This is a genomic window from Streptacidiphilus sp. MAP12-33, assembly GCF_041261265.1.
Lineage (GTDB): Bacteria > Actinomycetota > Actinomycetes > Streptomycetales > Streptomycetaceae > Streptacidiphilus.
The window spans coordinates 113,671-170,790 of sequence record NZ_JBGCCA010000013.1 but is presented as its reverse complement, the minus strand read 5'-3'; the positions used below and the strand labels follow the sequence as shown (position 1 = coordinate 170,790).

55 protein-coding genes and 1 pseudogene (2 of these 56 cut by a window edge) are annotated in these 57,120 nt (G+C 71.6%); 24 read left to right on the top strand and 32 right to left on the bottom strand.

Annotated elements, in window-relative coordinates:
- A protein-coding gene (locus ABH931_RS15675) for a DUF3099 domain-containing protein (protein WP_370113516.1) crosses the window boundary here: on the top strand, positions 1-92 show its end. 241 nt of this gene lie to the left of the window's left edge; only the last 92 of its 333 coding nucleotides appear in the window; the start codon falls outside the window, past its left edge; the stop codon is at positions 90-92.
- Positions 93-264: 172 nt separating this feature from the next.
- Entirely contained in the window at positions 265-513 is a 249-nt protein-coding gene (locus tag ABH931_RS15670) for a hypothetical protein (RefSeq protein ID WP_370113514.1), read from the top strand.
- On the opposite strand, the gene ABH931_RS15665 is transcribed toward ABH931_RS15670, so the two are convergent.
- Positions 443-1,732: a glycosyltransferase 87 family protein gene (locus ABH931_RS15665; protein WP_370113512.1), complete on the bottom strand. Its 1,290-nt coding sequence runs from the start codon at positions 1,730-1,732 to the stop codon at positions 443-445. The genes ABH931_RS15670 and ABH931_RS15665 overlap by 71 nt on opposite strands.
- 135 nt (positions 1,733-1,867) lie before the next feature.
- Positions 1,868-2,893 carry a GTP 3',8-cyclase MoaA gene (gene moaA / locus ABH931_RS15660; protein ID WP_370113510.1) on the bottom strand — a complete coding sequence of 342 codons (1,026 nt, stop codon included), beginning with the start codon at positions 2,891-2,893 and terminating at the stop codon, positions 1,868-1,870.
- A 163-nt stretch (positions 2,894-3,056) separates the two neighbouring features.
- Here moaA and ABH931_RS15655 point away from each other — a divergent pair, with 163 nt between their 5' ends.
- From ABH931_RS15655 to ABH931_RS15635, 5 genes and pseudogenes are all read left to right on the top strand, one after another.
- On the top strand, positions 3,057-4,286 hold the full coding sequence (locus tag ABH931_RS15655) for a CaiB/BaiF CoA transferase family protein (RefSeq protein ID WP_370113508.1): 1,230 nt from the start codon (positions 3,057-3,059) through the stop codon (positions 4,284-4,286).
- A complete protein-coding gene (locus tag ABH931_RS15650; protein ID WP_370113506.1) occupies positions 4,283-5,464 on the top strand; it encodes an acyl-CoA dehydrogenase family protein in 1,182 nt (393 codons plus the stop codon). The genes ABH931_RS15655 and ABH931_RS15650 overlap by 4 nt, the downstream gene beginning before the upstream one ends.
- Positions 5,465-5,518: 54 nt before the next feature.
- The gene (locus ABH931_RS15645) at positions 5,519-5,974 is read left to right on the top strand and encodes a hypothetical protein (protein WP_370113504.1); all 456 of its coding nucleotides are present in this window, start codon (positions 5,519-5,521) and stop codon (positions 5,972-5,974) included.
- Positions 5,975-6,051: 77 nt separating this feature from the next.
- Positions 6,052-6,810, top strand: coding sequence for an SDR family oxidoreductase (locus ABH931_RS15640; RefSeq protein WP_370113503.1), 759 nt, complete (start codon positions 6,052-6,054; stop codon positions 6,808-6,810).
- A gap of 10 nt (positions 6,811-6,820) precedes the next feature.
- Positions 6,821-7,771 (top strand): annotated as a pseudogene (locus tag ABH931_RS15635) (RNA polymerase subunit sigma-70); the annotation flags it as partial.
- Here the strand turns inward: ABH931_RS15635 and ABH931_RS15630 are convergent.
- Entirely contained in the window at positions 7,761-8,804 is a 1,044-nt protein-coding gene (locus ABH931_RS15630; protein WP_370113501.1) for a zinc-dependent alcohol dehydrogenase family protein, read from the bottom strand. The pseudogene ABH931_RS15635 and the gene ABH931_RS15630 overlap by 11 nt on opposite strands.
- Before the next feature lie 52 nt (positions 8,805-8,856).
- On the opposite strand from ABH931_RS15630, the gene ABH931_RS15625 reads away from it, so the two are divergent.
- Genes ABH931_RS15625 through ABH931_RS15610 form a run of 4 tightly spaced genes read left to right on the top strand, consistent with a single transcriptional unit; the run spans position 8,857 to position 13,318 of the window.
- A complete protein-coding gene (locus tag ABH931_RS15625) occupies positions 8,857-9,873 on the top strand; it encodes a DEDDh family exonuclease (protein ID WP_370113499.1) in 1,017 nt (338 codons plus the stop codon).
- A gap of 23 nt (positions 9,874-9,896) precedes the next feature.
- Positions 9,897-10,688: an SURF1 family protein gene (locus tag ABH931_RS15620; protein WP_370113497.1), complete on the top strand. Its 792-nt coding sequence runs from the start codon at positions 9,897-9,899 to the stop codon at positions 10,686-10,688.
- A gap of 31 nt (positions 10,689-10,719) precedes the next feature.
- Positions 10,720-12,546: a glycoside hydrolase family 15 protein gene (locus ABH931_RS15615; RefSeq protein WP_370113495.1), complete on the top strand. Its 1,827-nt coding sequence runs from the start codon at positions 10,720-10,722 to the stop codon at positions 12,544-12,546.
- A gap of 10 nt (positions 12,547-12,556) precedes the next feature.
- Positions 12,557-13,318: an SDR family oxidoreductase gene (locus tag ABH931_RS15610; protein ID WP_370113493.1), complete on the top strand. Its 762-nt coding sequence runs from the start codon at positions 12,557-12,559 to the stop codon at positions 13,316-13,318.
- A gap of 65 nt (positions 13,319-13,383) precedes the next feature.
- Here ABH931_RS15610 and ABH931_RS15605 read toward each other — a convergent pair whose 3' ends face one another.
- The 15 genes from ABH931_RS15605 to ABH931_RS15535 all read right to left on the bottom strand — a co-directional run bounded on the left by ABH931_RS15605 (position 13,384) and on the right by ABH931_RS15535 (position 31,022).
- A complete protein-coding gene (locus ABH931_RS15605) occupies positions 13,384-14,178 on the bottom strand; it encodes an enoyl-CoA hydratase/isomerase family protein (protein ID WP_370113491.1) in 795 nt (264 codons plus the stop codon).
- A gap of 167 nt (positions 14,179-14,345) precedes the next feature.
- Positions 14,346-14,576 carry a helix-turn-helix domain-containing protein gene (locus tag ABH931_RS15600; RefSeq protein ID WP_042446284.1) on the bottom strand — a complete coding sequence of 77 codons (231 nt, stop codon included), beginning with the start codon at positions 14,574-14,576 and terminating at the stop codon, positions 14,346-14,348.
- A gap of 351 nt (positions 14,577-14,927) precedes the next feature.
- Complete coding sequence (locus tag ABH931_RS15595) at positions 14,928-16,526, bottom strand: ABC-F family ATP-binding cassette domain-containing protein (protein WP_370113490.1); 1,599 nt, start codon at positions 16,524-16,526, stop codon at positions 14,928-14,930.
- Positions 16,527-16,632: 106 nt separating this feature from the next.
- The gene (locus tag ABH931_RS15590; protein WP_370113488.1) at positions 16,633-17,388 is read right to left on the bottom strand and encodes a hypothetical protein; all 756 of its coding nucleotides are present in this window, start codon (positions 17,386-17,388) and stop codon (positions 16,633-16,635) included.
- A 56-nt stretch (positions 17,389-17,444) separates the two neighbouring features.
- Complete coding sequence (locus ABH931_RS15585; RefSeq protein WP_370113486.1) at positions 17,445-17,777, bottom strand: YnfA family protein; 333 nt, start codon at positions 17,775-17,777, stop codon at positions 17,445-17,447.
- Between the two features lie 9 nt (positions 17,778-17,786).
- Entirely contained in the window at positions 17,787-18,959 is a 1,173-nt protein-coding gene (locus tag ABH931_RS15580; protein ID WP_370113484.1) for a GNAT family N-acetyltransferase, read from the bottom strand.
- Positions 18,956-19,720, bottom strand: coding sequence for a Wzz/FepE/Etk N-terminal domain-containing protein (locus tag ABH931_RS15575; protein ID WP_370113482.1), 765 nt, complete (start codon positions 19,718-19,720; stop codon positions 18,956-18,958). The genes ABH931_RS15580 and ABH931_RS15575 overlap by 4 nt, the downstream gene beginning before the upstream one ends.
- Before the next feature lie 3 nt (positions 19,721-19,723).
- Positions 19,724-20,977 carry a glycosyltransferase gene (locus ABH931_RS15570; RefSeq protein ID WP_370113480.1) on the bottom strand — a complete coding sequence of 418 codons (1,254 nt, stop codon included), beginning with the start codon at positions 20,975-20,977 and terminating at the stop codon, positions 19,724-19,726.
- Positions 20,974-21,774 (bottom strand): polysaccharide deacetylase family protein, encoded by an 801-nt coding sequence (locus ABH931_RS15565; protein ID WP_370113478.1) that lies wholly within the window; start codon positions 21,772-21,774, stop codon positions 20,974-20,976. The genes ABH931_RS15570 and ABH931_RS15565 overlap by 4 nt, the downstream gene beginning before the upstream one ends.
- A complete protein-coding gene (locus ABH931_RS15560; RefSeq protein ID WP_370113476.1) occupies positions 21,764-23,521 on the bottom strand; it encodes a lipid II flippase MurJ in 1,758 nt (585 codons plus the stop codon). The genes ABH931_RS15565 and ABH931_RS15560 overlap by 11 nt, the downstream gene beginning before the upstream one ends.
- Entirely contained in the window at positions 23,518-24,918 is a 1,401-nt protein-coding gene (locus ABH931_RS15555; RefSeq protein WP_370113474.1) for an O-antigen ligase family protein, read from the bottom strand. The genes ABH931_RS15560 and ABH931_RS15555 overlap by 4 nt, the downstream gene beginning before the upstream one ends.
- Before the next feature lie 4 nt (positions 24,919-24,922).
- A complete protein-coding gene (locus ABH931_RS15550; protein ID WP_370113472.1) occupies positions 24,923-26,422 on the bottom strand; it encodes a sugar transferase in 1,500 nt (499 codons plus the stop codon).
- Positions 26,423-26,576: 154 nt separating this feature from the next.
- Complete coding sequence (locus ABH931_RS15545; protein ID WP_370113471.1) at positions 26,577-27,755, bottom strand: glycosyltransferase family 4 protein; 1,179 nt, start codon at positions 27,753-27,755, stop codon at positions 26,577-26,579.
- 256 nt (positions 27,756-28,011) lie between these two features.
- Positions 28,012-30,426, bottom strand: coding sequence for an MFS transporter (locus tag ABH931_RS15540; protein WP_370113469.1), 2,415 nt, complete (start codon positions 30,424-30,426; stop codon positions 28,012-28,014).
- A gap of 155 nt (positions 30,427-30,581) precedes the next feature.
- Positions 30,582-31,022 (bottom strand): SRPBCC family protein, encoded by a 441-nt coding sequence (locus tag ABH931_RS15535; protein WP_370113467.1) that lies wholly within the window; start codon positions 31,020-31,022, stop codon positions 30,582-30,584.
- Positions 31,023-31,137: 115 nt separating this feature from the next.
- Here ABH931_RS15535 and ABH931_RS15530 point away from each other — a divergent pair, with 115 nt between their 5' ends.
- Together ABH931_RS15530 and ABH931_RS15525 are read left to right on the top strand one after the other, a co-directional pair.
- Positions 31,138-32,160 carry an acetamidase/formamidase family protein gene (locus ABH931_RS15530; protein WP_370113466.1) on the top strand — a complete coding sequence of 341 codons (1,023 nt, stop codon included), beginning with the start codon at positions 31,138-31,140 and terminating at the stop codon, positions 32,158-32,160.
- Positions 32,157-33,323, top strand: a complete 1,167-nt coding sequence (locus tag ABH931_RS15525) for a VOC family protein (RefSeq protein ID WP_370113464.1) — start codon at positions 32,157-32,159, stop codon at positions 33,321-33,323. The genes ABH931_RS15530 and ABH931_RS15525 overlap by 4 nt, the downstream gene beginning before the upstream one ends.
- A gap of 148 nt (positions 33,324-33,471) precedes the next feature.
- On the opposite strand, the gene ABH931_RS15520 is transcribed toward ABH931_RS15525, so the two are convergent.
- The 14 genes from ABH931_RS15520 to ABH931_RS15455 all read right to left on the bottom strand — a co-directional run bounded on the left by ABH931_RS15520 (position 33,472) and on the right by ABH931_RS15455 (position 44,882).
- Positions 33,472-34,065, bottom strand: a complete 594-nt coding sequence (locus ABH931_RS15520; protein ID WP_370113462.1) for a hypothetical protein — start codon at positions 34,063-34,065, stop codon at positions 33,472-33,474.
- A 105-nt stretch (positions 34,066-34,170) separates the two neighbouring features.
- Complete coding sequence (locus tag ABH931_RS15515; protein ID WP_370113460.1) at positions 34,171-34,422, bottom strand: hypothetical protein; 252 nt, start codon at positions 34,420-34,422, stop codon at positions 34,171-34,173.
- Between the two features lie 56 nt (positions 34,423-34,478).
- A complete protein-coding gene (locus tag ABH931_RS15510) occupies positions 34,479-34,721 on the bottom strand; it encodes a hypothetical protein (RefSeq protein WP_370113458.1) in 243 nt (80 codons plus the stop codon).
- Positions 34,718-34,942 (bottom strand): hypothetical protein, encoded by a 225-nt coding sequence (locus ABH931_RS15505; protein WP_370113456.1) that lies wholly within the window; start codon positions 34,940-34,942, stop codon positions 34,718-34,720. The genes ABH931_RS15510 and ABH931_RS15505 overlap by 4 nt, the downstream gene beginning before the upstream one ends.
- Positions 34,943-35,038: 96 nt before the next feature.
- Positions 35,039-35,869, bottom strand: coding sequence for a Scr1 family TA system antitoxin-like transcriptional regulator (locus ABH931_RS15500; RefSeq protein ID WP_370113454.1), 831 nt, complete (start codon positions 35,867-35,869; stop codon positions 35,039-35,041).
- A complete protein-coding gene (locus ABH931_RS15495; protein ID WP_370113452.1) occupies positions 35,866-36,378 on the bottom strand; it encodes a DUF6879 family protein in 513 nt (170 codons plus the stop codon). The genes ABH931_RS15500 and ABH931_RS15495 overlap by 4 nt, the downstream gene beginning before the upstream one ends.
- Entirely contained in the window at positions 36,362-36,574 is a 213-nt protein-coding gene (locus ABH931_RS15490) for a hypothetical protein (protein ID WP_370113547.1), read from the bottom strand. The genes ABH931_RS15495 and ABH931_RS15490 overlap by 17 nt, the downstream gene beginning before the upstream one ends.
- Positions 36,575-36,758: 184 nt before the next feature.
- A complete protein-coding gene (locus ABH931_RS15485) occupies positions 36,759-37,244 on the bottom strand; it encodes a phage terminase small subunit P27 family (RefSeq protein WP_370113451.1) in 486 nt (161 codons plus the stop codon).
- Between the two features lie 170 nt (positions 37,245-37,414).
- A complete protein-coding gene (locus ABH931_RS15480) occupies positions 37,415-38,836 on the bottom strand; it encodes a phage major capsid protein (protein WP_370113450.1) in 1,422 nt (473 codons plus the stop codon).
- A 123-nt stretch (positions 38,837-38,959) separates the two neighbouring features.
- Positions 38,960-40,219: a DUF3631 domain-containing protein gene (locus ABH931_RS15475; protein ID WP_370113449.1), complete on the bottom strand. Its 1,260-nt coding sequence runs from the start codon at positions 40,217-40,219 to the stop codon at positions 38,960-38,962.
- Complete coding sequence (locus tag ABH931_RS15470) at positions 40,212-40,721, bottom strand: hypothetical protein (protein WP_370113447.1); 510 nt, start codon at positions 40,719-40,721, stop codon at positions 40,212-40,214. The genes ABH931_RS15475 and ABH931_RS15470 overlap by 8 nt, the downstream gene beginning before the upstream one ends.
- A 188-nt stretch (positions 40,722-40,909) precedes the next feature.
- Entirely contained in the window at positions 40,910-42,463 is a 1,554-nt protein-coding gene (locus ABH931_RS15465) for a recombinase family protein (protein WP_370113445.1), read from the bottom strand.
- 98 nt (positions 42,464-42,561) lie between these two features.
- Complete coding sequence (locus ABH931_RS15460) at positions 42,562-43,869, bottom strand: DUF222 domain-containing protein (RefSeq protein ID WP_370113443.1); 1,308 nt, start codon at positions 43,867-43,869, stop codon at positions 42,562-42,564.
- Positions 43,870-43,994: 125 nt separating this feature from the next.
- Positions 43,995-44,882: a LysR family transcriptional regulator gene (locus tag ABH931_RS15455; protein ID WP_370113442.1), complete on the bottom strand. Its 888-nt coding sequence runs from the start codon at positions 44,880-44,882 to the stop codon at positions 43,995-43,997.
- A gap of 75 nt (positions 44,883-44,957) precedes the next feature.
- Between ABH931_RS15455 and ABH931_RS15450 the strand changes: the two genes are divergently transcribed.
- The 11 genes from ABH931_RS15450 to ABH931_RS15400 form a co-directional block, all read left to right on the top strand.
- Positions 44,958-45,731: a hypothetical protein gene (locus ABH931_RS15450; protein ID WP_370113440.1), complete on the top strand. Its 774-nt coding sequence runs from the start codon at positions 44,958-44,960 to the stop codon at positions 45,729-45,731.
- Between the two features lie 38 nt (positions 45,732-45,769).
- Positions 45,770-46,696: an ADP-ribosylglycohydrolase family protein gene (locus ABH931_RS15445; protein ID WP_370113438.1), complete on the top strand. Its 927-nt coding sequence runs from the start codon at positions 45,770-45,772 to the stop codon at positions 46,694-46,696.
- A 204-nt stretch (positions 46,697-46,900) separates the two neighbouring features.
- Entirely contained in the window at positions 46,901-48,685 is a 1,785-nt protein-coding gene (locus ABH931_RS15440; protein WP_370113436.1) for a 3-hydroxyacyl-CoA dehydrogenase family protein, read from the top strand.
- Between the two features lie 20 nt (positions 48,686-48,705).
- Positions 48,706-49,521 carry a TetR family transcriptional regulator gene (locus tag ABH931_RS15435; protein ID WP_370113435.1) on the top strand — a complete coding sequence of 272 codons (816 nt, stop codon included), beginning with the start codon at positions 48,706-48,708 and terminating at the stop codon, positions 49,519-49,521.
- A gap of 371 nt (positions 49,522-49,892) precedes the next feature.
- Positions 49,893-51,230, top strand: a complete 1,338-nt coding sequence (ccrA, locus tag ABH931_RS15430) for a crotonyl-CoA carboxylase/reductase (RefSeq protein WP_370113546.1) — start codon at positions 49,893-49,895, stop codon at positions 51,228-51,230.
- A gap of 18 nt (positions 51,231-51,248) precedes the next feature.
- Positions 51,249-53,294: a protein meaA gene (locus tag ABH931_RS15425; RefSeq protein ID WP_370113433.1), complete on the top strand. Its 2,046-nt coding sequence runs from the start codon at positions 51,249-51,251 to the stop codon at positions 53,292-53,294.
- Positions 53,291-54,253: a CoA ester lyase gene (locus tag ABH931_RS15420; protein ID WP_370113431.1), complete on the top strand. Its 963-nt coding sequence runs from the start codon at positions 53,291-53,293 to the stop codon at positions 54,251-54,253. The genes ABH931_RS15425 and ABH931_RS15420 overlap by 4 nt, the downstream gene beginning before the upstream one ends.
- A gap of 8 nt (positions 54,254-54,261) precedes the next feature.
- Positions 54,262-54,765 carry a MaoC family dehydratase gene (locus tag ABH931_RS15415; RefSeq protein WP_370113429.1) on the top strand — a complete coding sequence of 168 codons (504 nt, stop codon included), beginning with the start codon at positions 54,262-54,264 and terminating at the stop codon, positions 54,763-54,765.
- 112 nt (positions 54,766-54,877) lie between these two features.
- Positions 54,878-56,086 (top strand): acyl-CoA dehydrogenase family protein, encoded by a 1,209-nt coding sequence (locus ABH931_RS15410; protein ID WP_370113427.1) that lies wholly within the window; start codon positions 54,878-54,880, stop codon positions 56,084-56,086.
- Between the two features lie 366 nt (positions 56,087-56,452).
- The gene (locus ABH931_RS15405) at positions 56,453-57,109 is read left to right on the top strand and encodes a phosphatidylserine decarboxylase (protein ID WP_370113425.1); all 657 of its coding nucleotides are present in this window, start codon (positions 56,453-56,455) and stop codon (positions 57,107-57,109) included.
- Positions 57,096-57,120, top strand: the beginning of a protein-coding gene (locus tag ABH931_RS15400) for a phosphatidylcholine/phosphatidylserine synthase (RefSeq protein ID WP_370113423.1). The gene runs 860 nt beyond the window's last position; 25 of the gene's 885 nt are visible here — the first part of the coding sequence; its start codon is at positions 57,096-57,098; its stop codon lies off the right edge, out of view. Before ABH931_RS15405 ends, ABH931_RS15400 begins: the two co-directional genes overlap by 14 nt.

The window sequence follows — 57,120 nt, the reverse complement described above, 5'->3', positions numbered from 1 at the left end:
CGGAGTCGTTCTCCATCGACTACGTGCCGCCGCCCGCGCTCGGTCCCGGAGCGGACGCCAGGGCGGACGCGACGCGGGAGCAGCAGTCCTAAGAGAGCCTCAAGGCAGCCTCAAGTACTTTCGCCGGATCGGTGGCCACCGGCACATGCCTTCGTGCCATACTGCTCACGCGCTCCGCATCCCCCGTCGGAGCGACGGACCGATGCCGGGCGGCTCCCCCCGTGGCTGCCCGGCATCGCCATGAGGCGGCATAGGCTGCTGCTCATGAACACCGAAGCACCCGAAACCGCCATCTGCTCGGCCAAGGGCTGCCGCGCCGCCGCCGTCTGGGTACTGGCCTGGAACAACCCCAAGCTGCACACCCCCGAGCGCCGCAAGACCTGGCTCGCCTGCGACGAGCACAAGGAGCACCTGGCCCAGTTCCTGGACCTGCGCGGTTTCCTCAAGGACGTCGTGACGCTCGAGAGCTGGCAGTCTGCCGATCAGCGTGAGGGCGAGGCGCGGGCAGGCTGACGGCGACCGCCGGCGTGAGCCGCTCCGGCCGCCGGCGCAGCAGCCGCCACGCCAGCAGCCCGAGCGTGGCCGTCCCGACGAGCACGTACGCGTTGCCGAGCAGCATCTGTACCGGGTTCCAGCTCAGCTCGCGCCGCTCGCCCATGGGGACCACGAACAGCGACCAGCCGGTGAAGACCACGGCCAGCCCGGCGAGCAGCAGCCTCGGCTCGCGCGCGGGGGTACGCAGCACCTGACGGACCAGCAGGGCAGCCAGCGGCACCACGAGGACCCAGTGGTGACTCCACGATATGGGGCTCGCCAGCGCCGCCGCACACGCCGTCACCAGCAGCGCGCCCAGCGCCTCGCCCCGCGCGTGCAGCCGGCGGGCGACGAGCAGCGCGGCCACCACGCAGACGGCCCCCGCCACGGCGGCCACGCCGAAGGCCCAGCCCGCCTGACCGGACAGGCGCTGGAGCAGACCGTTCAGCGACTGGTTGCCGCCCCAGGCGTTCCCGGTGGCGTCGTCACCGCCCAGCATGCCGCCGGTGAGGTAGCTGACGGTGTCGGCCGGAAGCAGCAGCGCACCGACGAGGTTGAGCCCCACGAACGTGCCGACCGCCCGCAGCGCGTCGGCCCTGCGGCCGGTGACGAGCAGGTGCGCGACGAACAGCAGCGGCGTCAGCTTGACCGCCGCGGCGAGCCCGATCAGGGTCCCGCCCCAGCGGGTCCGCGGCAGCAGCAGGACATCGACCATCACCAGCGCGAGCAGCAGCAGGTTGACCTGCCCGAGCGAGAAGGTGCGCCACACGGGCTCCAGCGCGAACGCGCCGAGGAAGGTCAGCGCGGCGGCGGGCGTCCAGGCGACGGTCCGGCCTCCGGGCCGGTAGGTCCCCTGCACGCCGGTCCTGACGACGAACCCGAGGGTCAGCGCGGACGCCACCGCCATCACGCCCCAGGCGAGCTGCAGCGGAAAGAGCGTCAGCGGCGTGAAGAGCAGGGCCGCCACGGGCGGGTAGGTGAAGGGCAGCTGCCGCACCTGCGACCAGTCCGGGAGCGTCGCCAGCGGCTCGTACAGCGGCTTGCCGTGCAGCACGGCCCAGGCCCCGGCCCGGTACACCGCGTCGTCGAACCCCATCGGCCACCCCAGCACCCAGCCGGTGACCGCGGTCACCGCGAGCAGCACCGAGGCGGTGGCGGCGGGACGGCGAACCAGCACGTTCCGGCTCTCGTGCGGCATACGGGCTTCCCCCTGGGCTCGAATGGCACCGGCCACTCTATGCCCTGCCCCTTCGCGAAATCGCACGACCGTTCACTTCTGCGCACGGGCCAGGTTGCACCACCCGGGGGCACGAGGCTCTGAAGGCTGCGCCGCCTACCCGCCGATGGCGGACATCGGGCGGGCGGGCTGGTGGAAGGCCGGGGCGTCGATGCCCGCGGGCGCGTCCGTGCCGGCGGCGGCCTTCTTGCCCCACATCGCCTTGCGCCACAGCTCCGCGATCTCCGCGTCGCTGCCGCCGCCGCGCAGCGCGCCGCGCAGGTCCGTCTCCTGCGTCGCGAAGAGGCAGTCGCGGATCTGGCCGTCGGCGGTGAGCCGGGTACGGTCGCAGGCGCGGCAGAACGGGCGGGTGACCGAGGCGATGACGCCGACCCGCGCCGGGCCGCCGTCGACGAGCCAGCGTTCGGCCGGAGCCGCGCCGCGCGCCGCGCCGGGCTCGGGGGTGAGGGTGAACCGCTCGCCCAGGCGCGCGAGGATCTCCTCGGCGGTGACCATGTTGGCGCGGACCCAGCCGTGCTGGGCGTCCAGCGGCATCTGCTCGATGAAGCGCAGCTCGTAGCCCCGCTCCAGCGACCAGGCCAGCAGGTCCGCCGCCTCGTGGTCGTTGACGCCGCGCATCAGCACCGTGTTCAGCTTGACCGGCCGCAGCCCGGCCGCGTGCGCGGCCTCGATCCCGGCCAGCACGTCGGCGAACCGGTCGCGGCGGCTCAGCGTGCGGAAGGTCTCCGGATCGAGCGTGTCGAGGGAGACGTTGACCCGGTCCAGCCCGGCCCCGGCCAGCGCGGACGCCGTCCGCGCGAGGCCGATGCCGTTCGTCGTGAGGGACAGCTCGGGCCGCGGGGTGAGCGCCGCGCACTGCGCGACGATGCCCACCAGGCCGGGCCGCAGCAGCGGCTCGCCGCCGGTGAAGCGGACCTCGCGCACGCCCAGGTCGGTGACCGCGATCCGGACCAGCCGGACGATCTCCTCGTCGCTGAGCAGGGAGTCCTTGGCCAGCCACTGCATACCCTCCTCGGGCATGCAGTACGTGCAGCGCAGGTTGCACCGGTCGGTCAGCGAGACGCGCAGGTCCACCGCGCGACGCCCGAAGGTGTCGAGCAGGCCTGTCTCCGCCGTGGTCACGTTGCGCTCCGCCTTCCGGTTGCCTCTCCGCACCAGCCTAGTGCGCCGCCCGGACAGTCCGGGCCCGGCGACCACGCCATGGACGTTCCGGAGTGTCCATGTCGTGCTTCTCACCAGCGGGGCCTATTCCGGGCTTTGTTTGGATCTTGCAAGCATGGGACCCATGGCAACCACACCTGCCCCACTCGACGGCGTGCTCGTGGCCGACTTCAGCCGCGTGCTGGCCGGTCCTCTCGCCGCGGCGACCCTCGCCGACCTGGGCGCGACCGTGGTCAAGGTCGAACGGCCCGGCGCCGGCGACGACACTCGCTCCTGGGGGCCGCCGTTCGTCGACGGGACCGCCGCCTACTTCGACTGCGCCAACCGTTCCAAGCAGGGGATCACTCTCGACCTGGGCGATCCGGCCGACGCCGCGCTGGCCCGCGAGCTCGCCGCCCGCGCCGACATCCTGATCGAGAACTTCAGGCCCGGCTCGCTCGCCCGCTACGGCCTGGACCAGGCCGCGGCGCTGGCGGCCAACCCGGGCCTGGTCTACTGCTCGATCACCGGCTTCGGCACCGGCAGCCCGCTGCCGGGCTACGACTTCGTGATCCAGGCCATGGGCGGCCTGATGAGCATCACCGGCGAGCGCGACGGCGAGCCGCACAAGGTCGGCGTCGCGCTGGTGGACGTGCTGACGGCCAAGGACGCGGTGGCCGCGATCCTCGCCGCGCTGCGCCACCGTGACCGCACCGGTCAGGGCCAGCACGTCGAGGTGAACCTCTTCGCCAGCCTGCTCGGCTCGCTCGCCAACCAGGCCTCCTCCTACCTGGCCACCGGCCGCGCCCCGGGCCGGATGGGCAACCAGCACCCCAGCATCGCCCCCTACGAGACGCTGCACTGCGGTTCGGACGTCGGCGGCGCGGCCGAGCTCCTCGCCGTGGCCTGCGGCAACGACGGGCAGTTCCGCGCGCTGGCCAAGACCCTCGGCGTGCCCGGCCTGGCCGAGGACCCGCGCTGGGCCACCAACGGCGAGCGGGTGCGCAACCGCGCCGAGCTCGTGGTCGTGCTGGAGGCGGCGCTCGCCGCGCACGGCGCGGCCGAGTGGCAGGCCCGGCTGACCGAGGCGGGCGTCCCGTGCGGGCCGGTCAACGATCTGGCGGGCGCCTTCGCGCTCGCCGCCGAGCTGGGCCTGGACCCGGTGGCGCAGGTGGGCCAGGACCGGGTGCCGCAGGTGCGCAGCCCGCTGACGCTCACCGCCACGCCGGTCCGGCCGCCCGTCGCCCCGCCGCGTCTGGGCGAGCACAATGACGCCGTGCGCGCCTGGCTGGCCGCGCCCGCCGACACGCCTGTCCCCGACACCGCAGCTCTCCCCGACACCGCAGCCTCCGCGACCGAGCCTGAGAAGGAATGACCATGAGCCCCGCACTCGACCCCCGTGACCCGCTCGGTTTCGACGACCTGCTGAGCGAGGAGGACCTCGCGGTCCGCGACACCGTGCGCGCCTGGTGCGCGGACCGGGTCCTGCCGCACATCGCCGACTGGTACGAGGCGGGCGAGCTGCCGACCGTCCGCGAGCTGGCGCGCGAACTCGGCTCGATCGGCGCGCTGGGCATGCACCTGCACGGCTACGGCTGCGCCGGCGCGACCGCCGTCCAGTACGGCCTGGCCTGTCTGGAGCTGGAGGCCGCCGACTCCGGCCTGCGCTCCCTGGTCTCCGTCCAGGGCTCCCTGGCGATGTACGCCATCTACCGCTGGGGCTCGGAGGAGCAGAAGCAGCAGTGGCTGCCGGGCATGGCGGCGGGCGAGATCATCGGCTGCTTCGGCCTGACCGAGCCCGACCACGGCTCCGACCCGGCCTCGATGCGCACCAACGCCAAGCGCGACGGGGACGACTGGATCCTCAACGGCCGCAAGATGTGGATCACCAACGGCTCCGTGGCCGGGGTCGCCGTGGTCTGGGCGCAGACCGAGGAGGGCATCCGGGGCTTCGTCGTCCCGACCGACGCCCCCGGCTTCTCGGCGCCGGAGATCAAGCACAAGGGTTCGCTGCGCGCCTCGGTCACGTCCGAGCTGGTCCTGGACGACGTGCGGCTGCCCGCCGACGCCGTCCTCCCCGAGGTCCGCGGCCTGAAGGGCCCGCTGTCCTGCCTGAACCAGGCCCGCTACGGGATCGTCTGGGGCGCGCTCGGCGCGGCCCGCTCCTGCCTGGAGACCGCCCGCGAGTACAGCATCACCCGCGAGCAGTTCGGCAAGCCGCTCGGCGGCTTCCAGCTCACCCAGGCCAAGCTCGCCGACATGTCGCTGGAGCTCAACAAGGGCCTGCTGCTCGCCTGGCACCTGGGCAACCGGATGGACAACGGGACGCTGCGCCCGGAGCAGGTCAGCTACGGCAAGCTCAACAACGTCCGCGAGTCCATCGAGATCGCCCGGAAGTCCCGGACCATCCTGGGCGCCAACGGCATCAGCTTCGAGTACCCGATCATGCGGCACGCCAACAACCTGGAGTCGGTGCTCACCTACGAGGGCACCGTGGAGATGCACCAGCTCGTCATCGGCAAGGTGCTGACCGGCCAGGACGCCTTCCGGTAACCGGTGTCGGCCCCTCCTCTCCCCAGGCCGGAGGAGGGGCCCTACCATCGCCGCGTGGACACGACGACCTATCGCATCCCCCGTGCCCAGCGCCGGAAGTTCCTGCGGTGGGGGCTGGGTCTCTGGCTGCCCGCCCTCGCCTGCCTCGCCGCCGTGCACTGGCCGATCGGCCGGGTGGGCTTGGCCTTCTTCGTCGTCCTCGCACTGGTCGTGGACCTCACCTACCTGAACATCGCGCTCGGCCGGACCCTCGTCTCCGCGCACGGCATCGCGTCCCTGCGGCCGCTGGCCAGGAGGTCCTGGAGGTGGAACGAGATCGCCTCGGTCGAGGTGGACGTCGCCACCTACAGCAAGGGCGCACCCATCTCCCACGTGGCCGTCCGGACGACCGGGGGCCGCAAGCGGCGCCTGGCGGTGCCCTACTCGACCGACGGCCTCGCTGACGACACCTTCCAGCAGACGGCCGACGACATCATCGCGGCCTGGCGGTCCCGGCGACGGGCGTACTGATCCGGGCCTGCGCGACGGATTCCCGCCCTGCGGCTGGTCTGGATACCGACAGACCCGTCCAGCCGTAGGAGCAGACCATGACCGCCACCCCCGCACCCGCCACCCCCGCACCCGCCACCGCCGTCGTCACCGGAGCGGGACGCGGCTTCGGCCGCGCCGTCGCCGCCGCGCTCGTCGCCGAGGGGCATCGCGTCCTCGGCATCGCCCGGACCCGGGCCGATCTGGAGGCCGTCCGGGACGAGCTCGGCGCCGGCTTCGTGCCCGTCGTCGGGGACGCCACCGACGAGGCGCTCGCCGAGCGGCTCGTGCGCGAGGAACGTCCCGCCCTGCTCGTGCTCAACGCCGGAGCCCGGCCGCTCCTCGCGGCGCTGCACGAGCAGAGCTGGGAGAGCTTCGCCGTCAACTGGAACACCGACACCCGTCAGGCCTTCGCCTGGACCCGCGCGGCGCTGCGCGCGCCGCTGGTGCCCGGGAGCGTCGTCGTGGAGATGTCGAGCGGAGCCGCACTGAAGGGCTCGCCGCTCAGCGGTGGCTACGCGGGCGCCAACGCGGCGATCCGCACCATCGGCGACTACGCCGCCCAGGAGTCGGCACGGGCGGGGCTCGGGATCCGGTTCGTCACCCTGCTGCCGCAGCTCACCCCGACGGGCGTCGGCGCGGAGGCCGTCGACGGCTACGCCGCGCGGGCGGGACTGGACCGGGAGGCCTACCTCGCCGGCATGCAGCCGCTGCTCACGCCGGAGCTGGTCGCGAAGGCGGTCCTGCAGGTGGCGGCGGATCCGGACAGCGCCGCCGAGTACGTGGTGACCGGCGCCGGCCTCAAGCCGCTGGGCTGAGGCTGCCGCTACCGTGAGGACCATGGTCCCGGACGCCGAGTTCGCCACCCTCACCGAGCCGTTCCGGCGGGAGCTGCTCGCGCACTGCTACCGGATGCTCGGCTCGGTCCACGATGCCGAGGACCTGGTGCAGGAGACCTACCTGCGGGCCTGGCGCGGCTTCGACCGGTTCGAGGGCCGGTCCTCGGTCCGGCGCTGGCTCTACAGGATCGCGACCATGGCCTGCCTGACCGCCCTGGAGACCCGTGCCCGCCGTCCTCTGCCCTCCGGCCTCGGCGCGCCGTCGGACGACGCGCGCGCCCCGGTCGCGGAGCGCGAGCCGGGCGTCCCGTGGCTGGAGCCGGTCCCGGACCGGCTGCTGGGGGACCCGGCGACGGTGGCCGCCTCCCGGGCGGGGGTGCGGCTGGCCTTCATCGCGGCGCTGCAGTTCCTCACCGCCCGCCAGCGCGCGGTGCTGACGCTGCGTGACGTGCTGGCCTTCCGCACCGCCGAGGTCGCCGCGATGCTGGACACGACGGAGGCGGCGGTCGACTCGACCCTGCGCCGGGCCCGCACGGCGATGGCCGAGGCGGGTCCGCTCCCCGACGACCTCGCCGAACCGGACGCGGCGGACCGGCGCCGTCTTCTCGACGGCTACGTCGACGCGTTCACCCGCGCCGACGCGACCGCGCTGGTGCGGCTGCTGCGCACCGACGTCGAGCTGGAGATGCCCCCGATCCCCACCTGGTTCACCGGCCGCGAGGCCGTCGTCGGCTTCCTCGCCTCCCACGTCCTGCACCCGGGGCTGTGGCGGCTGGAGCCGAGCGCGGCCAACGGGCAACCGGCCCTGGTCATCGACCGGCGCGCCGAGAACGGCACGTACCGACCGTACGGTGCCCAGGTGCTGACGCTGCGCCAGGGTCGGGTCGCCCGGATCGCGTCCTTCAACGACCCGCTCCTGGTGCCCGTGTTCAGAAGGTGATCTTGACCTTGAGCGCGGTGCGCTCGTCCATCGCCTGGTAGCCGTCCGGCACGCCGTCCAGCGTCACGTCGGCGTCGAAGACCGGCGAGGGGTCGATGACACCGGCCAGCACGTCCGCCAGCAGCTCGGGGATGTAGGCGCGGGCCGGGGCCACGCCGCCGCGCAGCGCGACGTTGCGGTTGAACATCTGGCCGATGTCGACGCCGGCGCTGCCGCCGTGCGGGACGCCGACGTAGCCGACCGCGCCGCCGTCGCGGGTGATGGAGATCGCCGTCTTCATGGACTGCTCGGTGCCCACGGCCTCCAGGACCGCGTGCGCGCCCAGACCGCCCGTCAGCTCGCGCACCGCGTCGACCGCCTCGTCGCCGCGGGCGGCGACCACGTCGGTCGCGCCGAAGGTGCGGGCGATCGCGGTGCGGGCGTCGTGGCGGCCCATGGCGATGATCCGCTCCGCGCCCAGCCGCTTGGCGGCCAGGACGCCGCACAGGCCGACCGCGCCGTCGCCGACCACGGCGACCGTCGCGCCGGGGCGCACGCCCGCGGCGACGGCCGCGTGGTGACCGGTCGACATGACGTCGGACAGGGCCAGCATCGCCGTCAGCAGCCGTGGGTCCGACTGGGCATCGGCGGGGAGCCTGACCAGGGTGCCGTCGGCGAAGGGGACCCGGACCGCCTCGCCCTGGCCGCCGTCGGAGCCGGGCTCGCCCCAGAAGCCGCCGTGCGGGCAGGAGGTCTGCAGTCCCTCAACGCAGAACTCGCAGACGCCGTCCGACCAGACGAACGGCGCGACGACCAGGTCGCCGGGCTTGACCGAGTGGACGTCAGCACCGACGGACTCGACCACGCCCAGGAACTCGTGCCCGATCCGCTGGCCCTTCTCGCGGGCGGCGACGCCTCGGTAGGCCCACAGGTCGCTGCCGCAGATGCAGGCGAGGACCGTGCGGACCACGGCGTCGGTGGACTTGCGGACGACTGGATCGGGGACCTCCTCCACCCGGATGTCGTTCGGTCCGTGGATCACTGTGGCGCGCATGATGGGTCTCTCTGTCAGGGGCTGTCAGCCTTCCACCGTATTGTGTTCCACCGTGCTTCCTGGATCTGACATCGAGACCTGGCCTGTGGACTACCCGGACGCCGGGTGGGCCGTGGTCGACGTGGAGACCACCGGCCTCGGCCGGACGGACCGCGTGGTCTCCGTCGGTGTCTACCAGCTGGATCCGCACGGAACGGTGCAGGACCACTGGTACACCACCGTCAACCCGGAGCGCGATCCGGGCCCGGTCTGGATCCACGGGCTGACCAGCGACGTGCTGGAGGGCGCGCCGACCTTCCCCGGCGTGGCCGAGGAGCTGAGCCGCCGCCTCGACGGGCGGGTGCTGGTGGCGCACAACGCCCTGTTCGACTGGTCGATGATCTCGCGTGAGTACGCCCGGATGAGTGACCGGGCCCCGATCGAGCAGCGGCTGTGCACGATCGTGCTCTCCCGGGACCTCGGGCTGCCGCTCTCCAACCACAAGCTCGGCACCCTGGCCGCGCACTTCGGGGTGGAGACCCGTCAGGCCCACCACGCGCTGGACGACGCCCGGGTGCTCGCGGAGGTCTTCCGGCCGAGCCTGCGGCTGGCCGCCGAGGCCGGGCTGCGGCTGCCGCTCGTGCCCTGCGTGCCGATAAGCGATCTGGGCCTGGCGGAGGAGGCGCGGGCGCAGTCGCGCATCCCCGCGCAGACCGTGCGCCGGCCGGGCACCTGGGGGGGCTACCGCCCGGCCAGACGGCGGCCCGCCTGCCCGTACCCGAACCCGGGGCGCTGGCAGGCGGACGGCCCGCTGGTGCAGGGCATGCGGGTGGCGATCACCGGCGACACCGGGATCGACCGCGAGGTGCTGGAGGACCGGCTGACCGAGGCGGGGCTGCACGTCGCCTCCTCTGTGAGCAGGCTCACCAGTCTGCTGGTCACCAACGACCCCGGCGGCTGGTCCACCAAGGCGCGCAAGGCCCGCGAGGTGGGCACCCCCACCGTGGACGAGGCGGCGTTCCTGCAGTTGCTGCAGCGTGTGCAGGCCCAGGGAGACGCACAGCACGTACCCCCCCGGCAGGACGGCTGACCCCGCGGAGGTACGGTTCTTCGGTGTTCCGCATCCTGCTCACCCGGCGCTGGGTGGTGCTCACCCTGGTCTTCCTGGCGGTCATCCCGGTGATGATCTGGCTGGGCCAGTGGCAGTACCACCGCTACCAGCAGACCAACCGCAACAACGCCATGATCAACGCCAACCTCGCGGCGGCGGCGGTGCCCATGGAGCGGCTGTCACAGCCGGGCGCGACGATCCCGATCGACCAGATGTACCGGACCGTCACCGCGCGCGGGCACTTCGACCCGGCCCACGAGTTCGTGGTGCGGCACCGCACCGACGCCTCCGGCGACAACATCGGCTTCTACCTGGTCACCCCGCTGATCCAGGACGACGGCAAGGCCGTGCTGGTCAACCGCGGCTGGATCACCCCGGGCAACACCATGGGCGCCCAGTTCCCGGCCGTGCCGTCCACTCCGACCGGTGAGATCACCGTCACCGGGCGGCTGCGCCCCGACGAGACCACCGCGCTGACCGGCATCCGCAACCCCGGCGGCATGCCCGACCGGCAGTTCATGCTGATCAACAGCGGTGAGCAGCGCCAGCGGCTCGGCGAGCCGCTGCTGGCCGGCTACCTGGAGCTGACCGGCAGCTCACCCGGGCTGCCCTCCTCCGCCCAGGCCGAGCAGGTGCCGAACCCGAACGACAACCAGTCCGACAGCATGGCCGTCGTCGGCAAGGGCGTGCACCTGCCCTACGCGATCCAGTGGTGGGTCTTCGCGGCGCTGATCCCCCTCGCCTGGTGGTTCCTGCTCCGACGCGACGCGAGGCTGGCGGCCCGAAAGGCCTGATTTCCACCGTCCGGGCAGGCAGGATGGCACCATGCCCGGACGCATCGAGGACTACGCGCTCATCGGTGACCTGCAGACGGCCGCACTCGTCGGCAGGGACGGTTCGATCGACTGGCTCTGTCTGCCACGGTTCGACTCCCCCAGCTGCTTCGCCGCGCTGCTCGGCGGCGACGAGCACGGCCACTGGCGGCTCGCCCCCGCCTCCGACGGCGAGGCGCCGTTCCGCTCGTACATCGGCGACAGCCTGGTGCTTCAGACCGAGTGGACCACCAGCACCGGCAGCGTCCGGGTGATCGACTTCATGCCGCAGCGCGACCGCACGCCGGACGTGATGCGGATCGTGGAGGGCATCAGCGGCTCGGTGAAGATGCTCGGCGAGCTGCGGTTGCGCTTCGACTACGCGCGGATCATCCCGTGGGTGCGCCGCACCGACCACCACCGCATCGCGATCGCCGGCCCGGACGCGGTCTGGCTGCGCTGCGACGAGAAGGTCCACACCTACGGCCGCGACTTCGCCACCTGGTCGGAGTTCACCGTCCACGCCGGCGAGCGGATCCCGTTCGTGCTGAGCTGGACCCCCTCCTTCCACCGGGCCGGTCCCCGGCAGGACCCGGATAAGTCGCTGCAGGCCACCCTGGACGACTGGACCGACTGGGCCTCGCGCTGCGCCTCCGGCGTGAGCGAGGAGCACCTGCCGGCGGTGCGCCGCTCGCTGATCACCCTCAAGGCGCTCACCTACCAGCCGACCGGCGGCATCGTCGCCGCCGCGACGGCGGGCCTGCCCGAGCAGATCGGCGGCGCCCGCAACTGGGACTACCGGTTCTGCTGGCTGCGCGACTCGACCATGACCCTGTCCGCGCTGCTCAACGCCGGCTACCGCCGGGAGGCCGAGGCCTGGTACCAGTGGCTGCTGCGCGCCATCGCGGGCGACCCGGCCGACCTCCAGACCATGTACGGGGTCGGCGGCGAGCGCCGGCTGCCGGAGGAGGTCGCCGACTGGCTCCCCGGCTACGAGGGCTCCCACCCGGTCCGGTTCGGCAACGCCGCCGTCGACCAGCTCCAGCTGGACGTCTACGGCGAGGTGGTGGACACCCTCTACCTCGGTCACCGGCACGGCATCAAGATAGAGCGCCACGTCTGGAGCCTGCTGACCAAGCTGCTGGAGTTCCTGGAGGAGCACTGGTCCGACCCGGACGAGGGCCTGTGGGAGGTGCGCGGCCCGCGCCGCCACTTCGTCCACTCCAAGATCATGTGCTGGGTCGCCTTCGACCGCGCGGTCAAGCTCGCCGTGGAGACGGGCATGCCCGGCCCCGTCGAGCGCTGGCGCGAGCTGCGCGACAACATCCACGCGGACGTCTGCGCCCGCGGCGTCGACAAGAAGCGCGGCGTCCTCACCCAGTACTACGGCGGCGGCGCGCTGGACGCGTCCACGCTCTTCGCGGTCAAGACCGGCTTCCTGGCCCCCGACGACCCGCGCGCGATCGCCACCGTCGAGGCGGTGCAGCGTGAGCTCAACCACGAGGGCTACATCCTGCGTTACTCCACGCCCGACACCGACACGGCCACCGACGCGGTCGACGGCCTGGCCGGCTCCGAGGGCGCGTTCCTGGCCTGCTCGTACTGGCTGTGCGACGCGCTCGTCGCCATCGGCCGGGTCGACGAGGCCCGCGCCCTCTTCGACCGGCTGCGGGGCCTGGCCAACGACCTCGGGCTGATCTCCGAGGAGTGGGACCCGCTGGCCGGCCGTCAGCTCGGCAACACCCCACAGGCGTTCACCCACGTCGCGCTCGTCAACACGGCGTTCCTCCTGGCGAGCACCGAAGCACCCGCCGAAGCCCGCACCGAAGCAGAAAGCTGAACCACGGAACATGGATCTTGGACTGGCCGGACGCGTCTACCTCGTCACCGCCGCGACCCGCGGCCTCGGCTTCGCGAGCGCACGGGAGCTGGTGGCCGACGGCGCGCGCGTCGTGGTCACCGGACGGGAGAAGTCGTCCGTCGAGGAGGCCGTCGAAAAGCTGGGCGGCCCGGAGGCCGCCGAGGGCGTCGTCGCGGACAACGCCGACCCGGACACCGCGGCACGGCTGGTGGGCGCGGCGCTGTCCCGTTTCGGACGCCTCGACGGCGTCCTGATCAGCGTCGGCGGCCCGGCGGCGGGCAGCGCGCTGGCCACACCGGAGTCGGCCTGGCGGGAGGCGTTCGAGTCGGTCTTCCTCGGCGCGCTGCGCATCGCCCGCGCGGCGGCGGACGTGCTGGAGGAGGGCGGCGCGATCGGTTTCGTGCTCTCCGGCTCCGTTCGCGAGCCGATCGCGGGCCTGGCCGTCTCCAACGGCCTGCGCCCGGGCCTCGCGATGGCCGCCAAGACCCTGGCGAACGAGCTGGGACCGGAGGGCATCCGGGTCTTCGGGCTGCTGCCCGCCCGCATCGACACCGAGCGGGTCCAGCACCTGGACTCGCTCTCCGCCGACCCGGACGCGGCCCGCACCGCGAACGAGGCCGCGATCCCGCTGCGCCGCTACGGCCGCCCGGAGGAGTTCGGCAAGGTGGCGGCCTTCGCGCTGTCGCCCGCGGCGAGCTACCTCACCGGCGTCATGATCCCGGTGGACGGCGGCGCGCTGCACGGCGTCTGACCCGACGAGGGCTCTGACCCGACGACGGCCACGGGGCGCGAGGCGGAGCCCCGCGCCCTCGCGCGTTACTCGGCGAGGCCGGCCAGGTCGCGCAGGCGGCGCAGCTGGGAGGCGCGCTCGGCGGCGCGCTGCTCGTCCAGGGTGCGGGCGCCCGCGCCCTGGAGGAGGGCCTTGGTCTCGATGACCGCGTCGCGCGGGGAGGCCAGCAGGGCGGTCGCGAGGTCCGTGGCGGCGGCGTGCAGCTCGGCGGCGGGGACGACGAGGTTGGCCAGGCCGATGCGCTCGGCCTCCTCCGCGTGGACCCAGCGGCCGGTCGCGCAGATCTCCAGGGCGCGGGCCGGACCGACGAGGTCGACCAGCGGCTTGGTGCCGGTGAGGTCGGGGACCAGGCCGAGCGCGGTCTCCTTCATGGCGAACTGGACGTCCTCGGCGACGACGCGCAGGTCGCAGGCGAGCGCCAGCTGGAAGCCGGCGCCGACCGCGTGGCCCTGGACGGCCGCGACGGTGACCAGGTCGGGACGCCGCCACCAGAGGAAGCCCTCCTGGTACTCGGCGATGACCGCGTCGCCGTTCGGGCCCTTGGCGATCTCGACGAAGGAGACCTCCCCGGGGATGCCCTCGGGGGTGAACGCCTGCCGGTTGAGACCGGCGGAGAAGGAGACGCCCTCGGCGCGCAGCACGACGACCCGCACGGTGCCCGGCAGCTCGCTGCCGATCGCGGCCAGTGCCCGCCACAGCGCGGGCGACTGCGCGTTGCGGCGCTCGGGACGGCACAGCGTCACGGTGGCGAGCTCGCCCTCCACCTCCAGACGGACGCCCGCCTCGGCCCACTCCTCGGTCCGCGCAGCGTGATCAGTCACAGGTTCCTCCGGCAGCGATAGCAGTTGCTACCGAAGAGTAACAACGTCGGCGGAGCCGATCCATAGCCGCAGCACGACGAACGACGGCCAGGGGGAGGAGACCCGGACCGCCGTCGTGTCGGTTGCGTGCAGGAGAGTCAGAAGCAGATGTCGCGCCGGGAACGCCGTCAGCCGGCGGCCGCGGCGGCCTTTGCCTTGCCGCGCGTGGCTCCACCGCGACCGCGCAGGTTGACTCCGGACTCGCTGAGCATGCGGTGGACGAAGCCGTAGGAACGGCCCGTCTCCTCCGCGAGCGCGCGGATACTCGCACCGGAGTCGTACTTCTTCTTGAGCTCGGTCGCGAGCTTCTCCCGCGCGGCACCAGTCACCCGGCTGCCCTTTTTCAGAGTCTCGGCCACCCGTGCCTCCTCGTAGCAAGTGCTCTGTCGGAATCCCATGATCACCCATGGGGGCCTTCATGGCCACCCATTCGACAAGGTCGATACCGGGATTCCCGCACGGAACTGGTGTCGCCGCGCGCACGGGGAGCGCACAGCATCTACCCGCACGCCCCCGTCCGGAGCGGGCCTCGCCACCGAAATTGCTGATCAGCAGCGGTAATTGGGGATTGCCGAAGATTGCAGATTCCATGGAATCCGAGCCGCACTCGGCAACAGAACACGAAGGAGCCGATATGAGGTCTTCTGGGCCAGATGCATGATCCCTCGCCTAGTCGAACAGTGCCGACCCGGCGTTTTGCTGCTGATAATTCACGCGAGCGACACGAGGTCCCCGTAACTCTCGTTCCAGAGGTCCTCGACACCGTCCGGCAGCAGAATGATCCGCTCCGGCTCGAGCGCCGCGACGGCGCCCTCGTCGTGGGTGACGAGCACGACCGCGCCCTCGAACGAGTGCAGCGCGCCGAGGATCTCCTCGCGGCTGGCCGGGTCGAGGTTGTTGGTGGGCTCGTCGAGCAGCAGCACGTTCGCGCTGGAGACCACGAGCGTCGCGAGCGCGAGACGGGTCTTCTCGCCGCCGGAGAGCACACCGGCCGGCTTGTCCACGTCGTCGCCGGTGAAGAGGAAGGAGCCGAGGATCTTGCGGATCTCGACCAGGTCCATGTCCGGCGCGGCCGAGCGCATGTTCTCCAGGATCGTGCGGTCCGCGTCCAGGGTCTCGTGCTCCTGCGCGTAGTAGCCGACCTTCAGGCCGTGGCCGGGGACGACCTGGCCGGTGTCCGGCTGCTCGACGCCCGCCAGCATGCGCAGCAGCGTGGTCTTGCCGGCGCCGTTGAGGCCCAGCACGACGACGCGGGAGCCCTTGTCGATGGCCAGGTCGACGTCGGTGAAGATCTCCAGCGAACCGTAGGACTTCGACAGGCCCTCGGCGGTCAGCGGGGTCTTGCCACAGGGCGCCGGGGTCGGGAAGCGCAGCTTGGCGACCCGGTCGCTCTGGCGGACCGCCTCCAGGCCCGAGAGCAGCTTCTCGGCGCGGCGGGCCATGTTCTGCGCGGCGACGGTCTTGGTGGCCTTGGCGCGCATCTTGTCGGCCTGCGAGTTGAGCTGCGAGGCCTTCTTCTCGGCGTTGGCGCGCTCGCGCTTGCGCCGCTTCTCGTCGGCCTCGCGCTGCTGCTGGTAGAGCTTCCAGCCCATGTTGTAGACGTCGATGCAGGTGCGGTTGGCGTCCAGGTAGAAGACCTTGTTGACGACCTCGTCGACCAGGTGGACGTCGTGCGAGATGACGATGAAGCCGCCCTTGTACGACTTCAGGTAGTCGCGCAGCCACAGGATCGAGTCGGCGTCGAGGTGGTTGGTCGGCTCGTCCAGCAGCAGGGTGTCGGAGTCCGAGAAGAGGATCCGCGCGAGCTCGACGCGACGGCGCTGACCGCCGGAGAGGGTGTGCAGCGCCTGGCCCAGGATGCGGTCCGGCAGGCCCAGGCTGGCGGCGATGGTCGCGGCCTCCGCCTCGGCGGCGTAGCCGCCCTTGGTGAGGAACTCGGTCTCCAGACGCGAGTACTTCTTCATGGCCTGCTCGCGGGTGGCGCCCTTGCCGTTGGCCATCTTCTCCTCGTTGATCCGCATCTTGCGGAGCACCTCGTCGAGGCCGCGGGCGGACAGGACGCGGTCGCGGGCGAGCACGTCGAGGTCACCGGTGCGCGGGTCCTGCGGCAGGTAGCCGACCTCACCGCCGCGGGTCACCGAACCGCCGGCCGGCTGACCCTCACCGGCCAGCACCTTGGTCAGCGTGGTCTTGCCGGCGCCGTTGCGGCCGACCAGGCCGATCCGGTCACCTGGAGCGACGCGGAAGGTCGCCGACTCGATCAGGATCCGCGCGCCCGCGCGCAGCTCGATGTCGTTGGCGACGATCATGGTGAAACCACTCCCGGGGACGGTGCCCGGGGGCACGCGGTGGCAGACGAATGCGGCCAGGACCGTCCGAACGGGCCTGTGCAGCAGGAGGCGACAAGCCTCCAGTCTAACGGGCTGCGCAAACGCATTCCGGGGCCGGACGGCCCGTGGCCGGATCCACCGCGAAGGGCCGCCGGACCGGCACGACGAGCACCTCGGCGTCCCCGGCCGGGGACGCCTCCATCCGCTCCGGCACCACGGCGGGCTGCTGCCAGCGGCGGCCGTCCAGGTTGTACCCCTCCAACTCGGTCCGGCCCGCCCCGTCGGCGCAGTCGCGCCGGGCCAGCACCCACGCCCCGAGGTGGACGGGCCCCGCCGGACCGTGGTCGAGGAAGGCGCAGCCGACGGGCGGGAGGGTCGAGGTGCGCAGCGTGCCGTCGCCGGTGTTGTACGTCATCACCACATCCCTGGTCAGCACCAGGAACGTTTCTCCGGCGCCCAGCGGCACCAGCGTCAGGGGCGTCGCCGCCCCCACCCCGGGCACGTACCGGTGCCACCGCACGACCGCGGGCTCCGGCTCCATGCCGGTCAGCTCCCCGTCGTCCCACAGCGCGACCGTCGTCGCCCCGGCCCGGACCAGCCGCAACGGCCGGTGCCCGGCCCTGCGGTAGTCCCACCCGGCCACCCCGGTGCGGGCGTCGTAGGCCTCCACGCCCCCGCCGGCGCCCACCCGCAGCGCGTCGGCCTCGACGCGCCGCGCCTGCGCCGCCACCTCGTCCCCGAACGGCGCCGGCCGCGCCGCCCTCGCCGCGGCCCCGACCAGCGCGAGGCCCGCGAGCAGCAGGGCGGTGAGCAGGACCCGGAGAGCGGTGCGGGAACGCATGAACGCCACCGTAAGGGCTGGTGGCCCTGCGGTGATGACAGTACGTGCGCGTGTCGTTACGCGTTGGGCTGGTAGATGATGATCCCCGCGCCGACCAGGCAGACCGCCGCGCCGACCAGGTCCCACAGGGACGGCCGGAAGCCGTCGACGATCACGCCCCAGGCGAGCGAGCCCACCACGAAGACGCCGCCGTAGGCGGCGAGGACGCGACCGAAGTGGGAGTCCGGCTGGGCGGCGGCAACGAAGCCGTAGGCCCCCAGCGCGAGGACGCCGCCGAGCGCCAGCAGCCAGCCGCGGTGCTCGCGGACCGCCTGCCAGATCAGCCAGCAGCCGCCGATCTCGGCGAAGGCGGCGAGGACGAAGAGCAGGACGGAGCGAGTGACAGCCACACGCTCACCCTAGGCGGCGCGCCGCAACCTGCTCCGCAGCACCCGCACCCGCCCGCGCGCCTGCCTCAGCCACGGCATCCGCTCGCGCGCGAACTCCTTCGCCCGCTCCTGCGCCCGCGCGAGGCCGGCGGTGACCACGACGGCCGGTGCCGAGCCCAGGAGCAGGCGCTCGTTGTGCGCCGGATCCGGGCGCCAGCGCTGCTTGTAGGGCTCGTCGCCGCGCAGCAGGCTGAGCTCGGTACGGCCGGTGCTCACCGCGTGGGCCAGGGACTCGCCGAACAGCATGCCGGCGATGTCCACGCGCTCGCGGGCCTCCGGATGGACGCCGTAGACGTACAGCGCGACCATCGACCGGGCCTGAAGCATCAGGTCGCAGGCGATGAGCCGGCCGTCCAGGCGGTACTCGCGCAGTTGCGCCCGCTCCGTCGCGGCCATGCCGGTGGCCGCCGCGCGCAGGTGCGAGGCGAAGCGTCCGCGCATGTGCTCGGGGGTGGCGCCGCGGTCGGCCCACTGGAGGGCGTGCAGGGCGAGCATCCGGTCCACCGCCTCCGGGACCTCCCAGGGGGGCACCAGCCGGACGTCGATGCCCGCGACGGCCAGCTTGCGCAGCTTGACCTTGGTGCGTTGGGCCGTGCGGCCCGGCAGGCGGGTCAGCAGCTCGTCCATCGGGACGCCCGGCAGGTGCTGCACCAGCGAGGCGGGCAGCTTCCGCGCCGCGCGCGGCCAGTGGGCCAGCACCCGGTGGATCGCGGCGTCGGCGCGGACCTCCGGCAGGTCCAGGCGGGCGAGGGGCCCGCGCAGCTCCGCCGCCAGGGCGAGGGCCAGCCGGGCCGCGGCCTCGTCGGGGTCCGCGTCGTCCAGCAGGACGTCGTGGAAGTCGGTGATCTCCGCGCCGAGCGGCCGCAGCACCGTGCCGTCCCGGTAGCAGGGGGCGAGAGCGATCAGCCGTCCGTCGCGACGGACCGTCACCAGGCGGAGCCGACCCGGGCGGCCGTAGCTGTGCCACCAGGAGGTGAGCCAGGCGTGGCACTGGAACGGCGTCGCCCCGGGGCTGCGCTCCTGGAGCGCGTTCCACTCCCCCGCGAGCGCCTCCAGCGCCCGCGCGTCGCGCAGCACGACGGTCTCGTACCGGGGCTGCTCCGCCACGGGACCGGCGGCGTCGGAACGGACGGCGGTGGTCATGCGCCCGTCCCCGCTCCTGTCCCGGCGGTCTCCCGCTGCTGCTCGGGCACGGTCGTCGCGGTGGCGTCGAGGGGCTCGCCCGCCGCGACGACGGTCTCGCCCTCGCGCGCCAGGCGCGTCCCGCCGCCCGCGCCCGCGCCCGGGCGGACCAGCAGCGCGAGGCTGCCCAGCAGCAGGCCCGCCGCGCCGCCCACGGCGACGTCGAGGCTGCGCGACGGGGAGGACGCGGTCGCGGGCGCGGCGGCCTGGGCGAAGGCCATCAGCTTGACCCTGGTCTGCTTGGCGGTGGTGTCGCCGAAGGTGACCATGGACCGGGCGACGGCGTTCGCCTCCTTGGCGGCCAGCCGGGCCGAGGTGGCGCTGCCGGTGATCTGGATCATCGGCGCGTCCGGCGAGGTCTGCGCCTGGACCTGCTGCGCGAGCTGCCGGAGCGGCACCCCGGTCTCGACGGCGGCGCTCGCCAGGACCTCCGGCTGGGCCACGACCCGGCCGTAGGCCTGGGCGAAGCTCACCGCGGCGGCGTTGTCCGCGCCCTGGTCGGCGACGGCCATGACGTAGGCGTCGGCCTGGTACTGGGGCGTCGCGACGAGGGCGTAGCCGCCGCCGGCGACCGCCCCCGCGGGGACCGCGACCAGCAGCGGCCACCACGTGCGCAGGGCCGCCCGCAGCAGGGTCGACCGGTGGGCGGCGTGCGCGGGCGCGGCGGACGGTGAGGCGACGGCTGACGGTGCGGGTGAGGCCTGCTTCTCGCTGTCGGGCACGGGTCATCTCCTTCGGGTGTGCGATGCGGTGACGGTCGGAGGGCCCGCGTCGGCGTCGGCGTCGGCGTCGGTGTCGGCGCGCGGCGCGGGGGCGGAGCGGGCGGGTGCGGGTGCGGGCGCCGGGGTGGGGTCCGGCAGTCCGGCCAGCTCCGCGTAGACGGCCGCCACGCGCGGGGCGAGGCGGGTGATGTCGTAGCGGGAGGGGACCGGGCCGACCGCCCGCGGGGGGCGGCGGGCCAGCAGGGGGCCGAGCGCCGCCGCGTAGGCGGACGCGGTGGGGTCGGTGCGGGCGCTGCCGCCGCGGCCGAGGGCGAGCTGCTCCTGCATCGGCAGCTCGGCCAGGGCCGGTCCGGAGGACCAGAAGACGGGCAGCCCGGCCGCCAGCCCCTCGACCAGGACCAGCCCGAAGGTCTCCCCCGCCGAGGGCGCGGCCAGCGCGTCCATCGTGGCCAGCAGCGCGGGCACGTCGTCGCGCTCGCCGGTCAGCACGACCCGGTCGGCGACCCTGTGCTCGCGCGCCAGCGCGAGGAGCGGGTCGTGCTCGGGCCCGGTGCCGACGATCAGCAGGTGCGCGTCCGGCGGCAGCAGCGTCAGCGCCTCGACCAGGACGTCGAAGCGCTTGCCCGGCACCAGGCGGCCCACCGCGCCGACGACGAAGGCGTCGGCGGGCAGCCCGAGGGCGGCGCGGGGCACCGCGTCGACGCGGTACGCGGCGGGGTCGATGCCGTTGGGCACGACCCGGATCCGCTCGTCCGGCACGTCCCAGGTGCGCAGCTGACGGGCCGTCGCCTCGGAGACGGCGATGGTGACCCGGCCGAGCCGCTCGGTGGCCAGGTACAGGCGCCGGACGGCCGCGCTCGTGCGACGGCCCTCCAGGACGCCCGGCTGGAGCGAGTGCTCGGTAGCCAGGACGGCCCGCACCCCGGCCAGCCGGGCCGCGAGGCGGCCGTAGACGCAGGCCCGGTAGAGGTGGCAGTGGACCAGGTCGTAGCGGCCCTCGCGGATCAGCCGGACCAGGCGCGGCAGCGCCGCCAGGTCGCGGTTGCCGCGCATGTCCAGCTCGTGCACGGTGACGCCGTCGGCGCGCAGGCCGTCGGCGACGGTGCCGGCCTCGCACAGGGCGACGACCTCGCACTCGATCCCGTCCGGCAGGTGGCGCAGCAGCAGCCGCAACTGCTGCTCGGCGCCCCCTGCGTGCAGACCGGTGACCACGTGCAGGACCCTCAGCGCGGGAGCCCTGGTGGCGGGGGCGGTCACGCCGACCACCCCCGCAGCGCGTGGCGCACGCGCTTGGCGCGCAGCCGCAGGCCGCCGTCGCGCTCGCCGACATAGCAGCGCGGCAGCGCCCAGCGGCTGGTCGCCGGCTGGTGGCAGATGCCGGCGCCGTAGTCGTACCCGGCGGCGGCGACCGCCTGCTCGGCCGCCTCGTCGACGGCGCCGTAGGGGTAGCAGAAGCCGGTGACCGGACCGCCCACGACGCTCTCCAGCACTTCGCGGCTACGCCGCGTCTCGGCCGCGAGCTCGTCCTCGGGCAGGCCGGTCATCCGGCAGTGGCTCAGCCCATGGGAACCGATCTCCACTCCGGCGTAGGCCAGTTGGCGTACCTGGTCGATGGTGACCAACGGCTTGCGCGGCGCGTCCGCGTCCCAGACGTTGTGGCCGCCCATCCGCCCGGCCACGACGTAAAGGGTGGCGGTGAAGCCGTGGGCCCGCAGCAGCGGCAGCACCTGGCGCGGGAAGTCCGCGTAACCGTCGTCGAAGGTCAGGCCCACCAGGCCGTCGGCGGCCCGCTGCTCGTAGGCCAGGACCAGCTCCCGCATGGAGACCCCGCGCAGGCCGTGCCGGTGCAACCACGCCAGCTGGGCGGCGAAGCGCTGCGGGGAGACGGTCAGCAGGTACGGGTCCTGGGGGCCGCTGTCGACGGAGTGGTACATGAGCGTCCACGGCGGGCGCCCGACGAGCGCCGGGCGCTCCTTTGCCGGGGACGCCTTTGCCGGGGACGCCTCCGGCTCACCCGGCGCCCGCAACCCGCCCCGATGCGGTTCAGCGACCATCAGCCTCTCCCCTTGCTCCTTCGAACTCTGCTTCCGGCTCGCCGCTGCGCTGCCGCACGACGGCCGGCTGCCGCGCGGCCAGCCGCCCCCGCACCGCGCCGAGCGCGGCCTCGGCTCCGGGTGCCCGCAGCGCCCCGGCCAGGCCGAGGAAGGACAGCAGCCCGACGAGCGCGCCGAGCAGCAGCGGCAACTCGGGCCCGAGGCCGTCCAGGCCGGGGATGTTGGCGGCCAGCCACGCCGGGACGGTCGCCCCGGCGGCCGCGAGCAGCAGCCGCAGCTGACCCGCCAGCACGGTGTGCAGCCGCACCGGGATGCCGCGCGCCCGCAGCGCCGTCAACAGCAGCACCGCGGTGACACTGATCCCCATCGCGTTGCCCGCCGCGAGGCCCGCGGCGCCGACGAACGGGGTGAGACCGGCCGCGACCGCGACGGTGACGAGCAGGCCCGCGCCCATCGCCCAGATCGGGTACCAGTCGGTGCGGTCCAGCGGCCGCGCCCGGCCCTCCCCGCCGAAGCCGACGGCCGGACGGGCCGCCAGGTAGGGCCGGATCAACGCGCCGACCAGGCCCTGGGCCAGCAGCCCCAGGCTGTAGACGCGCATCAGCCGGGCCGTCGCGGCGGTGTCGGCGGCCGTGAAGGCACCGCGCTCGAAGAGCACCGCGACCAGCTGCGGCGCACACGCGAAGACCACGACCGTCCCGGCCAGCACGACCGTGCCGACGACCGCGAGGTCCTTCTCGGCACGGATCCGCGCACCCTGGGTGTCACCCTCGGCGAGCGCCCGGGCGATCAGCGGGAAGGTGACGGTACAGACCAGGATCCCGATGATCATCACGTTCTGGGCGACCTTCTCGGCGTAGTTCAGCTGCGAGATGGTGCCCGGTGGCAGGGAGGAGCCGATGAAGCGCTCGACGAAGATCTGCGCCTGCCGCGTCAGCGTGAACAGCACCACGGGCAGCAGCGCCATCGGGTTCAGCACCGGCTCGCCCAGCGAGGCGCCCCGTACCCGCCGCACCGTCAGCTTGCTCACCTGCCGCAGGAAGGCGGGCAGCAGCACGGCCACCATCAGCAGGCTGCCGAGCGCCACGCCACCGGCCGCCGCGCGGACGCCGAGGCTCGCGTGGAGCAGCAGCATCACCGTCAGGATGCCGGCGTTGTAGGCGATGTAGACGGCGCCCGGGAGGGTGAAGCGGTGGTGCGAGCGCAGGCCGGCGCCGAGGTAGCCGACGAGGCCGAAGGGCAGCACGGTGACGGCGGTGAGCCGGGTGCAGACGATCGCCAGCTGCGGGTCGGCCAGACCGGGCGCGAGGACGCGCACGAGGACCGGCGCGCCGACCGCGACCAGCGCGGACATCAGCGCCAGCGCCAGCGCGAGCGGCGGCAGCGTCGCCGCGACCAGCGCGCGCACCGGGTCGGGAGCGTCGGCTCCGCCCTCCTCCAGCTGCCCGCGCGCGGTCAGCGCGGCGCTGAACGCCGGGACGGTGAGGAAGGCCATGCCGTCCTCGATCAGCAGCGGCGCGGCCGTCTCGGGGACGGTCCAGGAGACCAGGAACGCGTCGGTCGCCGAGCCCGCGCCGTAGAAGCGGGCCAGCAGCAGGTCGCGCAGCAGGCCGAGGATCGAGCCGGCCGCGCTGAACAGCGCGGTGACCCCGAAGGCCTTGGCCACGAAACCCCGCCCGTGCCGGGCGGGGGCGGGGGCCTCGTCGGGAGCGCCCTGGGGCACCCCCTCGGTGGTGGCGACACTCACAGCGACGCCTCCCGCAGCGTCGGCGCGGAGCGGGGACCCGGAATGGCCAGCAGGCCGCCCCGGGCGATGGCCGACGCGCACAGACCCAGCACCACCGAGATCAGCACGGTGGTCGTACCGCCGATGTCGGCGTAGAGGAAGTCCACCAGCTGCCAGACCAGCAGTCCCACCACGACCGGCGTGCGCCAGGCGCCGAGCGCGGTGCCGAGCAGCAGCGCGAGGAAGGCGGTGATGCCGATCAGGCCCTGCTCGCTCAGTACCAGCATGTACATGTTGTGCGGCGACAGCAGCGGCTCCTTGGCGTAGCCAGCTCCGGCACCGCCGGTGTCGCTGCCCGAGGAGAGCCGCAGCGGCGCGTGCGCGTCACGGTAGAACGGGAACTCCTTGGGCCCGACGCCGGTCAGCGGGTGCTCTCGCCAGATCCGTCCGGCCGTGGTCCACAGGTCGTAGCGGTCGGTGACGGAGTGGTCGGCGGCGCCGGTGACCTGGCCGATACTGGTGAGCCGGGCGGTCACCGAACCCTCGCCGCCCGCGCTGCCGTTGCCGACGACGCCCGCGGCGGTGAGACCGCCCAGCAGCACCACCGCGGCCGCCGTCACCACGACCGTGCCGCGCAGCAGCATCCGGATGTCGGTGAGCGCGAGCATCAGCGTCGCCGCGACGGCCGTGGCGATCCAGCTGCCCCGGCTGAACGAGAGCGCGAGCGGGACGGCCAGCGACGCCGCCGCGAGGCCCCACCACGCCGCCGGACGGCGCCGCCGCTCGCGGCGCGCCTCCAGCGACAGTCCGAGCGCGGCGAGCAGGCCGAAGCTGACGACGACGGACATCGCCATCACGTCCTGGGCGCCGAAGGTGCCGACCGCGCGGGAGTCCCCTCCCGCGAAGGAGGCGCCGGTGCCGGTGAGGTACTGCTCGACGCCGACCGCGCCCTCGATCAGCGCGGCGGTCGCGAAGGCCGTGAGCGCCAGGCGCAGGTCGCGACGGTCCCGGACGGCGCAGAGGACGGCCGCCGGCACGATCACGAAGATCTGCACGAACCGCACGAAGCCGGAGAGGCTCTCGTGCGGGTCGCGCGAGGCGGCCGTGGCGATGCCGACGGCCAGCAGCACGCCCGCGAAGAGCAGCGCCGTCGGCCGGGCCAGGAACCGCGTCCGCCGCCACAGCGCGAGCGGCAGGGTGACCGCCACCAGCAGCAGCGAGCCGACGTCCGCCGGTGTCACGTGCACGGCGGCGGTGACGTCCTGGTTGCCCAGCGGCACGCACACCAGCAGCACCGTCAGCGCGACCAGCTGCGCCGGCCCCAGCGCCGCGCGGACCCTCGGCAGCAGTGCTGCCGCCGGTCCGCCGCGCAGACCCGCGCCTCCCGGCCGGGCCTGCTGTCCCAGTTGTGGGGACACCCCGTCAACTCCCGTCCGTCCGCAGTACAGCGAGCACCGTGCGGAGCAGGATCTTGACGTCCTGCCACAGGCTCCAGCTGTCGATGTAGTAGTTGTCGAACCGCGCCCTGTCCTCGATCGAGGTGTCCCCGCGCAAGCCGTTGACCTGGGCGAAGCCGGTCAGGCCGACCGGCACGCGGTGACGCTCGCGGTAGCGCGGGTACGCCTGCGCGAAACGCATAACGAAGTAGGGGCGCTCAGGTCGCGGGCCGACGAGGCTCATCTCGCCACGGACCACGTTCCACAGCTGCGGCAGCTCGTCCAGCGAGGTGCGGCGCAGGAAGCGTCCGGCCGGGCCGAGGCGGTGGTCGTGGGAGATGTTCCAGCGGGTCGCCGACTCGTGCTCGTCGACCGGCCGCAGCGTGCGGAACTTCAGCACCGTGAACGGCCGCCCGTCCAGGCCGATCCGCTCCTGACGGAAGATCACCCCGGGGCCGCCCTCGATCCGCACGGCGATCGCGCAGACCAGGAGCACCGGGGCGAGCAGCAGCAGCCCGAGCCCGGCGGAACACGCGTCGAACGCGCGCTTGACCGCCCAGCTGGGCCGTTGCATGGGGTTGCTGCCCAGGCGCAGACAGGGGAAGCCCCACAGGTGGTCGCCCACGGCGGTGCGCCGTCCGGCGTGCTCGAAGGCGCCGTAGTCGGGGAAGCCCGGCACGAACCAGACGTCGCAGCCGAAGTCGCTGGAGATCCGCAGCATCTGCGGGGCCCGGTCCTCGTCCGCGCCGCCGCCGGTGAGGATCACGTCACGGATGCCGCGCCGCGGCACCTCGCGGACCAGCACGTCCGGGCCGCCCAGCACGGGGACGGGAAAGTCCGCGGGCAGGAAGATCGGGTCGGCGTCGATGAAGCCGATCGGCTTCAGCCCGTACTCGGGGTGCTCCAGCAGCGCGGCGGCGATCCGCTGTCCGACGTGGCCGGCGCCCGCGATCAGGGTGGGCCGCGGTGCGCGACGGCGCCGTGAGCGGACGGCCCGGTAGACCAGGGCGCGGCCGACGGCATCCAGGGTCAGGTGCGCCAGCAGCAGCAGGATCAGCACGCGCGCGTCGGCCGGAATGGTGGTCGGCAGCGCGAACGGCAGCAGCACCGTCTGAAGGCAGCGCTCGAAGGTGAGCGCGAAGGCGAGCGCGATCGTGGCCCGGCCCGCCAGCCCCGGCAGTTCGTCCAGCACCGAGGGCGCCAGCCGCAGCCGGTACTGCCCGCCGGAGGAGTTCATCAGCACCAGCGCGGGCAGCAGCCCGCAGGCGGCCCGCAGGGTATCGGCGGCTCCGCTCTGGAGGACGAGAGCGAGGGCGCCGACGGCCGCCAGCGCGTCGACGACCAGCAGGGCGACCGGCAGACCGGTGCCGCCGCGCGCCGCGGGGGCACCGGCTGCCGAGGAGTGGCCGGAGCCGGGCCTCCGGGCGTGTGCGAGGCCCACCGCCCCGACGCCCGCGGGCAGTTCCTCGTTGTCGATCGTGGTCATCCGCGCACGTACTCCCCTGCCGGAGGTAGCACCTGCCGCCGCGGTCGGCACCGATGCCGTCTCACGGAGAAAGGAATGAAGCAGGCAAATAGGACATTACAGAATTTCTACTCGGATTCCCGGGGGCGGGCGGACGGTTTCACACCGTTGACCATTAGTCAGATTTTTTGACCGGCTGACGCGGTGCCGAACCGGGCGCGGCAGGCGCCGGAACGCGCCGCGACTGCAGCACCGCCTCGTACACCTGGCCCATCAACATCCGCGTGGATCGCAGGTCGTGACGCTCCGTCGTACGCGCACGGGAGCGCCGGCCCAGCTCGGCCGCCAGCTCCAGATCCGACATCAGCCGGACGAGTGAGGTGGCGAGCGTGCGGGTGTCGCCGACCGGCACCGGGAACTGCTGGTCGCCCAGGATCTCCCGGGCCCCCGCCACGTCCGTCAGCACCACCGGCCGGGCACAGGCCATCGCCTCCAGCGGCGCCAGCGCCATGCCCTCCCAGCGGGACGGCAGTACCGTCAGGTCGGACGCCGCGTACCACGGCCGCGGATCTTCGACCCGTCCGGCGAACACCACGCTCTCCGGCACGCTCAGCCCCGCCGCGAGCTCCTCCAGCACGCCGCGGTCCGGCCCGTCCCCGACCAGGGCGAGCCGCGCGTGCGGCAGCTCGGCCAGGACCTCGCCCCAGGCGCGGAGCAGCAGGTCCTGCCCCTTCTGGCGGCACAGGCGTGCCACGCACACCGCGAGCGGCGCGTGCTGCGACAGTCCGAGGCTCCGCCGGGCACGCTGCTTGGACGGCAGCCCGGCCGGGTCGTAGCGCTTGAGGTCCACGCCGTTGGGCACCAGCGCCCAGCGCGCGTGCAGCCCCGCGGCCTGCCCGCGGGCCCGCTCCGACTCGCTGACGCAGACCAGCCGGTCGCTCCAGCGGGTCGCCCAGCGCTCCCACCGCGCGGTGAGCTTGGCCGTGGGCCCCGTCACCGCCTCGAACGACCAGGCGTGCGGCTGGAACACCGTCGCCACCCGCGAACGGATCGCGAGCCGACCCACCAGCCCCGCCTTGCTGCTGTGCAGGTGCACCAGGTCCGGCCGGACCTCCGCGACGATGCGCCGGAGCGCGGCGAGCTCCTGCGGCAGGCCCGCGCCCGGGGAGCGCTCCGCGCCCCACGGCACGAGCCGCGCGCCGCTCGCGGTGGCGTCACGCGACAGCCGCCCGCCCTCGGGGCACGGGCAGGCCACCACCACGGCATGCCCGTCGGCGACCTGACCCCGCACCAGATCGGCCACGACCTGGGCGACGCCGCCGTCGACGGGCTGCGAGACATGGAGGATGGTCAAGGGTTCACAACTGGGCACGTCGCGCAACCTATGCCGGTGGGCGGGGAACGAGCGCTCCGCGCTCACCCGGGCGGTGGATATGTCTACCGTGACGGGTGAGTGGGCGTCACTTGTGAGGGGACTGTGTCGTTGTGGGTCGGTAGGAGACCTGCTCAGGGGCGCGGGGCTCTGCTGATGTGCGGCGCCTCCCCCAGCCTTCGGCCGGGAGGAGCCGCATAGCTGGCAGAGCCCCGCGCCCCTGGATCGTGCGACTCACTCAGTCGTCCAGGCGGTGCGACAGGTGGAGGTCCCGCTCGGTGTGGCCGTCCTCGAGGCGGAGCGCCGTGGCGACCGGCGGGTAGCCCGCCGCGATGACGGTGTACTCGCCCGGCTCCAGGTCGGTGAAGCGGAACGCGCCGTCCTCGCCCGTCAGCGACGCCGCCACCACCGCGCCCGCCGCGTCCAGGAGGGTGACCCGGGCGTCGGCCACCGGCCGTCCCGCCGTGGTGCGGACGGTGCCGCGCAGGGTGCCGCTGCCGGCGAGGGTGAGGTCCTGGCGGGTCTCCACGTTCGGTGCCACGTCCACCGCGAGCGCGGACGGGCGGTACGCCCGCGCGCTCACCGTCAGCGTGTAGACGCCGGAGACGAGATCGCGGAACGCGTACGCGCCGTCCGAGTCCGCGTGGGCGCTGGCCACGACCTCGCCGTGCGGGTCCGTCAGGGTGACCGACGCGCCCGCGATCGGCGCGCCCTCCGCGCTGCGGATCGCGCCGGCCAGGCGCCCGGTGCCGCCGAGCACGACGTCGACCTCGACCGGGCGCCCGCCCACCGTCACGGTGACGGCCTGCGGCTGGTGGCCGGGGGCGGCCGCGATCAGGACGTAGTTGCCGTTGCGCGGCGCCGCCAGCGCCCAGCGGCCGTCGCCGCCGCTGCCGGTCCGGGCGATCTGGTGGCCGTCGAGGTCGACCAGGGTCAGCACCGCGCGCGGTACCCCGGTGCGGTCCGTCTGCAGCACGGCCCCGGTGACGGGCGTGCCCGTGGCGGCAACCGCCTGGGCGGGGACCGCCGAGACCGGCTCCGAGGCGGTGAAGTCCTCCGACGCGGCGTGGGTCACCAACGGTTTCTCCTTCATCAGGAAGCCGAGCAGGAAGCCCAGCGCCAGCACCGGCGCCAGGTAGAGGAAGACCCGCGGCATCGCGGCGGCGAAGGCCTGGACGTAGGCGTCGCGCAGCGGCGCGGGGAGGTGGTGGACGAGCTCCGGGGTGATCGAGTTGTCCGGTCGCAGCCCGCGCTGCGTCAGCTGGTGCGCGAAGCGGGAGGAGAAGACGGTGCCGAAGACCGCCGCGCCGACCGAACCGCCGATCTGCCGCATGTAGTTGTTGGCGGAGGTGGCCGCCCCGATGTCGCCGGGGGCGACGGAGTTCTGCACCGCGAGCACCAGTACCGGCAGCACCAGGCCGACGCCGAGCCCGAGCACGGCCATCGCCACGCTCTGGACGGCGTAGGAGCTGTGCGCGTCCAGCAGGCCGAGCAGCACCATCCCGGCGGTGCCGAAGGCGCCGCCCAGGATCGGGTAGACCTTGTACCGGCCGGTGCGGCTGATCAGCTGCCCGGTGCCGATGGAGGCGACCACGACGCCGCCCATGAGCGGCAGCATCTTCAGGCCGGAGCCGGTGGCGCTCGCCCCGTCGACCATCTGCAGGAAGCTGGGCAGGTAGCTGGCCGCGCCGAAGAGCGCGACGCCGACGACGAGGCCGATCAGGCCGGAGAGGGTGAACACGCCGTCCCGGAAGAGCCGCAGCGGGATCGCGGGCGCGAGGCCGTGTCGCTCGGCCAGCAACTCGGCGGGGACGAAGAGCGCGACGGCGAGCACCGCGCCGCCGATCAGAGCGAGAATGACCGGGGAGTGCCAGGCGTACGTGCTGCCGCCCCAGCTGGTGGCCAGCACCAGGCAGGTGCCGACGGCCGCGAGCAGCAGCGCGCCGAGCCAGTCCAGCCGTCCCACCGCCCCCCGGGCGCGGCGTGCGGCGCGCGGCAGGACGAGGCTCACGACGAGCAGCGCGACGATGCCGACCGGCAGGTTGACCCAGAAGCACCAGCGCCAGCCGGGACCGTCGGTGAACCAGCCGCCGAGCAGCGGCCCGGCCACGGAGGAGAGCCCGAAGGTGGCGCCGATCAGGCCCATGTAGCGGCCGCGCTCCCGGGGCGAGACCACGTCGGCGATGATCGCCTGCACGCCGATCATCAGCCCGCCGCCGCCGATGCCCTGGATCGCCCGGTAGGCGATCAGCTCGTTCATGCTGTGGGCCAGGCCCGACAGGACGGAGCCGACGAGGAAGACGACGATGGCGAACTGGAAGACGGGCTTGCGCCCGATGATGTCGCCGAGCCGTCCGTAGACCGGCAGGCCGACGGTCGAGGCGAGCAGGTAGGCGGTGACCACCCAGCTCATCCGGCTGAGGCCGTTCAGCTCGCCGACGATGCGCGGGAGCGCGGTGGCGACGATGGTCTGGTCGAGCGCGGCCAGCAGCAGGGCCAGCATCAGCCCGACGAAGACCAGCCGGATCCGGACCGGCGGCGCGGCCGGCTCCGGTGCGGTCGGCGCCGGCGGTGTGGCAAGCGGTGTGGCAAGCGGTGTGCGGAGGGACTCGATCGCGACTGCGTCGCGCACGGCGTCGTCGATCACTGGCATGCCGCGATCCTTGCAGCCTGCATCCGTCGAGCCGGACCGGTGCGATCATCGCACCGAACCGGCCGATCGGGGTTCACCTGCGGGGATGTGACGTCATGTCGACAATGCCGCGCGGGTGATCGGTTTCCGGATTCACCCGTCCGGAGGCGGACGCCTCAGGCGACCGCGGACGCCAGACGGCCCAGCACCTCGTCGTTGATGCGGCCGAGGCCCTTGGGGGCGAAGGTGCGCTCGAAGAAGCCGCCGATGCCGCCCGCGCCGGTCCAGGTGGTCTCGACGACGACCTTGGCCTTGCCCTCACCGGCCGGGGTCACCGTCCAGGTGATGACCATCGTGGAGTTGGCGTCCGTCTCGACCAGGCGGCCGGGCGTCGGCTCGGTGACGGTGAAGAGGCAGTCGCGCACCCGCTTCTCGGTTGCCTGGAGCTTCCAGTGCACGACCGTGCCGGCGCCGCGGCCGCCCTCGCGCACCTGGTACTCGCTGTACTGCGAGGGCAGCAGGGTCGGGCGGACTTTCTCGTAGTCGGCGACGGCGTCGAAGACCCGCTCCGGGGAGGCCTCGATGACCCGCTCGCTGACGGCGTAGACCTGGCCCATGACGTGCTCCTTGCGTAAGGGAAGAGGAGGAGGATGTGGTTCCGCGATGTTCCGCCTCAAGCCAACCACACCGGCCCTCTGGCGGCTTCGGCGCCTCCGCTGCCAAGGTGACGGCATGACGACAGAGCGACCGCGGCTGACCGTACGCCCCAAGCCCGACGAGTACGCCTGGACCTTCGGCGGCGCCGCGCCGGTGGCGCGGATCGCGCCCGGGACCGTGCTCGACCTGACCACCGAGGACTGCTTCGCCGGACGGGTGACCTCCGAGCGCACCCTCGTCTCGGAGGTCTGCGAGTTCCCCTTCCTCAACCCGCAGACCGGCCCCTTCTGGGTCGAGGGCGCCGAGCCGGGCGACACCCTCGCCGTGCACTTCGTCTCCGTCGAGCCCGCGCGCGACTGGGCGGCGTCGACGACGGTCCCGCTCTTCGGCGCGCTGACCTCCACCCACACCACGGCGACGCTCCAGGAGCCGCTGCCGGAACGGGTCTGGATCTGGGAGCTGGACCGCGCCGCGCGGCTGTGCCGGTTCACCGCGCACGACAACCCCGACCTGGTGCTGGACCTGCCCATGGACCCGATGCACGGCACGGTCGGCGTCGCCCCGGCCAACCTGGAGGTCCGCTCGGCGCTGGTCCCGGACGCGCACGGCGGCAACCTGGACACCCCGGAGATGCGGGCCGGCGTCACCTGCTTCCTCGGCGTCAACGTCGAGGGCGCGCTCTTCTCCCTCGGCGACGGGCACGCGCGGCAGGGCGAGGGCGAGACCTGCGGGGTCGCGGTGGAGTGTGCGATGGAGACGGTGGTCATCGTGGACCTGCTCAAGGGCGTCCCCACGCCCTGGCCCCGGATCGAGTCCGACACCCACCTGATCTCGACCGGCTCGGCCCGCCCGCTGGAGGACGCCTTCCGGATCGCCCAACTCGACCTGGTGCAGTGGCTCGTCCGCGACTACGGCTTCTCCTCGATGGACGCCTACCAGTTCCTCTCCCAGGCGGTGGAGTCGCCGCTGGCCAACGTCTGCGACACCAACTACACCGCCGTCGCCAAGGTCCGGAAGGCCTACCTGCCGCACGGCCACGACCCCTACCGGGGAATGCACGCGCACCTGCGCGAGGTTACGGCATCATCCCTGTCGTGACCCACCCTCTGAACTCCGACGAGATCCTGGACGTGGTCGACGCCGAGGACCGCGTGGTCGGGCAGGCTCCGCGCGGCGAGGTGATGGCGAAGCGACTGCGTCACCGCTGCGTCTTCATCCTCGCCACGGACACCGACGGCCGGATCTTCGTGCACCGGCGCACTCCGCAGAAGATCGTCTTCCCGTCGATGTACGACGTCTTCGTCGGCGGCGTGGTCGGCACCGGCGAGTCCTACGACGAGGCGGCCAAGCGTGAGGCGGAGGAGGAGCTGGGAGTCACCGGCATCGAACCGGAGCACCTCTTCACCTTTCTCTACACCTCGGCGGACCACGAGTGGTTCTCCGCGGTCTACCGCGCGACAACTCCAGTGCACGTCGCCCCGCAGGCGGAGGAGGTCGCCTGGCATGCCTTCCTGACGGAGGCCGAGCTGGAGGCGGCCCTGCCGGGCTGGGACGTGGTCCCGGACGGCCTGGATGCCTGGCGGCGACTGGCGCGGTGGCAGGAGTCGGCGGCGCGCCGGGTCCCCCGGCCGGAGGCGTCGGCGGCGGTGAGCGACCTGGGCTGGCGCTATCTGCTGGGCACCCTGCGCACGGCGGTCCCGACCGGTTCGCTGGCGGAGGCGGCGGCCGTCGCCGTCCGCGCGGCCGCCCTGTGCGGCCGTGACGCCGACGGCCACCTCGGCGTCGAACTGCGCCGGGACCGGGCCCTCCTGAGCCTGCAGTCCGCCGCGCAGGCCGACGTGACGGAGCGCGATCTGGAGCTGGCGCGACGGCTGTCGGCGGAGCTGCCGACGCGGCCGCTCTCACTCCAACTGGTGGAACTGGCCATCGACGCGCTCGACATCGCGGCGGTCCGGCCCTTCTGGAAGGCCGTGCTCGGCTACGTCGGCGAGCCCGGTCACGAGGGTCCGACCGACGCCCTCGTGGACCCGCTCGGCCACGGCCCGGCCGTCTGGTTCCAGCAGATGGACGCCCCGCGCCCGCAGCGAAACCGCATCCACTTCGACGTCTGCGTGCCTCACGACGTGGCGGCGGACCGGATCGCGGCGACCCTGGCCGCCGGCGGCACCCTTCTCGACGAGACGGCCGCCCCCGCGTTCTGGGTGCTGGCGGACGCGGAGGGCAACGAGGCGTGCGTGACGACGTGGCAGGGACGGGACTGACCCCTGCCTGACGGGGCTGCGCGGCGCGTGGTGAGGGCGGCTCAGGCCGCGTAGCGGCTGTTGGCCAGGAGTGCGTCGGACGGGAGGACGGGCCTCGGCCCTCCGTCGGTCATCCGGAGCTCCCAGCCTGTCGCGTGGAGGTTAGCGGTCACTGGTGCTTGTGCACCACAGCACTGATGACCGTCTCCACTTCTGCGGGTTGGCCGAGGTGCATGGCGGCGATCGTCGTGAGGATCGCCCCGCCGAGTGACACGATCAGACCCGCGACCTGCCAGGGGATCGTCCCGATTGCCGTCTCTGTCAGCTTCGCATCCAGGCTTGAGACGGCCCCCGCCAATGCCTCGTGCTGCCGCTTCATGTACTGGCTGATCTCGTGGTCGGCGGTCTCCCGAGCGCTGGCTTCTTGAGTCAGAGCGCTGGCGTCCTGATCTACTTCCGCTTGGATCCGGTTGACCTCTCGCCCAAGCTGATGAAGCTTCACCCAGGGGCACCAGTGCCAGTGGTATGGCTCGCGCCGCTTCAACACTGTCGCCGTGTCGAATGCGCCCGCGTCATCGCTGGCGTGCACCTCAATGATGGGCGGCTGCCCGATCTGAACCGAGAGGCCGGACAGTGCGCCCCTGATAAGGCCAGTCAAGCGCGTATTGAAGCCCTGCGCCGTCTTGGCAAGCCCAACCAGCAGGATGACTGTGCCAGCGAACTGCAGGACGACACCGACGTACACCAACGCTTCGGCACTCATGTCGGGAGGCTATTGGTCGATTGGTCGCATACCCGGCAGGCGCGGGGGTGGGGTTCCTGGCAGCCCTGCGAGAGGCCACCCGCCAGGAACCCCGGCTCAGGGGGATCAGTGCCAGGCGCCAGGCTCGGCTTGGACGGTCACCGTGGTGTGGTGCTCGTAGGTCTCGTGGCCGGTCGCTGCGCAGTGCTCGGCGATCCACCGGACCAGCGCGCCGGGGTCGGTCACGTCCTCGGAGCGGGCTCCACAGTCGGCGCTCTCGCCGGTCACGCACACGGCGCCGAGCGTCGGCAGGCCGAGCGCGTCCGGCACAGCGGTGACCTTGTAGTCCCGGAAGCGGTAGCGAGTCGTGGTGCCCATGGGAGCCCCCTCCGGGCCGTAGGCGAGATGGTCGAGGACTTGCCGGACGAACGGGCTCACGTGCCCCACCGTCCAGGGCGGGTGAGTCGGGCATGCTGGCCGCTCGGCATCCTCAGCGCCTCCACGCCGACCACGTGGCAGCGGCAGGAGCAGCGCCGGATCTCGCTGACGCCGTACACGCCGTCCAGGTGGGTGTACGTGCCCCGGCACAGGCGGTGCATGTGCGGGTAGGTCTCTTCGTAGCAGCAGCCGGAGCGTCCCTCGTGCTGGGGCGGTTCAGCAGCGGCCAGCGCGCTCACGCGTCCTCCGGCTGGATTTTCTCCAGCACCGTCGCCAGTGCCTCCGCCACCTCCGCCGTGCAGCCACCCAGTTCCACGAACGGGGTCTCTCTGACGGGGTGCGAACCCCGCAGCGAAGGAATGGCGATGCCGTGCGCCGTGAGCGCGTTCCGGAGCCGTTCCGCCGCCACAATGGCGAGCCGGTACGGGTCAGTGCTGATATCTCGCTGAGTGATAGTCACAGTGCCGCTCCCCGTGGCCAGTTCGTATCGTCCTGGTCACGATGTTCGGCCAGTCGGTGAGGTGGATCTAGTCCCATTCCCGTTGTTGACTAAAGATCACCGGAAAAGCTGAGCCCATTCCTCAAGCAGAATACGGGCTGCGTCCCCCCAAAGGGCGTGATCCGAATACGCGGAGAACTCCTCAAGGTAACTCTCAACATCCCGGGAGTCTTTGAACACCATGACGCCAGTAGATGTCTCGACCGTAGCCATGCTGCGGTCGTAGACCGTGAAGACATTCAACGGTGTCAGTGGAATATGGCCAGACAGCGGAAGAACCCCGAGGCGTACACTCGGCAAGCGACTCACGGAAACTAGTCGGTCGATCTGCATCGCCATCGCGTGCCCAGCCAGCAGCGGCCACCGAACCGCCTGCTCCGTGAGTAGGAACGCGAATTCTTTGGATGAGTCATAGAGGACAGCTTGCCGGTCCAGCTTTCGTGCAATCGCCTTTGAATGATCTCCAGGAACATAGGCCAGAGTCGCACGAATGTAGTCTGGCGTGGAGAGCAGCGAGGTAATCATCGTGGGCAAGAAGAATCGAAACTCGGTTGACAGCTGCTCTAGGTCAGCAAGCTCGTTTTGCTTCTTCTCAAGTCCCTTGCGCCGCAATGAGCGAAAGTCTTGCCACTCAGTATTCGCAATCCGAGCAAGGGCGCCAACTTCAGCGATCAGCGCAGGTGGGGCATCGAGCGCCCGGAGGATGCGCTCAACATCGACCAGCGTCGGTACGGTCTTCCCGGTTTCAATCTTCGAGATTTTTGACTGTGACATGTTGCAACGCTGAGCGAGCCGAACCCCTGAGAGTCCGGCCCGCTGTCTGAGCGTTCTCAATGTCTCTGCTAGGTCGGCTTTGCTCTGCCCTAGCTGTTCCGGGTCGAGCGTCACGCGGTCACGTACTCCGCAAAGGGGATGGACTCTGCAACGGCGATCCGCTGGGCCTCAAGAAAGGGCGTTACATCGCCCCCATGGAGCACTCGATTGATCTGGGTGCCGTCAGCCTCGTAGTTCATCAGGACTACCATCGAACGGTCGAACATCCAGAAGTCCTGGAATCCCTCGACGGGGTTTTCTCGGTCCGTCACATCAAGAATGCGGATATCCTCGCCGGCCTGGGCACTGTGACGGTAATATCTGGCGAATTCAAACCGCAAGTAGTCACTCAGCGGGCGGCGCAGGACGTGAACTCTCCCCATCGAGCGCCCCTCGGCCTTGTGTCGTCGAATCTGAGCAGTCCAGTCGTCCTCTGAGACTTCGGCGAACGTCTCTCCGGCGCGAAATTGGGCCAACTCTTCGGCTTCCTGAGGCACGAGGTACTGAGGAAGCGTCTCCAATCGCCAAGCTTCGTGCTTGAAATCGCGAAACTTCGCCGCCCACTCCTCACCAGCCAAGAGCACGAAAAGCCTCCCTCAAGACCGCTTCGGGAATCTCAACGAGCCCCTCGCCATCCGGTGGTTGGAAACCCGAGAAATGATCGCCCTGGACAACGAACGTTCCTCGATCCGTCTGGTAGACGTTCGGGCAGTCCCCCTGCCCACACTCGCCGGAGCCTTCCCCGCTCCCAGTGAGCCTCGTAAGCCCGATCTTCTCCACCACGATGGAGCCCCCTTTCCGCTGGGCACACGACGTGCCCCGAGCACGAAGGTAGGCGGACCCTCGACCGAGCGTCTATGCCGCAACGGGCCTATTCCTGTCTTGGAATAGTTGATCAAGAAAATGCGGAAGCCCCGCCGACCACCCGGCGCGATGCCAGGCAGTCAGCGGGGCTGACGGTTCGTTACTCAGGCTCGTGCTCTCGCTCGGCTCGCTTGCGGAGCATGTCCTCCAGCGCGTTGCCAGCGCGGACCTCGGCCACGCCGAGACGTGAGCGGTCGGCTGGCGTGAGGCCAAGCAGGGAGGCCAGTTCGACCATTTGGCGCTCGGCGGCGCTCATCATGGCAACCAGTGGGTTGGCCACGACCCGACCGGACGGGTTGGTGAGCGTGGGCCCCTGCTCGGACAACAGCGCTGCGTAGCGGGCTCGCCGGTCGGCCAGCTCACAGAGCAGCGTGAGGGCGAACAGGTCGCTGGGGGCGAGCCACACGGCGCCGCGTGAGACGCGATCCCAGAGCTCCCGGCCATCCGGCTCAAGATGGTCCGGCGCGGGCTCCACGGCAGCGCTCAGAGGCGCCACGGAGGCCAGCGCGGGGAGGGCCCGCTTGCCGGGGTTGCCAAGGCGGCGCTTCTGCTCGCTGGGTTTGGGGGGTCGACCCATTGCGGCCATGTTTTTGCCTCAATTCTGCATAATCATGCATTCCAAAAACTGCTCTGACATTCGCGCTCGTGCGCGAGTCCATGGCGCCGGGGTCCGGGGGCAGCCACCCTCTAATGAATAGACTGCCCCCGGGGCATGCATATTCATACGGGCAGTCGCGCGTTGGCTAGGCGGACGTGCTAGAACGCCGGGGTCACGAGGCCGCTGCCACTGATAATGGCCACGCTCTGCGGGTATCGGGTGGCGATAAATGCCACGTAGTTGTACATGCGGATAAACACGCTCAGGTTCTGGGCATAGGTCTGCTGAAAGGCTTCCAGCTTGGCGTTGCCCTCGAAAGTCAGCAGGTCATCGCGCCGGACCAGGACGATCCGGTCCTCCGTGCTACTGGTTCCCAGGTTGGTGGGAATGGTCGCATCCAGGAACACGGGCAGGCCCAGCAGCGTGCCTGCCGATCCCTGCGCAATCACCTCAGTGGAAACGCCCATCGCGGCAAATGAGCCGTTAGCGGTCGGCACGACCAGGGGGCGGTTATTGGCGTCCGCCTGGGCAATGATCCAGGCCCAGCGGCGCGGGTGCATGATGATGGCATCCGGTGCGGCATAGCGAGCCGAGTGGATAGCCGCGATTGCCGAGGCGAGGATCGAATACAGCCCACCCTTGCCGGACAGTGCCGGGGTTGCCTGGGTCCAGGTAATGACATTGCTGCCAGCCATGGCCAGAATTCCGTTGAGCGTTCCGCCCGCGCCCGTGCCACTGAGAACCTGGGTGTTCAGTTTCACGGCGTAGTCAGCAGCAAGATCGGCCATGATGAGCTTGTCCACAGAAACTGGGCTCTGCTCCAGGAGCTGGAGCGATACCGTCTGGCCACCGGCAATTGTGACGACCGGGCTAGAAATGCTCGTGCTGGTGAGATCCTGCTGATTAATGCCGGTGTTCTGCGCCGACTGCGAGGCCACAGCCGTGCCGGTGTTGACCTTGGGAATATTGATCTGATCCGTGCCGGAGGGCAGTGGCTCAATGGAGGTCAGGTCGACGGTGATACGTCCAGGACGGGCGAGCCTCACGAATTCCTGCTCAAGCCACAGCGGAGGCACGAATTCACCGCCAGCTCCAGTGGTTGTGCTGATCGCCCGGATTTCTCCGGCAGCGCGGGCACGATCGGCCGCGAGGCAGTTATTTCGGGCAAGGCGCTCGCTGGCGTTGCGGTCGTGGTTCTCGTTCGCGTGGAAGAGATCCAGGAAATAGGACCGCTCGCTATATCGGGTGTAGACCTCCGGCTCACGGGTGACGACGGCGCGGGGCTCGTATGCCTGGCCGGGGAGCTGGGGTCGGTAATCAGCTCCGCCAGCGGCGGCATTACCCGGCGCATACTTGGCACGCATGGCGGCGACGTTCCGGTTCTGCACTATGTTCTCCTGAAGCTCGTTGATTCGGTCGTCCAGCGCGCGGATTTGGTCCTCGGTCGCGTCGAACGTGGCCTGTTCGGTCTTGCTGAGGCCGCGCGATTCTGCCTTTGCGTGCTCCACCATGGATTCCATGGAGTCGCGGAGGCCGGCGCGGCGTTCCTGAATTTCGGCGATTAGCTGCTGATTGCTCATTTCTTCCTTTTCGTTTGGATTGGCCACCGGGGGTGTCCCGGGACATGCGGTGGGGCTCGTGGGACAGTTCTCAAGGCTTTGACCTGCTCATATGTGCTCACGCCCTGCTTGTCCCGCTGGTCCCTACTGGGTTTCGAAGATGGAGCCGGGCGCATTCGGCTCGTTCTCTTCGTCCTCAATTTCCAGCAGCGGTGGGAGCGCTCGTTCCCAGGCGTCTTGCAGATCGGCCCAGCGATAGCCGTAGGCGCGGCCGTTGGCGACGCGAACGCGGACGGCCTTTAGCCCGTGCTCCCGCAGCAGCGCGCCCACATCGTCCGGTCGCAATTCGTCTCGCCCGTCAAACCGCTCGAATGCCAGGGGGTCAAGGTTGATTGCCGCTGTGGCCGCATCCTGCTTGCTGATACCGACCGGCCAGATGTTCGCCGGACGTGACGCGTAATGAGTCCGCAGCGCTGCGAGCAAGCGTGTGGATTTGGAGCCGTCAGCCCGGTCTGCTGTTTCGGCTTTCGCGGATTCCAGAGCAGCTAGACAGCGCTCAGGCCACGTCCCTCCGGCCAAAGCGGCAACGGCAAATAGGCAGCTCCAGATCTCATGGTCCCGGCCATCCGTCACGCTTGTAATGCGCCCATCAAGCAATAGCCCCAAAAGGGCAGTCGGCTCGGCAATCTCCACCGCTGCCCCCGATGCCCATTCCGAAAGTTCCGCACGCACGTGCTCCAGATTCTCTGCGTGGGCGAGAGGCAGGAAGGAATCCGGTCGTTCCTCGCGCCGAGCACGCTTCATGTGGACCACGAACGTGCGGGTCAGGAGCGCGTCCGGGAGCTTGGCCGTGGCAAGGCCAGCAAAGGCGACCGGCGCGAAACAGTCGTACCGGATAACTTCGTCCTGCTTGTCTTTGTGGGCTCGCAGGACTACTGCGCCGCGCTTGTATCCGGCATTGAGGATGATGGTGAGATCGTCCTGATTGCCTGCCGAATTGGCGCTGTAGGTTCGGTCCAATTCATCGGGGAAAAGCGTCACGGGATACCCGCCAGGCTTCTCGTTGCGCCCCGCTGACGAGATGATCCGGAGCATGGCCGCCGCCGACAGGGAGCCCACGTCCTGGCCGTTGGCCGCCAGGCGGCTGGTGATCTCCAGGGCGCGCGTCTTGCCGCTGCCTGGCGAGCCGGAGAAGAAGCCCAATCGTGGGGCGATGGGTAGTGATTGACTGAACGTCAGAAGATGGGTGTAGGCCGTCCACAGCGTGACCACGTGCAGGTGCCAGGGCTCCGGGAACCAGACGAACCGGCGGATGGCGCGCTCGGTGGCCTCCAGTGCCTCCGCCCCGCCCGCCGTAGCCCTCGTCTGGGCCTGGAGGGCTCCCAGTAGCTCGGCCTCAGTCACGGGCCCGCTCCGCGCGCCTGAGAGCCCCAGCAAGGGCATGGGCGACGCCTGCCGAGTGGGTGCCGGACGCGCTGATCCTGGTGGCCGCGTAGGTCAGCTCAACCGGTACCTGCCGCCCGCTGGCCACGTAGTCCACCACCAGCGCCAGGGCAACGCCGCGCAGCTCAACCAGACCCGCCGTGGCCCGCTTGCCGCCCAGGGCGAACAGTGGGGGCTTGCCCGGCCGCACGTCTGGCACGACCGTCAGGCCGACGTCCGTAATCGCGGCCAGCAGCGCAGCAACGGAGCGCTCCGAACACCCAGGGACGTGGACGGCGCACGGGTCGGCAAGGTCCTCGAAATCGTCCCCGTACTCACCCTGGCGGCCCGTCCCAGCAAGGTGCTCCAGCAGCCGGTCACGCCCGTAGGGGAAGAAGTCCGGAGACCATTGCTCCCCGGTGCTGCGGGCCATGTCCAGCCGCTCAGCAGCCCGCCGGGCCGCCTCCGCTCTCGAAATCGTCATCGCTACCTCTCTCGCTCTGTGTGCGGGACAAGGGGGACCGCCAGGACAACCGCTCTTGATCTGCGGCTTTGCGTCCCGCTCCGGCGTCCCGTCCCGCTACACAGCCCTTGGGTGTGGGACCGTTTCCGGGCATGCGAAAGCCCCCACCACCGAGAGGGCAATGGGGGCTATTCGCAGAGGAGTTGGGGCTACGCCGCTGGCGCGTAGCTGAGCCGGTCCCGCATGGGGGTGGGGTCTCCGGGGCGCTTGGCGGGGCTCACCGAAACGGCGTCGAACATGACCGCCAGGTAGCGCCGCTGCTCGGCCACAGGAGCCGCCAGGAACGCCTCACGGACCGTCTCGGCATCCGCCAGCCCGGCCAGCGAGGATGCCGGGTCGTAGGTGGCCTGGAGAGCCTCCAGGCGCTTGATCTCTTCGTCCGTGGCGGCCCACAGGGCATCGAACCGGGCGGAGGTCATCCGGCCGTGGACGTAGTGGTCATCCTCCAGCTTGGCCAGCCGTGCCCGTGCCGCCGTCAGCGCTGCCGCCGTGTCCTTGGCCTGCCGCTCCTGCTCCGGGTCCTCGAACTGCATCCAGCGCCGGGCCAGCTCCAGCAGCGCCGGGGAGTCAGCCCCCTGGGTCACCATGGCCTGAGCCACGGTGTCCACCTGCGCCAGCCAAGCACCAATCACGGCGTCCTCGATCCGGTCGGCGCGGGTAGCGATGCCCTGGCATGCCTCGCTGCCGAGCTGCTCTCGGCGCCAGCATCGGTACTGAATCCCGGCGTGGACCATGCCCCCGCCGCAGCGCCCACAATGCAGCAGACCCGTGAGCAGGTAGTGAGCGTGCGGCTTACCGCGCTGCTTGCCCGCGCCGGAACGAGTCCGCTCGCCGACGAGCACCCGGATGCGGGCGAACTCGCCGGGCGTGACGACGCCTTCCCCGCAGCTCACCGGCTGCCCGTCGTCGTCCTTGAACGGCTCCGGGACCGGACGCCAAAGCGGAGCCTTGCCAGGCCTCTCCACCTTCTCCGTCGCAGGCACCAATCCCGCCCACGCCGGGTTCTTCGCCAGATTGACGATGGCCGCCGCCCGCCACGACTTGCCGCCCGGCGACGCGATGCCCTCCGCGTTCAGGTCACCGGCGATCAGAGACGGGGTGCGACCGGCAAGCAGCGCGTCCGCGATCCGCCGCGCCGTGCCGTAGGTGTCCGGGTGCGGTGCAAGCCGGTGACTGGCCTTGTCGATGCGCAGCCCGTACGGCGCTCGTCCGCCCGGCCACTTGCCCGCCCTCTTGGCTGCCCGGTGCCCGACCGTGGTGCGGACGCTGATGTTCTCCGCCTCCGCACGGGCCATCTCCGCCAGCAGCACGAACGGCATGCGGTCGCGGGAGGAGTCGAGCCCCTGCCCGGTGGCGACCATGCGCGCGCCGACCTGCTTGAACTCGTCTATCAGGGAGTCCACGGCGCCAGCGCCGCGCCGGTCGAGACGATCCACCCGCCACACGGCCAGGGTCCGAGCCTTGCCCGCCAGGACGTTGGCGCACGCCCGCTCGTACTTGGGGCGCTTCACATGCCGCTTGCTGGCGCTGACCTCCTCCACGTGCACCGCGCGAACGGTCAGCCCCTCACGCGCTGCCCACGCCCTCACGTCCCGCTCACCCTCGGCGAGCATGTTGCGGTCGTCCTTGTGCCGGGAGCGGCGGAGGTAGATCTCCACCAGGCTTTCCGGCGCGATCCCTGCGCCGCTCTCGATGGTCTCCATGGAGCTACTGGGGGCGGGGACGTTTCCTACGGTGGCGAGACTCATGCTCTGCACCCATCTGCGCTGGGTGTCTGAGCCGTCAGAGCGGGTCCGTCGCCTCAAACACCAGTGAACGTGATGGTGTGGAGATCGCGATGGTGTTCCCCGCACAGCAGGGCGAGGTTGGCGAGAGCGGTCTCACCGCCATCGGCCCAGTGGACCAGGTGGTGTGCCTCGCACCAGCTGGGCGGCCGGTCGCAGCCGGGCCAGACGCAGTGGCGGTCCCTCGCGATCACCGCGTCCCGCAGGTGCGCCGGGACGGTGCGGGTGGTCCGGCCGATCGAGACGACGTCGCTCTGCCCCCGGGTCAGGATGACGCGCAGGGCGCAGTCGCATGACTCCTTGCGTGCCTCCCAGCGCGGGAGCTGGTAGCCCCGGGCGGTCGTCGCCACGGCCTTCGGCCGCAGCAGGCCCGCCAACTCGTCGCCCTCCCCGCCGACGACCGCCAGGGCCGGGTGCGTGGGGCAGGAGGCGCGCAGCGCGCCCAGGTCGGCAGTGATCGTCAGGTGCGGGCGCTGACCACCGGTGGTCGGCAACTCGCCTGCGCCCAGGGCCAGATCGATCACGACCCCGACGGCGTCGCCCATGCGCTCCGACGCGGAGCGCGGGTCGCCCTCGGCCGGTGCGCCCATGGCCGCCTCCAGCGCCGTGCGGAGCTTCTCGCCGACCACCGGGGCGAGCTCACCGGACAGCACCCAGAACGGGTTGTCGCTGGTGCCCGTGCGGGAGAGCCTGATCCAGGACTGGAACGCAGGCGCCGCCTCGCCCACCTGCGGCTCGGCCTCGGGAACGAGGTGGGCGTGGAGCTGCTGCGCGGCCTGCCGCAGGTGGGCGAGGTGCAGCGCGGGGGCCTGGGCCACCATCAGCTCCTCCGCCGCGCGACGGGCCTGCGCGTCCTCGATCGGCGCGAGCTCCTTGGCCAGGATCTCGACCTGGTCCGAGGACAGCGCCCCCGCCGCCTGGGCGGCACGCACCGTCTCCAACCGGTCCAGCTTCTCGGCCAGGCCGACGATGTGCCTGGCGTGCCCGGCCGCCAACTGCGCGTGCACCCGCAGGAAGCCGTGCGTCGACCGGCAGCGCACCGCGCTGAAGCCACCGGTGCGGTCGAACACCGCCACCCGGCGCAGCAGTTCGGCCTCGACCATCTCCTGGAGGCGGACCAGCGCGAGGATCTCCTCCGCCTGCGCGGCGGAGCCGGAAACCAGAAGGTCGTCGTCCCCACGCGCGGCCAGCGCGCGCACCAGCTCACCGGCCGAGGCCGGAAGCGTGCGCAGCGGATCGACCGGGCCGAGGGACTGGCCACCGGCCTGGCGAGAAGCGGAAGGGGTCAACGGGTCGGCCCGGAAGACATCCCCCAGGGAGGGCACAGCCTCTCCCCTGGACGCGTCATCCCTGCCCTCACACCCGCCCCCGAACAGAGGAGCGTCCATAGAACAATGATGACACCCCATCACCCCCCACACCATCACCCGCAGGGGTGAAAACCCGCAGCTCAGACCGCCTCACGGCCCAGCGCACCGACAAAGACCCGCGCTGCGTCCGTGAGCGTCCCCGACCAGATCGCCTCGGTGCGGTGAAGCAGGCCCGGGTCGCTCAGCGGGACGGCCGCGACGTCCGGCCATGGGGTGGCCGGGGTGGGGACCAGGGCGAGGCCGAGGCCGGCGGAGACGCAGGAGTGGACCGCGTGGCGGTCGGGGCCGGTGAGGGTGAGGGTGGACGGGAAGGCGTCGGTGCCGGTCGCGGCGCGGAGGTCGGCGAGGGGGACGGCGGCGTCCGGGGCGTCGAGCCAGCCGGCGTCGGCGAGGGAGGCGATGCGCAACCGCCGTCGGCGCGCGAGCGGGTGGTCCGACGGGAGCAGGACGGAGAGCGGGTGTTCGGCCACCCGCCGGGCCCGCACGGGGGCGCCCGCCGGGAGGGCCAGCGGGTCGCTCGGCGCGGCGAGCCCGTCGACGACGGCCAGGTCGAGCTCGCCCGCGGCGACGGCGGCCACCGCCGCAGTGCGACCGATGACGCTCATCTCCAGCTCTGCCCACGGCAGTTCACGCCGCGTCACAGCCAACGCCACGGCGATCCGCTCCGGGACGGCCAGCGCCGTCACGCCCAGCCGCAGGCGGCCGCGCGGGGAGGCGCCGACGCGGGCGACGTCGGCGCGGGCCGCGTCCAGGCGCAGCAGGATGCCGGGCGCGTGCTCCAGCAGCCGCTCGCCCGCCTCGGTCGGCGCGACGGGTCGCCGCAGCAGCAGGGGCGCGCGCAGCTCCTGCTCCAGCGCGGCGATCTGCTGCGAGACGGCCGACTGCGTGTAGCCGAGGGCGCGCGCCGCGGCGGAGAAGGAGGCGAGCCGGGCGACGGTGACGAAGGTGCGCAGCTGCTGGGGATCCACGCCGATCAGTATCGCTTATCGACACACGCCTGATCATCGTTGGACCTGAACGACGGCCGCCCCGACGATGGACGCATGACGACGAACACGACGACCATCACCGCTCCCCGCGTCGCCCTGGTCGGCGACCGCGACCCCAAGGTCCGCTCCCACCAGCGCATCCCGCAGCTGGCCGCGGCGCTGCTGGAACGCGACGGCCTCGCGCTCGACCTGTACTGGATCGGTTCCGACGAGGTCGACTCCCCCGAGGACCTGCGCGGCTTCGACGGGATCTGGCTGCTCCCGGGCAGCCCGTACCGCTCCGAGGCCGGGGCCCTGGCCGCCGCCCGCGCGGCGCGCGAGAACGGCATCCCCTTCCTGGGCACCTGCGCCGGGTTCCAGCACGCCCTGCTGGAGTTCGCCCGTGGCGTCTGCGGCCTGGCCGACGCCGCCCACGCCGAGAACGACCCGGACGCCGCGCACCCGCTGATCGCCCCGCTCGCCTGCAGCCTGGTCGGCCACGAACTCCCGATCACCCTCACGCCGGGCACCCTCGCCGAACGCCTCCTCGGCGCGGAGCGCAGCGTCGAGCGCTACCACTGCAACTACGGCCTCCACCCGGACTTCCCGGCGCGGCTGGCCGCCCACGGCCTCGTCTTCAGCGGTCACGACGCCGAGGGTGACCCGCGCATCGCCGAACTCCCCGAGTCGGCCCACCCGTTCTTCCTGGCCACGCTGTTCCAGCCGGAGCTCGCGGGCGACGGCACCCGTCCGCACCCGTTCGTCGAGGGCTTCGCCCGCGCGGCCCTCGCCGCGCGCTCCACCGGCTCCTCCAGCCAATCCACTCGACCGGAGACGGTCTCACTGTGAGAATATCCTGGCGCTGACCGACGCCGAGGAGGACCACCGTGATCCCGAACCCGCTCCAGCCGGACGACCGGACGCACCGGGCCGAGGCCGCCCTGGCGGGGCTCGTCATGGGCGACGCCTTCGGGGACAGCTGGTTCACGCGGTCCGACGAGGACGCCGAGGCGCTGTGGGCCGCGCGGGAGCCACGGCCCGCGCCGTGGCCGTGGACGGACGACTCCGCCATGGCGTTCGTCCTGCACGCCCACCTCGTGCGGCACGGCGAGGTCCGGCCGGGCGAGCTGGCCCGGGAGTTCGCCGCCGCCTACGAGCGGGACCCGGCCCGCGGCTACGGGCCGTCCATGCACGCGGTGCTGCGCCGCATCACCGCGGGCGAGGACTGGCGGGCCGTCACCGAGAGTCAGTTCGAGGGCCAGGGCTCCTGGGGCAACGGGGCCGCGATGCGGGTCGCCCCGCTGGGCGCGTGGTTCCACGACGACCTCTCCGCCGCCCGCGCGCACGCGGAGCTGTCGGCGCTGGCCACCCACGCCCACCCGGAGGCCGTTGCCGGAACCGTGGCCGTGGCGGTCGCCGCCGCGCTGGCCGCCGCCGGGCGGGAGAGTGCCGCGCCGGACCGGAGCGCGTTCCTGCGCGAGGTCGCCGCCCAGGTACCGCAGAGCGACGTCCGGGCGCGGATCGAGGTCGCGGCGGGGTTCGGCCCACGGACCTCGGTGCGCCACGCCGTGTCGGTCCTCGGTTCGGGGACGCTGATCTCGGCACCGGACACGGTCCCGTTCGCCCTGTGGTCCGCCGCCGGGCATCTCGACGACCTGACCGAGGCGCTGTGGCAGACCGTCGGCGGCTGGGGCGACCGGGACACCACCTGTGCGATCGCCGGGGGCGTGGTGGCGGCGCGGACCGGCGTCGGCACCCTGCCGGAGGCCTGGCGCCGGGCGGTCGAGCCGTGGCGTCTTCCTACCGGACGGTAGCCGGGGTATGGTGTGCGCACCACCTCCGTCCCGCGTTGGGAGCCGCCGCGACGGAGCGCATGGTTGAGTCTTCACGCTGAGCTGCGCCCTCGGCGATCTCTCTTTCTCTCCACGGCCTTCAGTCGCCCGTGGATCCCTTTTCCCTCGCCGCCGCGTCGGAGCGGAACGACCGCGGCGTACTCCCTGCTTCCCAGGAGTCACGCCATGACTGAGAACAGTCCTGTCTTCCCCACCGTCGCCGTGGTCGGCCTCGGCACCATGGGTGCCGGCATCGCCGAGATCGTGGCCCGCAGCGGCCGCCGGGTGATCGGCATCGAGGCCACCGCCGCCGACGCGCACGCCGCGCGCACGCGGATCGAGGAGGCCACCGCCCACTCCGTGCGCCGCGAGCGTCTCACCGAGGACGAGCGCGCCGCGCTGCTGGGCCGGATCACGGTCACCGACGAGCTCACCGCCGCCGCCGAGGCGCAGCTGGTGATCGAGGAGGTGCCGGAGAACCTGGAGCTCAAGCGCGAGATCTTCGCCGAGCTCGACAAGATCTGCCCGCCGGAGACCGTCCTGGCGACCGGCACCACCGCCCTCTCCGTCACCCGGATCGCCGCCGCGACCGGCCGCCCGGAGCGCGTGCTCGGCCTGCACTTCTTCAACCCCGCGCCGGTGATGCAGCTGGTCGAGGTGGTCAGGACCGTGCTGACGGACGCGCAGGCCGCCGAGGACGCGGCCCAGTTCGCCCGCTCGCTCGGCAAGTCGCCGGTCGCCGCCGGGGACCGGGCCGGGTTCATCGTCAACGGCCTGCTCTTCGCCTACCTGAACCAGGCCGCCGCGATGTTCGAGTCGCACTACGCCAGCCGCGAGGACATCGACGCCGCCATGCGCTTCGGCTGCGGCCTGCCGATGGGCCCGCTGGCGCTGCTGGACCTGATCGGCATCGACACCGCCAAGACCGTGCTGGAGGCGATGTACGCGCAGTCGCGCGACCGCCTGCACGCCCCCGCGCCGATCCTCGGGCAGCTCTCCGCCGCCGGCCTGCTGGGCCGGAAGTCCGGCCGCGGCTTCTACACCTACGCCGCCCCCGGCTCCTCGGAGGTCGTCGCCGAGGAGGGCGCGGCCGCCAAGGTCCGCGTCGCGGGCCGCGAGGTGCGCAGCGTCGGCGTCTGCGGCTCCGGCACGATGGCGAACGGCATCGCCGAGGTCTTCGCCAAGGCCGGGTACACCGTCATCCAGGTCGCCCGCAGCCAGGAGAAGGCCGACCGGTCCAAGGCCGCCATCGCGAAGTCGCTGGACCGCATGGTCGCCAAGGGACGCCTCTCCGAGGAGGACCGCGACGCCACCCTCGCCCGGGTCACCCCGAGCGGCGGCTACGAGGACCTGCACGGCGTCGACCTGGTCCTGGAGGCCGTGGCCGAGGACCTGGCGGTCAAGCGCGAGCTGTTCGCCACCCTCGACAAGATCTGCAAGCCCGGCGCGGTGCTGGCCACCACCACCTCCTCGCTCCCGGTGATCCAGTGCGCGACGGCCACCGGCCGCCCGCAGGACGTCATCGGCATGCACTTCTTCAACCCGGCCCCGGCCATGAAGCTGGTCGAGGTGGTGAGCACCGTCCTCACCGCCGAGGACGTCACCGCCACCGTGCTGGAGGCGTGCGCCAAGGTCCGCAAGCACCCGGTGGAGTGCGGCGACCGGGCCGGTTTCATCGTCAACGCGCTGCTCTTCCCCTACCTCAACGACGCCGTCCGGATGATCGAGGAGCACTACGCCTCGGTCGACGACGTCGACACCGCCATGAAGCTCGGCTGCGGCTACCCGATGGGCCCGTTCGAGCTGCTGGACGTGGTCGGCCTGGACGTCTCGCTGACGATCGAGAAGGTGCTGCACGCCGAGTTCCGCGAGCCGGGACTCTCCCCCGCGCCGCTGCTGGAGCACCTGGTGACCGCGGGCTGCCTGGGCCGCAAGACCGGCCGCGGCTTCCGCGACCACGCGCGCCGATGAGGCCAGGTAGCCTTCCGGTCATGACCACGGAAGAGCAGCTGCTGGAGCAGGCGGGCGTGACTGGCCTGACGGGCGAGCCGGGCAGCGGCGCCGCCCGCCGGGCGACGGCCCAGCGGCAGCTGATGCGCCAGGAGCTGGCCACGGCGGCCATGGACCTGTTCGCCTCCCAGGGCTACGAGGAGACGACGGTCGACCAGATCGCCGCGGCGGCGGGCGTGGCCCGGCGCACCTTCTTCCGGTACTTCCGGTCCAAGGAGGAGGCGATCTTCCCGGACCACGACGACACCCTGGTCCGCGTCGCCGACCTGCTGGCCAGCGCGGACCCGAGTGAGCATCCGCTGGACGTGGTCTGCCGGGGCATCAAGGAGGTGCTGCGGATGTACGCGGCCACCCCGGCCGTCTCGGTGGCCCGCTACCGGCTGATCCGCCAGGTGCCGACGCTGCGCGAGCGCGAGATCGCGGTGGTGGCCCGCTACGAGCGGCTGTTCACCCGCTACCTGCTCGGCCGGTTCGACACCGACCAGGGCGACGACGCGATGCTGGCCGAGGTGTCGGCCGCAGCCGTCGTCGCGGCCCACAACCACGTGCTGCGCCGCTGGCTCCGGGCCGGCGGGCGCGGCGAGGTGGAGGCCCAGTTGGACCACGCCTTCGAGGCGATCCGGCGGACCTTCTGGGGCGACCTGACCACCCGCCGCGGCGAGCGTCCGGCACTCCAGCTGGCACCCAGTGCCAGCAATGGTGGCGACTTCGTCATCACCGTCGCTCGCGCGGACGCACCGCTGGACGAGGTCATGGCGGGCATCCGCGCCGCCCTGACCGGCCAGAACGAGGCATAGCCGCAGGTCACAGCGCTACCACACAAGGGCCCCACGCCACCCGCGGCGTGGGGCCCTTGTGTTGTGTTGCAACGTGATGACGCTCACGTGACACTGGATGCAAATGGTGGCACGCAGTGTCTTTACGAGTGGCACAGGGTGCCAGTACGTTGTTACCCACTGGTCGCGGCGCCGCGGCTCCCCACCCCGGCGCGCCACGGCCTACCCCCCGCGCGCCACCCCTGTGCGGGCCCCAAGCTCGAAGCATCGAAGCGACTGACGTAGCCGGCGTCCGCTCCCGGCGACCCACCGCAGTACCAGACACGCCCCCCGTCCCATTGACGCACCCTGCACCCTCAGCAGGTACGCCGCCGGAGGCAGCCATGGCAGCCATCAAGGAAATCCTCGCCGCGATCCAGAACCCGGACACCACCGCCGCCGAATACGCGGCGCTGGAGCTCCCGGAGTCCTACCGCGCGATCACCCTCCACAAGGACGAGCAGGAGATGTTCGCCGGTCTGGAGAGCCGCGACAAGGACCCGCGCAAGTCCCTGCACCTGGACGACATCGCCCTGCCGGAGCTCGGCCCGGGCGAGGCCCTGGTCGCCGTCATGGCCAGTGCGGTCAACTACAACACGGTGTGGAGCTCGATCTTCGAGCCGGTCTCCACCTTCGGCTTCCTGGAGCGCTATGGCCGCCTCTCGCCCGAGACCGCGCGTCACAACCAGGACTTCCACGTCCTCGGCTCCGACCTCGCGGGCGTGGTGCTGCGCACCGGGCCGGGCGTGCACGCATGGAAGCCCGGCGACAAGGTGGTCGCCCACTGTCTCAGCGTCGAGCTGGAGAGCGCCGACGGGCACAACGACACCATGCTGGACCCCGAGCAGCGCATCTGGGGCTTCGAGACCAACTACGGCGGCCTGGCCGAGATCGCGCTGGTCAAGTCCAACCAGCTGATGCCCAAGCCGGAGCACCTCACCTGGGAGGAGGCCGCCTCCCCGGGCCTGGTCAACTCCACCGCCTACCGCCAGCTGGTCTCCCGCAACGGCGCCGGCATGAAGCAGGGCGACAACGTGCTGATCTGGGGCGCCTCCGGTGGCCTCGGCTCCTACGCCACCCAGTACGCGCTGGCCGGCGGCGCCAACCCGATCTGCGTCGTCTCCAGCCCCGCCAAGGCGAAGATCTGCGAGGCGATGGGCGCCGAGGCGATCATCGACCGCTCCGCCGAGGGCTACCGGTTCTGGAAGGACGAGCACAACCAGGACCCGCGCGAGTGGAAGCGTTTCGGCGGCAAGATCCGCGAGCTGACGGGCGGTGAGGACGTCGACATCGTCTTCGAGCACCCGGGCCGTGAGACCTTCGGCGCCTCGGTCTACGTCACCCGCAAGGGCGGCACCGTCGTCACCTGCGCCTCGACCTCGGGCTACATGCACCAGTACGACAACCGCTACCTGTGGATGTCGCTCAAGCGCATCGTCGGCTCGCACTTCGCGAACTACCGCGAGGCATGGGAGGCCAACCGCCTGATCGCCAAGGGCAAGATCCACCCGACGCTGTCGAAGACCTACACCCTCGCCGAGACCGGTCAGGCCTCGCTGGACGTGCACCACAACAAGCACCAGGGCAAGGTCGGCGTGCTGTGCCTGGCACCCGAGGAGGGCCTCGGCGTCACCAACCCCGAGCTGCGCGCCAAGCACCTGCCGGCCATCAACCGCTTCCGCGGCGAATAGTCAGGACGGCTCGGGGACATGACGACTCATCGGGACCGACCCTGGCTGATGCGGACCTACGCGGGGCACTCCTCCGCGGCCGCCTCGAACGAGCTGTACCGGAAGAACCTGGCGAAGGGTCAGACGGGCCTCTCCGTCGCCTTCGACCTGCCGACGCAGACCGGCTACAACCCCGACCACGTCCTCGCCCGCGGCGAGGTCGGGCGGGTCGGTGTCCCGGTCAGTCACGTGGGTGACATGCGGACCCTCTTCGAGGGCATCCCGCTGGAGCGCACCAACACCTCGATGACCATCAACGCCACGGCCATGTGGCTGCTGGCGATGTACCAGGTGGTCGCCGAGGAGCAGGGCGCGGACATCGCCAAGCTGACCGGGACCACCCAGAACGACATCATCAAGGAGTACCTGTCGCGCGGGACGCACGTCTTCCCGCCCGGGCCCTCCATCCGGCTGACCACCGACATGATCGCGTACACGGTCGCCAGCCTCCCGAAGTGGAACCCGATCAACATCTGCAGCTACCACCTGCAGGAGGCCGGGGCCACGCCGGTGCAGGAGATGGCGTTCGCGATGTGCACGGCGATCGCCGTGCTCGACGCGGTCCGCGACAGCGGGCAGGTCAAGCCGGAGCAGATGGGCGAGGTCGTCGCCCGGATCTCCTTCTTCGTCAACGCGGGCGTCCGCTTCGTCGAGGAGATGTGCAAGCTGCGCGCCTTCTCGCAGCTGTGGGAGAAGGTGACGCTCGAGCGGTACGGCGTCACCGACCCCAAGCAGCGCCGGTTCCGGTACGGCGTCCAGGTCAACTCCCTCGGTCTGACCGAGGCGCAGCCGGAGAACAACGTCCAGCGCATCGTGCTGGAGATGCTGGCCGTCACGCTGTCCAAGGACGCCCGTGCCCGCGCCGTGCAGCTGCCGGCCTGGAACGAGGCGCTGGGTCTGCCCCGGCCCTGGGACCAGCAGTGGTCGCTGCGGATCCAGCAGGTGCTCGCCTTCGAGTCGGACCTGCTGGAGTACGGGGACCTGTTCACCGGCTCCGTCGTGGTCGAGGCCAAGGTCGCAGAGCTGATCGAGGGCGCGGAGGCGGAGATCGCCAAGGTGCAGGAGATGGGCGGGGCCGTGGCCGCCGTCGAGTCCGGCTACCTCAAGGCCGCGCTGGTCGCCTCGCACGCCGAGCGCCGCACCCGGATCGAGTCCGGTGAGGACAAGGTCGTCGGCGTCAACTGCTACGAGACCACCGAGCCGAGCCCGCTGACGGCCGACCTGGACACCGCGATCATGGTCGTGGACGGGGACGCCGAGCGCGCCGTGGCCGAGGCCTTCGCGGGCTGGCTGGCCGGGCGGGACGAGGGCGCCGCGCAGGCGGCGCTCGCCGAGCTCAAGGCGCAGGCACAGACCGACGCCAACCTGATGACCGCCACCCTCGCCTGCGTCCGCGCCGGCGTCACCACCGGCGAGTGGGCCCAGGCGCTGCGCGACGTGTTCGGCGAGTACCGGGCCCCCACCGGCGTCGGCGGCGCGCCTATCACCGGCGTCATCGACCCGGAGACGGGCTCGGAGCTGCTCACCGTCCGCGCGGCCGTGGCCCGGACCGCCGAGGAGCTGGGCAGCGGCAAGCTGCGGCTGCTGGTCGGCAAGCCCGGCCTGGACGGCCACTCCAACGGCGCCGAGCAGATCGCCGTGCGCGCCCGCGACGCCGGCTTCGAGGTCGTCTACCAGGGCATCCGCCTGACGCCCGAGCAGATCACGGCGGCGGCCATCGCCGAGGACGTGCACTGCGTCGGCCTGTCGATCCTCTCCGGCGCCCACGCCGAACTGGTGCCGGACGTGCTTCAGCGGCTGCGCCGCGCCGGGGCCCTGGACATGCCGGTGGTCGTCGGCGGGATCATCCCCGCCGCGGACGAGCAGGCCCTGCTTGCCCAGGGCGTGGCGGCGGTGTTCACTCCGAAGGACTTCGGGATCACCGCGATCATCGGCCGTATCGTCGACGAGATCCGTCTGGCCCACGGCCTGGACCCGATCTTCACCACCCAGAAGACTCAGAAGGAAGAGACCCTCGCCTCATGAGCAACGTCAACCGACTCCGTCCGCGCCGTTCCTGCCTGGCCGTCCCCGGCTCGAACCCGCGCTTCCTGGAGAAGGCCCAGGGCCTGCCCGCCGACCAGGTCTTCCTGGACCTGGAGGACGCCTGCGCACCGCTGGCCAAGGAGGGCGCCCGCCACACCATCGTCGACTTCCTGAACAACGGCGACTGGACCGGCAAGACCCGCGTGGTCCGCGTCAACGACTGGACCACCCACTGGACCTACCGCGACGTCGTCACCGTCGTCGAGGGCGCGGGCCAGAACCTGGACTGCATCATGCTGCCCAAGGTCCAGGACGCCCAGCAGGTCGTGGCGCTGGACCTGCTGCTGACGCAGATCGAGAAGACCATGGGCTTCGAGGTCGGCAAGATCGGCATCGAGGCGCAGATCGAGAACGCCAAGGGCCTGATCAACGTCGACGCCATCGCGGAGGCCTCGCCCCGCCTGGAGACGATCATCTTCGGCCCGGCCGACTTCATGGCCTCCATCAACATGAAGTCCCTCGTGGTCGGCGAGCAGCCGCCCGGCTACGGCGCCGACGCCTACCACTACATCCTGATGCGCATCCTGATGGCCGCCCGGGCCAACGACCTGCAGGCCATCGACGGCCCCTACCTGCAGATCAAGAACGTCGACGGCTACCGCGAGGTCGCCGGGCGCAGCGCCGCGCTGGGCTTCGACGGCAAGTGGGTGCTGCACCCCGGCCAGGTCGACGCCGCCAACGAGGTCTACTCCCCCTCCCAGGAGGACTACGACCACGCCGAGCTGATCCTGGACGCCTACGACTGGTGCACCTCCGAGGCGGGCGGCAAGAAGGGCTCCGCGATGCTCGGCGACGAGATGATCGACGAGGCCTCCCGCAAGATGGCCCTGGTCATCTCCGGCAAGGGCCGCGCCGCCGGCATGCAGCGCACCACCAAGTTCGAGATCCCTGAGAGCTGAGGCGCGAGATGCAGTTCGGACGCACCTACGAGGAGTTCGAGGTCGGCGCGGTCTACAAGCACTGGCCCGGAAAGACCGTCACCGAGTACGACGACCACCTCTTCTGTCTGCTCACGATGAACCACCACCCACTGCACATGGACGCGAACTACGCGACCACCACCGTGCAGGGCAAGAACGTCGTGGTCGGCAACTACATCTACTCGCTGCTGCTCGGCATGAGCGTCGAGGACGTCTCCGGCAAGGCCCTGGCCAACCTGGAGATCGAGTCGCTCAAGCACGTCGCGCCGACCTTCCACGGCGACACGATCTACGGCCAGACCGAGGTCCTCGACAAGAAGATGACCTCCAAGCCCGACCGCGGCATCGTCTACGTCGAGACCAAGGGCTACAACCAGGACGGGACGCTGGTCTGCGTCTTCCGCCGCAAGGTGATGGTCCCCACCGAGCAGTACCTCAAGGAGCGCGGCGGCGACCAGCCCGGGCGCCCCGAGCTGCGCGAGCAGGCGTAACACTCAAAAGCTTTCCCCCACCCCGCTCCCCCACAGTGCTCGGGCGCTCCACGGTGTATGCCACGCCCGTGGAGCGCCCGGACAGGCCGGTCAGAAGAGAAGGACACGATCCATGGGACGCCTCGCCCAGACCGAAGGTCTCAACGAGATCCAGCAGGAGATCCTCGCGACCGTTCGCAGCTTTGTCGACAAGGAGATCATTCCGGTCGCCACCGAGCTGGAGCACCGCGACGAGTACCCCACCGACATCGTCGAGGGCCTCAAGGAGATGGGGATCTTCGGTCTGATGATCCCGGAGGAGTACGGCGGCCTCGGCGAGTCGCTGCTCACCTACGCCCTGACCGTGGAGGAGATCGCCCGCGGCTGGATGTCGGTGTCCGGCATCATCAACACCCACTTCATCGTGGCGTACATGATCAACGCCCACGGCACGCAGGAGCAGAAGGACTACTTCCTCCCGCGCATGGCCACCGGCGAGATCCGTGGCGCGTTCTCGATGTCCGAGCCGGGTCTGGGCTCCGACGTCTCGGCCATCTCCACCAAGGCCGTCAAGGACGAGAGCGGCGAGTTCTACGTCCTCAACGGCCAGAAGATGTGGCTGACCAACGGCGGCACCTCCTCCGTGATCGCGTGCCTGGTCCGCACCGAGGAGGGTCACGCCTCCCCGTACAAGAACCTCACCACCTTCCTGATCGAGAAGACCCCGGGCTTCGGCCCGAACGAGTCGGTCCCGGGCCTGACCGTCCCGGGCAAGATCGAGAAGATGGGCTACAAGGGCGTCGACACCACCGAGCTGGTACTCCAGGACGTCAAGCTGCCCGCCGACCGCATCCTCGGCGGAGTCCCCGGCCGCGGCTTCTACCAGATGATGGACGGCGTCGAGGTCGGCCGCGTCAACGTCGCCGCCCGTGGCTGCGGTGTCGCGCAGCGCGCGTTCGAGCTGGGCATCCGGTACGCGCAGCAGCGGCAGACCTTCGGCAAGAAGATCGCCGAGCACCAGGCGATCCAGTTCAAGCTCGCCGAGATGGCCACCAAGGTCGAGGCGGCCCACCAGATGATGGTGATGGCGGCCCGCAAGAAGGACTCCGGCCAGCGCAACGACCTCGAGGCCGGCATGGCCAAGTACCTGGCCTCGGAGTACTGCAAGGAGGTCGTCGAGGACTCCTTCCGGATCCACGGCGGCTACGGCTTCTCCAAGGAGTACGAGATCGAGCGCCTCTACCGCGAGGCCCCGATGCTGCTCATCGGTGAAGGTACTGCGGAGATCCAGAAGATGATCGTGGGACGCCGCCTGCTGGAGGACTACAAGCTCGCCGAGTAGGACTCGCCGGGCGGCGACGGACTTGCCGGGTGCGCGGGCTGGGGAGCATGGCGCGTTTCGGCAACAGGGGGGCGCGGATCACACGGTTCGCGCCCCCCATTTTCGTGTATTGCTCAACTGCCTTGCGCGCCAGCGACCTGAGTGCTTTGTCACCGTTCGCCCACAACCCTTGGCCCGGGCACCCCCACCGGCTTACCTTGGCGGAGCAGAGAGAAACGCGGGAGCACCCCACCCGGGTTCCCGGAGCTTGCTACGGCACCACCTGCTGCCGATAGCATCCCCTCGGACGACCGTGTGTCGCCAACGACACATCCGTCCCCGAACCCCTCGACACCGCGACCTTGTCGGTCGCGACAAAGGTCTTCGATGCCCCTTCGTCCGTCCCATTCGACCGACGCCACCCGGCCGCGCGTGACCCTGGCCCGTGGTGCGTCCCCCTGGCTCGTCCCGACCGTGCTCACGGCCGCCGCGTGCACCGCCCTCACCCGGCGCAACGGCAGATGGGCCCTGGCGGCGGTACCGGCCTCCGCGCTCAGCGCGGGCATGCTCTGGTTCTTCCGCGACCCCGAGCGCGAACTCGGCGCCGGCCGGGTCATCTCTCCTGCCGACGGCGTGGTGCAGAGCATCGACGCCTGGCCCGACGGCCGCACCCGCGTGGCGATCTTCATGAGCCCGCTCAACGTGCACGTCAACCGGGCCCCCCTGGACGGCGTGGTCCGCTCCGTCGAGCACGTGCCCGGCGGCTACGTCCCCGCGTTCAACAAGGACAGCGACCGCAACGAGCGCGTCGTGTGGCACTTCGACACCGAGCTCGGCGACATCGAGATGGTGCAGATCGCGGGCGCGGTGGCCCGCCGCATCGTCCCCTACGTCACCAGCGGCACCAAGGTCGGGCGCGGCGAGCGCGTCGGCCTGATCCGCTTCGGCTCGCGCGTCGACACCTACCTCCCGGCGGGCGTCGAGCCCGGCGTCGAGGTGGGCCAGAAGACGACGGCAGGGGTGACTCGCCTTGACCGTGACTGACCCGGAGGCCT

Excerpts from the sequence above, each read along its gene's own strand:
- ABH931_RS15670 (WP_370113514.1), top strand. The coding sequence starts at position 265 with ATGAACACCGAAGCACCCGAAACCGCCATCTGCTCGGCCAAGGGCTGC.
- ABH931_RS15665 (WP_370113512.1), bottom strand. The coding sequence starts at position 1,732 with ATGCCGCACGAGAGCCGGAACGTGCTGGTTCGCCGTCCCGCCGCCACC.
- ABH931_RS15655 (WP_370113508.1), top strand. The coding sequence starts at position 3,057 with ATGGCAACCACACCTGCCCCACTCGACGGCGTGCTCGTGGCCGACTTC.
- ABH931_RS15650 (WP_370113506.1), top strand. The coding sequence starts at position 4,283 with ATGACCATGAGCCCCGCACTCGACCCCCGTGACCCGCTCGGTTTCGAC.
- ABH931_RS15640 (WP_370113503.1), top strand. The coding sequence starts at position 6,052 with ATGACCGCCACCCCCGCACCCGCCACCCCCGCACCCGCCACCGCCGTC.
- ABH931_RS15630 (WP_370113501.1), bottom strand. The coding sequence starts at position 8,804 with ATGCGCGCCACAGTGATCCACGGACCGAACGACATCCGGGTGGAGGAG.
- ABH931_RS15615 (WP_370113495.1), top strand. The coding sequence starts at position 10,720 with ATGCCCGGACGCATCGAGGACTACGCGCTCATCGGTGACCTGCAGACG.
- ABH931_RS15610 (WP_370113493.1), top strand. The coding sequence starts at position 12,557 with ATGGATCTTGGACTGGCCGGACGCGTCTACCTCGTCACCGCCGCGACC.
- ABH931_RS15595 (WP_370113490.1), bottom strand. The coding sequence starts at position 16,526 with ATGATCGTCGCCAACGACATCGAGCTGCGCGCGGGCGCGCGGATCCTG.
- ABH931_RS15590 (WP_370113488.1), bottom strand. The coding sequence starts at position 17,388 with ATGCGTTCCCGCACCGCTCTCCGGGTCCTGCTCACCGCCCTGCTGCTC.
- ABH931_RS15580 (WP_370113484.1), bottom strand. The coding sequence starts at position 18,959 with ATGACCACCGCCGTCCGTTCCGACGCCGCCGGTCCCGTGGCGGAGCAG.
- ABH931_RS15565 (WP_370113478.1), bottom strand. The coding sequence starts at position 21,774 with ATGGTCGCTGAACCGCATCGGGGCGGGTTGCGGGCGCCGGGTGAGCCG.
- ABH931_RS15550 (WP_370113472.1), bottom strand. The coding sequence starts at position 26,422 with ATGACCACGATCGACAACGAGGAACTGCCCGCGGGCGTCGGGGCGGTG.
- ABH931_RS15540 (WP_370113469.1), bottom strand. The coding sequence starts at position 30,426 with ATGCCAGTGATCGACGACGCCGTGCGCGACGCAGTCGCGATCGAGTCC.
- ABH931_RS15535 (WP_370113467.1), bottom strand. The coding sequence starts at position 31,022 with ATGGGCCAGGTCTACGCCGTCAGCGAGCGGGTCATCGAGGCCTCCCCG.
- ABH931_RS15530 (WP_370113466.1), top strand. The coding sequence starts at position 31,138 with ATGACGACAGAGCGACCGCGGCTGACCGTACGCCCCAAGCCCGACGAG.
- ABH931_RS15520 (WP_370113462.1), bottom strand. The coding sequence starts at position 34,065 with ATGAGTGCCGAAGCGTTGGTGTACGTCGGTGTCGTCCTGCAGTTCGCT.
- ABH931_RS15515 (WP_370113460.1), bottom strand. The coding sequence starts at position 34,422 with ATGGGCACCACGACTCGCTACCGCTTCCGGGACTACAAGGTCACCGCT.
- ABH931_RS15485 (WP_370113451.1), bottom strand. The coding sequence starts at position 37,244 with ATGGCCGCAATGGGTCGACCCCCCAAACCCAGCGAGCAGAAGCGCCGC.
- ABH931_RS15480 (WP_370113450.1), bottom strand. The coding sequence starts at position 38,836 with ATGAGCAATCAGCAGCTAATCGCCGAAATTCAGGAACGCCGCGCCGGC.
- ABH931_RS15470 (WP_370113447.1), bottom strand. The coding sequence starts at position 40,721 with ATGACGATTTCGAGAGCGGAGGCGGCCCGGCGGGCTGCTGAGCGGCTG.
- ABH931_RS15465 (WP_370113445.1), bottom strand. The coding sequence starts at position 42,463 with ATGGAGACCATCGAGAGCGGCGCAGGGATCGCGCCGGAAAGCCTGGTG.
- ABH931_RS15450 (WP_370113440.1), top strand. The coding sequence starts at position 44,958 with ATGACGACGAACACGACGACCATCACCGCTCCCCGCGTCGCCCTGGTC.
- ABH931_RS15440 (WP_370113436.1), top strand. The coding sequence starts at position 46,901 with ATGACTGAGAACAGTCCTGTCTTCCCCACCGTCGCCGTGGTCGGCCTC.
- ABH931_RS15435 (WP_370113435.1), top strand. The coding sequence starts at position 48,706 with ATGACCACGGAAGAGCAGCTGCTGGAGCAGGCGGGCGTGACTGGCCTG.
- ABH931_RS15425 (WP_370113433.1), top strand. The coding sequence starts at position 51,249 with ATGACGACTCATCGGGACCGACCCTGGCTGATGCGGACCTACGCGGGG.
- ABH931_RS15420 (WP_370113431.1), top strand. The coding sequence starts at position 53,291 with ATGAGCAACGTCAACCGACTCCGTCCGCGCCGTTCCTGCCTGGCCGTC.
- ABH931_RS15415 (WP_370113429.1), top strand. The coding sequence starts at position 54,262 with ATGCAGTTCGGACGCACCTACGAGGAGTTCGAGGTCGGCGCGGTCTAC.
- ABH931_RS15410 (WP_370113427.1), top strand. The coding sequence starts at position 54,878 with ATGGGACGCCTCGCCCAGACCGAAGGTCTCAACGAGATCCAGCAGGAG.
- ABH931_RS15405 (WP_370113425.1), top strand. The coding sequence starts at position 56,453 with ATGCCCCTTCGTCCGTCCCATTCGACCGACGCCACCCGGCCGCGCGTG.